General features: G+C 71.4%; 50 protein-coding genes (1 of these 50 running past the window's edge). 20 read left to right on the forward strand and 30 right to left on the reverse strand.

Annotated elements, in window-relative coordinates; all coding sequences use genetic code 11:
- Together AIIKEEIJ_RS11100 and AIIKEEIJ_RS11105 are read right to left on the reverse strand one after the other, a co-directional pair.
- A partial coding sequence (locus AIIKEEIJ_RS11100) for a phosphotriesterase (RefSeq protein ID WP_161995650.1) occupies positions 1–682 on the reverse strand: 682 nt, incomplete at its 3' end.
- Between the two features lie 47 nt (positions 683–729).
- Positions 730–1,737, reverse strand: a complete 1,008-nt coding sequence (locus tag AIIKEEIJ_RS11105; RefSeq protein ID WP_161995651.1) for a phosphotriesterase — start codon at positions 1,735–1,737, stop codon at positions 730–732.
- A gap of 148 nt (positions 1,738–1,885) precedes the next feature.
- On the opposite strand from AIIKEEIJ_RS11105, the gene AIIKEEIJ_RS11110 reads away from it, so the two are divergent.
- The gene (locus AIIKEEIJ_RS11110) at positions 1,886–2,473 is read left to right on the forward strand and encodes a TetR/AcrR family transcriptional regulator (RefSeq protein ID WP_161995652.1); all 588 of its coding nucleotides are present in this window, start codon (positions 1,886–1,888) and stop codon (positions 2,471–2,473) included.
- Positions 2,474–2,510: 37 nt separating this feature from the next.
- On the opposite strand, the gene AIIKEEIJ_RS11115 is transcribed toward AIIKEEIJ_RS11110, so the two are convergent.
- The 13 genes from AIIKEEIJ_RS11115 to AIIKEEIJ_RS11175 form a co-directional block, all read right to left on the reverse strand.
- Entirely contained in the window at positions 2,511–3,470 is a 960-nt protein-coding gene (locus AIIKEEIJ_RS11115; protein WP_044476072.1) for a LysR family transcriptional regulator, read from the reverse strand.
- Between the two features lie 94 nt (positions 3,471–3,564).
- The gene (locus AIIKEEIJ_RS11120; protein ID WP_161995653.1) at positions 3,565–4,713 is read right to left on the reverse strand and encodes an FAD-dependent oxidoreductase; all 1,149 of its coding nucleotides are present in this window, start codon (positions 4,711–4,713) and stop codon (positions 3,565–3,567) included.
- A gap of 28 nt (positions 4,714–4,741) precedes the next feature.
- Complete coding sequence (locus tag AIIKEEIJ_RS11125; RefSeq protein ID WP_050034893.1) at positions 4,742–4,936, reverse strand: ferredoxin; 195 nt, start codon at positions 4,934–4,936, stop codon at positions 4,742–4,744.
- Positions 4,933–6,111, reverse strand: a complete 1,179-nt coding sequence (locus AIIKEEIJ_RS11130) for a cytochrome P450 (protein WP_161995654.1) — start codon at positions 6,109–6,111, stop codon at positions 4,933–4,935. The genes AIIKEEIJ_RS11125 and AIIKEEIJ_RS11130 overlap by 4 nt, the downstream gene beginning before the upstream one ends.
- Before the next feature lie 139 nt (positions 6,112–6,250).
- Positions 6,251–7,072 (reverse strand): alpha/beta fold hydrolase, encoded by an 822-nt coding sequence (locus AIIKEEIJ_RS11135; protein ID WP_161995655.1) that lies wholly within the window; start codon positions 7,070–7,072, stop codon positions 6,251–6,253.
- A gap of 7 nt (positions 7,073–7,079) precedes the next feature.
- Positions 7,080–7,901, reverse strand: coding sequence for an alpha/beta fold hydrolase (locus tag AIIKEEIJ_RS11140; RefSeq protein WP_161995656.1), 822 nt, complete (start codon positions 7,899–7,901; stop codon positions 7,080–7,082).
- A gap of 90 nt (positions 7,902–7,991) precedes the next feature.
- A complete protein-coding gene (locus tag AIIKEEIJ_RS33660; RefSeq protein WP_161995657.1) occupies positions 7,992–9,545 on the reverse strand; it encodes an HD domain-containing phosphohydrolase in 1,554 nt (517 codons plus the stop codon).
- A gap of 158 nt (positions 9,546–9,703) precedes the next feature.
- Positions 9,704–10,543: an alpha/beta fold hydrolase gene (locus AIIKEEIJ_RS11150; RefSeq protein ID WP_161995658.1), complete on the reverse strand. Its 840-nt coding sequence runs from the start codon at positions 10,541–10,543 to the stop codon at positions 9,704–9,706.
- On the reverse strand, positions 10,540–10,971 hold the full coding sequence (locus tag AIIKEEIJ_RS11155) for a helix-turn-helix domain-containing protein (RefSeq protein ID WP_161995659.1): 432 nt from the start codon (positions 10,969–10,971) through the stop codon (positions 10,540–10,542). The genes AIIKEEIJ_RS11150 and AIIKEEIJ_RS11155 overlap by 4 nt, the downstream gene beginning before the upstream one ends.
- A 129-nt stretch (positions 10,972–11,100) precedes the next feature.
- Positions 11,101–11,586, reverse strand: a complete 486-nt coding sequence (locus AIIKEEIJ_RS11160) for an LppA family lipoprotein (RefSeq protein ID WP_202916886.1) — start codon at positions 11,584–11,586, stop codon at positions 11,101–11,103.
- Positions 11,583–13,166, reverse strand: coding sequence for an alpha/beta hydrolase (locus AIIKEEIJ_RS11165; protein ID WP_161995660.1), 1,584 nt, complete (start codon positions 13,164–13,166; stop codon positions 11,583–11,585). The genes AIIKEEIJ_RS11160 and AIIKEEIJ_RS11165 overlap by 4 nt, the downstream gene beginning before the upstream one ends.
- A 228-nt stretch (positions 13,167–13,394) precedes the next feature.
- Entirely contained in the window at positions 13,395–15,917 is a 2,523-nt protein-coding gene (locus AIIKEEIJ_RS11170; protein ID WP_161995661.1) for an FtsX-like permease family protein, read from the reverse strand.
- Between the two features lie 12 nt (positions 15,918–15,929).
- Complete coding sequence (locus tag AIIKEEIJ_RS11175; RefSeq protein ID WP_050036311.1) at positions 15,930–16,688, reverse strand: ABC transporter ATP-binding protein; 759 nt, start codon at positions 16,686–16,688, stop codon at positions 15,930–15,932.
- A gap of 138 nt (positions 16,689–16,826) precedes the next feature.
- Here AIIKEEIJ_RS11175 and AIIKEEIJ_RS11180 point away from each other — a divergent pair, with 138 nt between their 5' ends.
- Both AIIKEEIJ_RS11180 and AIIKEEIJ_RS11185 read left to right on the forward strand, forming a co-directional pair.
- Entirely contained in the window at positions 16,827–17,597 is a 771-nt protein-coding gene (locus AIIKEEIJ_RS11180; protein ID WP_161995662.1) for a deoxyribonuclease IV, read from the forward strand.
- Between the two features lie 47 nt (positions 17,598–17,644).
- Positions 17,645–18,247: an AMIN-like domain-containing (lipo)protein gene (locus AIIKEEIJ_RS11185; RefSeq protein WP_161995663.1), complete on the forward strand. Its 603-nt coding sequence runs from the start codon at positions 17,645–17,647 to the stop codon at positions 18,245–18,247.
- Positions 18,248–18,256: 9 nt separating this feature from the next.
- Here AIIKEEIJ_RS11185 and AIIKEEIJ_RS11190 read toward each other — a convergent pair whose 3' ends face one another.
- A complete protein-coding gene (locus AIIKEEIJ_RS11190; protein WP_006938665.1) occupies positions 18,257–18,718 on the reverse strand; it encodes a PPOX class F420-dependent oxidoreductase in 462 nt (153 codons plus the stop codon).
- A 193-nt stretch (positions 18,719–18,911) separates the two neighbouring features.
- On the opposite strand from AIIKEEIJ_RS11190, the gene AIIKEEIJ_RS11195 reads away from it, so the two are divergent.
- From AIIKEEIJ_RS11195 to AIIKEEIJ_RS11205, 3 genes are all read left to right on the forward strand, one after another.
- On the forward strand, positions 18,912–20,813 hold the full coding sequence (locus AIIKEEIJ_RS11195; RefSeq protein WP_161995664.1) for an ABC transporter transmembrane domain-containing protein: 1,902 nt from the start codon (positions 18,912–18,914) through the stop codon (positions 20,811–20,813).
- On the forward strand, positions 20,810–21,325 hold the full coding sequence (locus AIIKEEIJ_RS11200) for a mycothiol transferase (protein ID WP_006938667.1): 516 nt from the start codon (positions 20,810–20,812) through the stop codon (positions 21,323–21,325). The genes AIIKEEIJ_RS11195 and AIIKEEIJ_RS11200 overlap by 4 nt, the downstream gene beginning before the upstream one ends.
- Positions 21,326–21,433: 108 nt before the next feature.
- The gene (locus AIIKEEIJ_RS11205; protein WP_161995665.1) at positions 21,434–22,237 is read left to right on the forward strand and encodes a DUF1206 domain-containing protein; all 804 of its coding nucleotides are present in this window, start codon (positions 21,434–21,436) and stop codon (positions 22,235–22,237) included.
- A gap of 77 nt (positions 22,238–22,314) precedes the next feature.
- Here AIIKEEIJ_RS11205 and AIIKEEIJ_RS11210 read toward each other — a convergent pair whose 3' ends face one another.
- From AIIKEEIJ_RS11210 to AIIKEEIJ_RS11220, 3 genes are all read right to left on the reverse strand, one after another.
- Positions 22,315–24,249, reverse strand: a complete 1,935-nt coding sequence (locus AIIKEEIJ_RS11210) for a DEAD/DEAH box helicase (RefSeq protein ID WP_081636982.1) — start codon at positions 24,247–24,249, stop codon at positions 22,315–22,317.
- Positions 24,250–24,318: 69 nt separating this feature from the next.
- Complete coding sequence (locus AIIKEEIJ_RS11215; protein WP_161995666.1) at positions 24,319–25,359, reverse strand: SDR family oxidoreductase; 1,041 nt, start codon at positions 25,357–25,359, stop codon at positions 24,319–24,321.
- Positions 25,356–25,928: an LmrA/YxaF family transcription factor gene (locus AIIKEEIJ_RS11220; RefSeq protein ID WP_161995667.1), complete on the reverse strand. Its 573-nt coding sequence runs from the start codon at positions 25,926–25,928 to the stop codon at positions 25,356–25,358. The genes AIIKEEIJ_RS11215 and AIIKEEIJ_RS11220 overlap by 4 nt, the downstream gene beginning before the upstream one ends.
- A gap of 122 nt (positions 25,929–26,050) precedes the next feature.
- On the opposite strand from AIIKEEIJ_RS11220, the gene AIIKEEIJ_RS11225 reads away from it, so the two are divergent.
- The 4 genes from AIIKEEIJ_RS11225 to AIIKEEIJ_RS11240 all read left to right on the forward strand — a co-directional run bounded on the left by AIIKEEIJ_RS11225 (position 26,051) and on the right by AIIKEEIJ_RS11240 (position 30,569).
- Complete coding sequence (locus tag AIIKEEIJ_RS11225; RefSeq protein ID WP_006938673.1) at positions 26,051–27,325, forward strand: TrpB-like pyridoxal phosphate-dependent enzyme; 1,275 nt, start codon at positions 26,051–26,053, stop codon at positions 27,323–27,325.
- Between the two features lie 136 nt (positions 27,326–27,461).
- Entirely contained in the window at positions 27,462–27,893 is a 432-nt protein-coding gene (locus AIIKEEIJ_RS11230; RefSeq protein ID WP_006938685.1) for a hypothetical protein, read from the forward strand.
- A gap of 83 nt (positions 27,894–27,976) precedes the next feature.
- Positions 27,977–28,606 (forward strand): phosphoribosyltransferase, encoded by a 630-nt coding sequence (locus tag AIIKEEIJ_RS11235; protein ID WP_006938688.1) that lies wholly within the window; start codon positions 27,977–27,979, stop codon positions 28,604–28,606.
- A gap of 160 nt (positions 28,607–28,766) precedes the next feature.
- A complete protein-coding gene (locus AIIKEEIJ_RS11240) occupies positions 28,767–30,569 on the forward strand; it encodes an AMP-dependent synthetase/ligase (RefSeq protein WP_029542526.1) in 1,803 nt (600 codons plus the stop codon).
- Positions 30,570–30,633: 64 nt separating this feature from the next.
- On the opposite strand, the gene AIIKEEIJ_RS11245 is transcribed toward AIIKEEIJ_RS11240, so the two are convergent.
- The gene (locus AIIKEEIJ_RS11245; protein WP_161995668.1) at positions 30,634–31,278 is read right to left on the reverse strand and encodes an alpha/beta hydrolase; all 645 of its coding nucleotides are present in this window, start codon (positions 31,276–31,278) and stop codon (positions 30,634–30,636) included.
- A gap of 32 nt (positions 31,279–31,310) precedes the next feature.
- Between AIIKEEIJ_RS11245 and AIIKEEIJ_RS11250 the strand changes: the two genes are divergently transcribed.
- Complete coding sequence (locus AIIKEEIJ_RS11250; protein ID WP_161995669.1) at positions 31,311–32,666, forward strand: DUF2252 domain-containing protein; 1,356 nt, start codon at positions 31,311–31,313, stop codon at positions 32,664–32,666.
- Between the two features lies 1 nt (position 32,667).
- On the opposite strand, the gene AIIKEEIJ_RS11255 is transcribed toward AIIKEEIJ_RS11250, so the two are convergent.
- Both AIIKEEIJ_RS11255 and AIIKEEIJ_RS11260 read right to left on the reverse strand, forming a co-directional pair.
- Positions 32,668–33,843, reverse strand: coding sequence for an amino acid deaminase/aldolase (locus tag AIIKEEIJ_RS11255; RefSeq protein WP_161995670.1), 1,176 nt, complete (start codon positions 33,841–33,843; stop codon positions 32,668–32,670).
- A 72-nt stretch (positions 33,844–33,915) separates the two neighbouring features.
- Positions 33,916–34,560, reverse strand: coding sequence for a TetR/AcrR family transcriptional regulator (locus tag AIIKEEIJ_RS11260; RefSeq protein ID WP_029542519.1), 645 nt, complete (start codon positions 34,558–34,560; stop codon positions 33,916–33,918).
- A gap of 77 nt (positions 34,561–34,637) precedes the next feature.
- Here AIIKEEIJ_RS11260 and AIIKEEIJ_RS11265 point away from each other — a divergent pair, with 77 nt between their 5' ends.
- Positions 34,638–35,963 carry a D-arabinono-1,4-lactone oxidase gene (locus AIIKEEIJ_RS11265; RefSeq protein ID WP_161995671.1) on the forward strand — a complete coding sequence of 442 codons (1,326 nt, stop codon included), beginning with the start codon at positions 34,638–34,640 and terminating at the stop codon, positions 35,961–35,963.
- 8 nt (positions 35,964–35,971) lie between these two features.
- Here the strand turns inward: AIIKEEIJ_RS11265 and AIIKEEIJ_RS11270 are convergent, their stop codons facing one another.
- From AIIKEEIJ_RS11270 to AIIKEEIJ_RS11290, 5 genes are all read right to left on the reverse strand, one after another.
- On the reverse strand, positions 35,972–36,895 hold the full coding sequence (locus AIIKEEIJ_RS11270; protein WP_029542515.1) for an adenosine deaminase: 924 nt from the start codon (positions 36,893–36,895) through the stop codon (positions 35,972–35,974).
- Between the two features lie 55 nt (positions 36,896–36,950).
- Positions 36,951–37,712, reverse strand: a complete 762-nt coding sequence (locus AIIKEEIJ_RS11275; RefSeq protein WP_006938704.1) for a crotonase/enoyl-CoA hydratase family protein — start codon at positions 37,710–37,712, stop codon at positions 36,951–36,953.
- Between the two features lie 108 nt (positions 37,713–37,820).
- On the reverse strand, positions 37,821–38,876 hold the full coding sequence (locus AIIKEEIJ_RS11280) for a class I adenylate-forming enzyme family protein (RefSeq protein WP_029542511.1): 1,056 nt from the start codon (positions 38,874–38,876) through the stop codon (positions 37,821–37,823).
- Between the two features lie 66 nt (positions 38,877–38,942).
- A complete protein-coding gene (locus tag AIIKEEIJ_RS11285; protein WP_006938708.1) occupies positions 38,943–39,740 on the reverse strand; it encodes an enoyl-CoA hydratase/isomerase family protein in 798 nt (265 codons plus the stop codon).
- Positions 39,741–39,750: 10 nt separating this feature from the next.
- Positions 39,751–41,220: a DHA2 family efflux MFS transporter permease subunit gene (locus tag AIIKEEIJ_RS11290; RefSeq protein WP_072634755.1), complete on the reverse strand. Its 1,470-nt coding sequence runs from the start codon at positions 41,218–41,220 to the stop codon at positions 39,751–39,753.
- Positions 41,221–41,258: 38 nt separating this feature from the next.
- On the opposite strand from AIIKEEIJ_RS11290, the gene AIIKEEIJ_RS11295 reads away from it, so the two are divergent.
- Positions 41,259–41,954 (forward strand): GNAT family N-acetyltransferase, encoded by a 696-nt coding sequence (locus AIIKEEIJ_RS11295; protein WP_006938717.1) that lies wholly within the window; start codon positions 41,259–41,261, stop codon positions 41,952–41,954.
- Between the two features lie 28 nt (positions 41,955–41,982).
- On the forward strand, positions 41,983–43,011 hold the full coding sequence (locus AIIKEEIJ_RS11300; protein WP_161995672.1) for a glutathione S-transferase C-terminal domain-containing protein: 1,029 nt from the start codon (positions 41,983–41,985) through the stop codon (positions 43,009–43,011).
- A gap of 1 nt (position 43,012) precedes the next feature.
- Here AIIKEEIJ_RS11300 and AIIKEEIJ_RS11305 read toward each other — a convergent pair whose 3' ends face one another.
- Both AIIKEEIJ_RS11305 and AIIKEEIJ_RS11310 read right to left on the reverse strand, forming a co-directional pair.
- Positions 43,013–43,414, reverse strand: a complete 402-nt coding sequence (locus tag AIIKEEIJ_RS11305; protein ID WP_050034875.1) for a VOC family protein — start codon at positions 43,412–43,414, stop codon at positions 43,013–43,015.
- The gene (locus AIIKEEIJ_RS11310; RefSeq protein WP_161995673.1) at positions 43,411–44,268 is read right to left on the reverse strand and encodes a helix-turn-helix domain-containing protein; all 858 of its coding nucleotides are present in this window, start codon (positions 44,266–44,268) and stop codon (positions 43,411–43,413) included. Before AIIKEEIJ_RS11310 ends, AIIKEEIJ_RS11305 begins: the two co-directional genes overlap by 4 nt.
- Before the next feature lie 116 nt (positions 44,269–44,384).
- On the opposite strand from AIIKEEIJ_RS11310, the gene AIIKEEIJ_RS11315 reads away from it, so the two are divergent.
- From AIIKEEIJ_RS11315 to AIIKEEIJ_RS11340, 6 genes are all read left to right on the forward strand, one after another.
- Positions 44,385–45,134 carry a hypothetical protein gene (locus tag AIIKEEIJ_RS11315; protein WP_029542508.1) on the forward strand — a complete coding sequence of 250 codons (750 nt, stop codon included), beginning with the start codon at positions 44,385–44,387 and terminating at the stop codon, positions 45,132–45,134.
- 1 nt (position 45,135) lies between these two features.
- Complete coding sequence (locus tag AIIKEEIJ_RS11320; RefSeq protein WP_161995674.1) at positions 45,136–45,975, forward strand: alpha/beta fold hydrolase; 840 nt, start codon at positions 45,136–45,138, stop codon at positions 45,973–45,975.
- Positions 45,976–46,018: 43 nt separating this feature from the next.
- Positions 46,019–47,110, forward strand: coding sequence for an ABC transporter ATP-binding protein (locus tag AIIKEEIJ_RS11325; RefSeq protein ID WP_050034873.1), 1,092 nt, complete (start codon positions 46,019–46,021; stop codon positions 47,108–47,110).
- Positions 47,107–47,889, forward strand: coding sequence for an ABC transporter permease (locus AIIKEEIJ_RS11330; protein ID WP_202916889.1), 783 nt, complete (start codon positions 47,107–47,109; stop codon positions 47,887–47,889). The genes AIIKEEIJ_RS11325 and AIIKEEIJ_RS11330 overlap by 4 nt, the downstream gene beginning before the upstream one ends.
- A gap of 125 nt (positions 47,890–48,014) precedes the next feature.
- Positions 48,015–51,815: an ABC transporter ATP-binding protein gene (locus AIIKEEIJ_RS11335; protein ID WP_161995675.1), complete on the forward strand. Its 3,801-nt coding sequence runs from the start codon at positions 48,015–48,017 to the stop codon at positions 51,813–51,815.
- 107 nt (positions 51,816–51,922) lie between these two features.
- A complete protein-coding gene (locus tag AIIKEEIJ_RS11340) occupies positions 51,923–55,696 on the forward strand; it encodes a multifunctional oxoglutarate decarboxylase/oxoglutarate dehydrogenase thiamine pyrophosphate-binding subunit/dihydrolipoyllysine-residue succinyltransferase subunit (protein ID WP_072634747.1) in 3,774 nt (1,257 codons plus the stop codon).
- Positions 55,697–55,814: 118 nt separating this feature from the next.
- On the opposite strand, the gene AIIKEEIJ_RS11345 is transcribed toward AIIKEEIJ_RS11340, so the two are convergent.
- A protein-coding gene (locus tag AIIKEEIJ_RS11345; RefSeq protein WP_161995676.1) for a TetR/AcrR family transcriptional regulator crosses the window boundary here: on the reverse strand, positions 55,815–55,985 show its end. 462 nt of this gene lie beyond the right edge of the window; the window shows 171 of its 633 coding nt (coding positions 463–633); its start codon lies off the right edge, out of view — the gene reads right to left on this strand; its stop codon occupies positions 55,815–55,817.

A 55,985-nucleotide genomic window follows, 5' to 3' on the forward strand; every position in this document is an offset into this window, starting at 1 on the left:
TCTCGTATCCGAAGGTGTCGAAGCCGACGCGGCCACCCTGTTCGGCGATCCAGGTGTCGCGCGTCTTCTCGGCGTTCACGCCGTCGTCGGCGTGCCCGAACAGCACGCGGTCCAGCGGGAGGCCCTCTTCGTTGAAGATGGTGATGGCGTTCTCGGCGTCGATCGCCAGGTGGGTCAGGATCGGCACGCCGGTGCTCAGCGCGGCGCAAGCGGCAGCACGGTAGATGCGCTTGTCCAGCTCCGTCATCCGGCCACCACGGCTCACCCCGACCTTGATGACGCCGGCGCGGCTGCCGGTGTCGCCGATGCCGACGGTGATCTCGTGCACGAACTGCCGGGTCAGGTAGTCCACGCTCGCCCGTTCGAAGAACGGCAGGGCGGTGTCGCCGCCGACGAATCCGGTGCAGGCGATGATGTTCACGCCGGTCTTGGCGGACAGCGACTTGTAGTAGTCGATGTCACGGCCGTTGCAGATGCCGGTGACGTCGACGAAGGTGCCGCCCCCGTATTCGTGGAACCTGCGCAGCTTCGGGACGGTCTCCTCGTAGCGCTCCTCGGGGGTCTTCCACCATCGGGTGTCCAGTTCGGAGCCGGGCATGCCGTATCCGATGTGTTCGTGGATGGCGACGATGCCCAGTTCCTCGGTCGCGATCGGACCCAGAACGGTGTTCACTCTCGACACAACAACTCCCCTTCGGGAAAATCTCTTCGGCGGTTTCGGGTGGGGCGTCAGCGCACGGCCAGCAGGTCGCGCGGGTTGCCGGTGAGGATGCGCTGGATGTCCTCGTCGCCGAGGCCCTGCGCGGCGAGCAGGGGAACGAACGTCGAGAGCACGTAGCTGAACGGCAGGTCGCGGCCGGGCCGGCCCGTGTCTCCGCCGGGTTCGCCCTTCGACACGCCGGTCGCGTTGCACGAGAGCAGGATTCGGTTTCCGTGCCCGGCCTCGATCAGTTCGCGGATCACGGCGGCGCGCTCCTCGTCGGTGACGTGGATGTCGTCGGCCGTGCCCACGTGGTCGAGGGCGACGAAGGCTCCGCGGCGAGCGATCTCGAGCGGTGCGCCGGCGGCGATCGCGTCCTTGCGGTCGAGACCGCCGACGACGACGCGGTCCGCCGGCAGCTTCTCGGCCAGGACGATCCCGAGGTCGTGGACTGCGTCGTTCCCGTAGCGGATCGAGGCCGCGACTCCCGTAGCGAGGGCGGTGCGGGCCGCGCCGCGGAACAGGCTCTCCTCGGTGGCGGTCATACCGTCGGGATCCGCGGCGGTGGTCACCAGGCCTGCGGCGCCGCGGCGCTCGACGCGGGGAACCACCATGCCCTCGGTGATCTCCCTGGTGAACAGGTCGGCGAACTTCTCCGCGGGCCACGGGGTGGGCGGGTTGGTCTGCGGCGTGAGGAAGTAGCCGCCGAGCAGGTTCTCCGGGCCCATGCCGGTGGACGCGACGATGTGCACGCCTGTCGTGCGGGAGAGTGCCTCGTACAGCTTCACGTCGCGACCGTGGAACATGCCGGTGCTGTCGACGATCGTCCGTCCGCCGTGTTCACGGAAATCGGTCAGCTTCGCGGCCAGGGTCTCGAAGATCTCGGCGCGGTCCAGGGTGATGTCGAATGCGTGCTCCGCGCCCGGAACCACCGACAACAGCGCCTCGTGAACCGAGACAACCCCCAACTCGTCGGCGGGAACGGGGCCGAGGACGGTATGGACGGTGTTGCCCTCGGCAGTGTGGGCGCCAGTCATCGGCACTTCCTTTCGTCAGCGTCGCGTCAGCACGACGTGGTGCGTATCACAGTAGGCGTTCGCATTACATCATGTCAAGTAACGATGCATATCGACATGTGACTGTGCTGACAAGTCAGTGGCTGTACTGCGGCTAGAATCCGAGCCCATGTCGCTCCGTGCCGCACAGAAGCAGATGACCTACGAGCTCTTCCTCACGAAGGCACTCGAGCTGTTCGGAACCAAGGGCTACGCCGCGACCACGATCGACGACATCGCCACCGCCGCCGGCTCGACCCGGACCACCTTCTACCTGCACTTCGCGTCCAAGGCCGAGGTGATGAGCGCACTGCTGACGAAGGTCGACGCGATCCTCACGACGGCCGACGACCCCACGCTGACCGCAGTGGTCGCCTCCGGCTCGCGCGACCGGATCCAGGAGTGGCTGGACCGCAAGTTCTCGCAGTGGGACGAGATCAAGCCCTACCTCACCGCGTCCTACCAGGCCGCCCATGAGCCGGACGTCGCGGCCAGGACCGAGCAGTGGTTCGAGGACGCGGTCGGCCAGATGACCGAGGGGCTGAACCTGGCGAACCGATTCCCGCCGGACCGTCGCCGGATCCGCTGCGTGCTCGCGTTCGGCCAGCTCGAGTACCTCTCGCGCCGCTACTTCTCGGTCGGCTGGCGGACCCCGCGCGAGATCTGTCTCGACGAACTCACCGGTTCCTGGTGCCACCTGCTCGCATCGGACGACTGAGGCTCAGCATCGGCACGAGGAAGTCCGTCCCCGACGATCACCCGTCACGGGCCGCCCGGGACGTCGGTGCCGCCGGCTCGAAGGCGGACGCGTCGACCAGGATCCCCCGCAACCAGCCGATGAACTCCTGATCTGCCAGGCGCGGGTTCCACACCATGTCGACACCCAACGGAGAGACCGGCAGCGGGAACTCCTCGATGCGGAGGTTCACCCGTTCCCGCATCGCGACAGCGACCCGGAAGGTGTGTACCGCCACCCCACCGGCCGTTGCCACCAGATGCGGGATGAGCAGGTGGTCCGAGATCAATTGCCCGATCCGGTAATGGACGCCGTGCGCGTCCATCGCGGCGTACGGTGCCACCCGGTGCCGGGAGTCGTAGGTGACGTGGGGCAGCGAGGTGAGCAGGTCCAGCGCAGACGCCTCGGGATCGCTGTCCGGGTGGGCGATGACCACCCAGCGGTTCTCGTAGAGCCGGTGGCGCGGGTACGGCGAGGAGAACGCCTCGGACACGAGTACGACGTCCACCCCGTCGTCGGTGAAGTCGCTCGGATGCGGCTCGACGAAGTTGCGCATCCGGAGGGTCGCATTCGGTGCCCGCTCGGCGATCAGTCGCGCCAGATTCGGCCCGACCACGAAGGCGGTGCTGGTGGTCATCGCCACCGTGATGGTGCGGCTGTCGCGAGCGGGATCGAAGCCCGGGAAGTCCACCACCCGCGCGGTCTGCCGCAGCACGTCACGCAGCGGAGCGATCAGTTCCAGGGCGCGCGGGGTGAGCACCAGGCCGCTCCCCTGCCGCATCACCAGGTCGTCGCCGATCAGCCGGCGCATCCGGCCCAGGGCATGGCTCATCGCGGGCTGGGTCATGCCCACCCGGGCCGCGGCGCGGGTGACGGACCCCTCCTCGAGCAGTGCCAGCAGCGGCACCAGCAGGTTGAGGTTGACCGAGGCGAGCCGTCCCAGGTCCGGATCGCTCGGGTGGTCGAGCGGTTGGTTCATCCACACGAACTCTACGTATCCGTCGGCCGACCCCGCGGCGACAGTCGAAACTGCGGCGTCAGTCGAAACTGCGGCGTCAGTCGATACTGCGGTGTCACGCGTCGACCGAGGCCATGCGGCGCAGCTTCGGGATCGGGATCCGGTGATTGACGGCCACCGCGACGCCGCGTCCGTCGTCGTCGTGCGTCCAGCGCATCACCGACGGTCCGTGCGGGCTGTCACCGATGAGGAACTCGGGTTCCCCGGCCGCCGGCAGGTGGCCGGTCGCCTTGAGGTTCAACCCGAACTGCTCGGTCCAGAAGTACGGATCGAGGTCGAGTTCGGGCGCGGCGTCGCCGGCCAGGAGCGCGACGGCCGCGACCTTGGCCTGCTCGATCGCGCTGCTCCACAGCGGAATCCGGCGCACACCTCCACGCGTCGGGATCGCCGCGACGTCCCCGGCCGCGACGATGCCGGGCGCGACTCGCCCGCGCGAGTCCGCCTCGAGGCGGCCGTCGACCATCAGTCCGCTGGTGGCCAGCCACTCCGTGTTGGGAATGTCGCCGATCGCGGTGACGATCAGGTCGGCCTCGACCCGTGAGCCGTCGCTCAGGACCACGGCACGCGCGCCGTCGATTCCTGCGGCGGTACCGTCGACCAGTTTCAGCCCCTGGGCGACCGCAGCCGCGGTGAACGCTTCGGACAGGCACGGCCCCAGATGCGGGAGCATCGGCCTACCGTCGGCCACCAGCGTGACCTCGCATCCCGCCGACAGCGCCGCGGACGCGATCTCCATGCCCAGTGGGCCGGCGCCGACGACCACGACAGACGGCCGCGCCGCCAGCCGCTCCCGCAACGCGAGGGCATCGTCGAGGGTGCGCAAGGTCAGCTCCGGGCTGTCGGGACCACCGAGGCGCCGGGCCCGGGAACCCGTCGCGATCACCAGTCCGTCGAAGCTCAGCTCCGATCCGTCGGCGAGACTCACGCGGCGGGACTCGACGTCGAGGCCGACCGCTGCGACCCCGAGCACCTCGGTGGCCTCGTGCGTGGGCGGGGCCAGTTCGTGGGAACCACCGTCGACCAGGAGCGCCTTCGAGAGCGCGGGCCGCGAATAGGCCGCCCGCGGTTCGTCCCCGACGATGGTCAGGTCGCCGTCGAAACCCGCGGCGCGCAGGCTGTCACAGGCCGTCTGGCCGGCAATCCCGTTGCCGACGACCACGATTCGTCGGGGAGCTTCGGTGCCGTTCATGTCGGTGCCGTTCATGTGGGTTCCGTTCCTGCGGCTGTCGGTGTCAGGCCAGTTTGAGGGCGGCCACGGGGCAGACCCGGACGGCGGCACCTGCGGCGGCGAGTTCGGTGCTGCCCTCGGGGAGCTCGCCGACGTCGATGATCAGTTCGCCCTCGTCGTCGAGGTGCATCAGTGCGGGAGCGACCTCTTCGCACAGTCCGTGGCCTTCGCAACGGGGCCTGTCGAGCACGATCTTCATGCGGGGACCACCTTCAGGATCTCGAGTTCGTCGATGGAACGGGTGATGTTGCTGGGCACGCGAACCGGCTCGGCGGCCACGAGCCGCTGCGCGTGATTCGCCAGTGCCGCGATGACGGCGTGAGCTTCGAGACGGGCCAGACCCTGACCGGCGCAGCCGTGCGGACCGTAACCGAAGGACAGATGGTCGACCGGGTTCCGTTCGACCAGGAAGGCGTCCGGGTTCTCGTAGTGCCTCGGGTCGCGGTTGCCCGCACCGAAGAGGATCGCCACCTGGGATCCGGCCGGCACCAGGGTGCCGTCGATCTCCACGTCCTCGGTGACCGAGCGGCCCCAGGCATGGATCGGAGCCCAGAATCGAAGTGCCTCGTTGAAGGCCGCCGGCACCAGGGCGGGATTCCGGCGGACCAGGTCGAACTGGTCGGGGAAGGCCGAGAAGAGCGCGACGATGTTGCCGAGCGCGGTGATCGTGGTGTCCACCCCCGCACCGAGGTACTGGTGGATGATGTGGCCGGCGGTGTCGGGGGGAATGACGCCCCGGGCCTCGGCATCGAAGATCCCGCGACCCACCGACCCCGGTGCCAGATCCTCGGCCCGGACCCCGGCGCACCATTCGTAGAGTTCACCCGCGATCGGGAAGTTCTCGGCCGTCCGCTGGTTCATCGGGCCGATGACCTCGATCGCGGCCTGTCCCCAGCGCAGCATGTTGTCGCGCGCCGCGCCGGTGAAGCCGATCAGGTCGGCGACGACCTCGAGCGGAAAGGCGCGGGCCAGCGCATCGATGGCCTCGAACGATCCCTCGGCCACCAGGTCCGCGACCAGCGCATCGGCCTTGGCCTCGATCTGGCCCTTGAGTCCCCGCAGCGCCCGCGGGGTGAGGTTCTCGGTGAGCGCCGCGCGCAGTTCGGTGTGGATCGGCGGGTCGGAGGCCAGGGACGTGCCTCGGAGCGCCTCGTTGACCATCGGGTTGAAGCCGATCGTCCGGGACGAGAAGGTGCCGGGGTCGGCCAGGGCGTCGCGGATGACGTCGTACCGGGTGAGGGCATAGACGTCGTTGGCGGGCAGATGCACCACCGCGCCGAGATCGCGGAGTTCGGCGTACGTCGGATAGGGGTCGGTCAGGACCTCGTCGGCGAAGAGGTCGATGTCGGAACTCGCGGGAGTGCTGCTGGTCATGCACCCATTGAAGTGACTCCACTCACATAAATCCAACTCATATTGTGCATACGATTACATGCACATAGTTCATGTGATGTCCCGCGGTCTTCGGGGGTACCGCCGGTAGGAGATGGCGTTGAGGCGGGGACGGCCGCCTCTACGACCGGATGAACCGGCCGATGACGGTGGCGACCATGGCGGGATCGGTCTTGTGGGCCATGTGGGCATGCCCTTCGAGCATCTGGATCCGGGCGTCGGGAATTGCACCCGCTGCGCGGTGAGTTGCCTCGTTCAGCCGAGAAGGGCTTTCGGTGCCCGCCGGCAGGAGCGTCGGGGCCGCGATCCCGTCGAACCGGCCGGGCCGATACACCCAGCCCTCCTCGGCTCTGCACGCCCTGGACACGGTGGGCGCAGCGGCGAGGAGGGCCGGCCATTGCGGACCCGATCGCATTGTGTCGCATTCCTCTTCGGTCAACTCCAGGATCTCGACGAGGATTGCACGGATCGCTGTTTCCATGTCGCCGGCAGCCACCGCCTCCTCGATCGCATCGATCAAACCCGCGGGATAGACCATCCCCAGGCTCGGCTCGTAGAGCACGAGGTGATCGACGTTGCGCGCGAGGGCAGCTCCGCCCATCGCGCAGTTGGCCCCGTAGGAGTGACCCCATACCGCGACAGTCCCGCCGGTGCGGGCCACGACGGCATCCACGACCGCGGCCACGTCCTCGAAATCACGCTCGATGGCGTAGCCCGGTGTGTCGCCGCTCGCAACGAAGCCTCGGCGGTCCATCGCGAACGTGGTGACGTCGGCGTGCAGCTCGTCCACCAAGGGGCCGAACGTGGTGTGGTCGCGGAGGGACCCGTGCACCATGACGAGCGGCGGCCCGTCGCCGTCGACCCACACGGCCAGCGGTGTCCCATCGGTGGATCGAACGTCGAATCGGGTTGCTCTGCCCTCGGCAGCCCTCAGGTGACTCATGACCGTCTCACCTGCCGCCCTGTGCGGCTGCCGTGCGCCGGTCGAGCTCGGTGGCGAACGACGACGCGGCGTCGGCGAATTCGTCGGGCCGCTCGGCGTAGGTGACGTGGCCGCTGCCCTCCAGCTCGACGAAGCGAGCGTCGGGAAGGGCCGCGGCCAGTTGACGGGCGATCGACCGCAGCGACGGGTGGCTTTCGCTTCCGGCGACGACGAGCGCGAGCACTGTCACGGCGGCCAGGTCCCCGGCCGTGACCTCGAGCGACGGGGACCGCAGGTCGGTGAAGCCGATGTCGGCGTTGGCTCGATAGCGGTTCCTTCGCTCGTCGTCGATCATCGACCACAGCCCCGGGCAGACGACGGAGAAGAACGCGTCGACCCCGGCGGCCGGTCCGCCGGCGGCGGTGGCCTGCTCGACGCGGGGCACCACGTCGCGGAGGACGACCCGGCCGGCAACCGGATCGAGGCTGAACAGCGGCGGCTCGCTGAACACCGCGCCGCGGAGCAGGTGACCGTGGCGCAACGCGACCTCGACGGCGACGGCGGCGCCGCTGCTCGATCCCACCAGCAGGCAAGGGGCAAGTTCCAGGGCTTCGATCAGGGCGGCGGCGTCGTCCGCGTGCAGGGAGTCGCTGATCGTGGCGTCGCCGCGGGAACTTCGGCTGTGGCCCCGGCGGTCGTAGCGCACGCACGTGTAGCGGTCCGACAACCGCCGTGCCTGGTCTGCCCAGACCTCGGCGTCGCCGCACATACCGTGCACGAACAGGATCCCCCGCCCTGACCCCGTGCGCTCGAAATAGATTCTGGCGTCGTTGATGTCGATCGTGGGCACGGCTTCCTCCCTCGTCTTCGGTCCCTGTCGGAGAGTGTGAACCGGTCGCCGCCGGCGCACATCGGGCGTTCGCCCCATTTCCGACGCCGGTCAGGGTGAGAGGAGGCCGTGCTCCATCGCGAACAGCGTCGCGCCCGCTCGCGTGGTGACCCCGGCCTTGGTGTAGATGTGTTCGATGTGGTGTCCCACCGTCTTGGGCGAGATGACGAGGGCGCTCGCCACTTCCTTGTTGGTGCGGCCGCGGGCGATGAGCGCCAGCACGTCGACCTCGCGCTCGGTGAGACCCGCGGGACGGGAGACCCGCGGCGGGCGGCTCACCTGACCGGCAGCATCGAGCACCGCGTCGACCTCGACCCGGGTGAAGCGGCCCGCGTCGACCTCGTCGAGCAGCTGCGACGCCGCCTCGGCCGGGGTGAGCGCCGGCCGGTGCGGCCGGTTCTCGGTCATCGCGTGGTAGGCATCGGCGGCGCCCAGCAGCCGGGCACCAAGGCCGAGCTGGTCTCCCGAGGCCCCGCGGTGGTAACCGGAGCCGTCGGCTCGCTCGTGGTGGCGTGCCGCCAGGTCGGCGAGGGGGGCCAGCAGCGCGCAGCGGTGCAGGACCCGCTCGCCGAGGTAGGGGTGCAGCCGAACCCGTTCCCACTGCTCGGCGCTGAGCGGACCCCGGCGATCCCAGATCCCGTTGGGGATACCGACACGTCCGACGTCGTGGACCAGTCCGGCTCGGCCCAGCGTCGTCGCGTCGGCAGTGGCAAGGCCGGCAGCTTCGGCGGCGGCAACGGCCAGCCGCGAGACCCCGGTGGAGTGGCCTCGAAGGTACGGCGACTTCAGATCGGCGAAATCGGCCACCGCGGTCAGAGCCACGTCGAGGTTGCCCGACTCGATCGTCAGGGCCGGTGCCGGCTCGGCATCGAGGACCGCCGCGCACGGGTCGTCACCGATTCCGGCGAGCCAGTGTTCACCGTCGGCGACCACGGCGTCGACCACGGCCGGGTCGTACGCGCGGCCCCGGCGGTGCAACAGCACGTCGGTGGCTGCCGCCCAGCCCGCCCGGCGCGCCCACAGCTCGGCGTCTCGGGCGACCGTCACGATCCGCACCGCCACCGGCACCTCGTCGGCCGCCAGGCCGGCCGGATAGCCCTTGCCGTCCCAGCGCTCGTACGCATGCGCGAGCGACCGACGGACGGATTCGGCCATCCCGAGGCGGGTTGCCAGGCGGGCGCCCGCCTCGCAATGTTGCGACAGGCTGCGCCGATTCATGTCCGGGTCGCTCAGTGCCCGCACAATCCGCCCCACGCGGCGGTGCGACGGGAGATCGTGCGCCAGATGGCGGACGAAATAGCGCACACCTTCACCGGGCTCGGCCATCAGCATCGGCGCCATCGCCGCGTCGAATGCGATGTCGTCGCCGCCGGCCAGTACCGCGGTCTCCGACGCATCCGACGTGCATCCCAGAAACCGAAGCAGCGCAACGTAGTACACGCAGGACCGCGCCGGCGCAGCCAGCCCGAGTGCCTCCGACGCGGCCAGTGACAGCCAGCACGTACGCAACCCGTGCTCCATCGGTTGCCCCGTGCCCAGATCCGTCGCCAACGACAACGCAATCGTCAACTCCGCCACGCGTCCGGACCGGGCATGGTCGCTCACAACCACCACTATCCCAGCCGGAACTCCCTGGTAGTCGCGATTCGACCGTCGATCCTGCGGCGGTCCGCGGGTCGGCCCGTCTCGTGAGGCAGGTTCGGGGACATGACGCTTCTTCCTGGCGGATTCGCCTCGACCGAAGCGGGTTGCCGCGCGACGGGTCAGTCGCGCAGGAATTCGAGGACGGATTCCGTCCGGCCGAGGATCGCGTGCCCGGCCTCGGGTAGCACCTCGACGGTCGCGTGCGGGAGGCACCGGTGCACGCGGTCGGCGGTGCCCTCGGAGTCGAACAGGACGTCGCGGCCACCGACGATCACGAGCGCGGGCATGGTCAGCCGCCGCAGCGCGTCGTCGGAGAACACGGGCAACCGCTCCGTACGCGGCTTGAAGTGAGCGAACGTCAGCACCACCTCGTCGAGGACCGGACGCGTCTCGGGAGTGTCCAGGCCGGTGACGACGGCCGCCGAACGGAGTGCCCCCCGGCGCCCGAAAAGACGCAGGAACATCGCCTTGACCAGCCAGCCCATCCGCTGCCGGCCCAGGCCACCGGGGCACAGCAGGACCAGCCGCGGCACCCGTTCCGGGCGCCGGGTGGCGTAGTCCACCGCCATCCAGCCGCCGAGGGACACGCCGACGATCGCAGCGCTCGTGACCCCCAGACCTTCGCGCACGTCATCGAGCCACAGCGCGTACGCATCGGAGGCCAGGGGCGGCCGGGACGGCGCGCTCTCCCCCGGTTCACCGACGAGGTCGACGGCGTAGGTTCGGAAATGCCGCGCCCAGGAGCCGATGTCGTCGCGCCACATCGTCGCGTTCGCTCCCGAGCCGTGCAGCAGCAGCACGGGCGGCGCGTCGTCCGGACCGGAGACGAGCACGAAGGTCTCCCCCTGGCGGGTGGGTACCCGCACATGCTCGGCCGGAATCGGCCAGTCCCGCAGGGCATCACGATAGCGCCGCCGGACCTCGCGGGCGCCGGCCTCGGACGTGTAGATCGTGGTCATGACTCGAGCACCCCGTCGATGTAGTCGAACAGCCGGGCGGTGTCGGCCAGCCCGCCGAGGATGACGATCTTCATCCTCGCCCTCCTCTCGTCGTACACCGTCTCGATCCGCAGCGGCTCGTCGCCCGAACGGCGGTTGCCCGCCGCGCTCGTCACGAGAGTGGTCAGGCGGTGGGCCGTCTCGGCGCCGACCGCGTCGATCTCCACGATGCTCGACACGTCGGTGTGCCGCCGGCGTCCGGCCGACTCGCGCGACGACGGCGGCATCGGGCGGCCGGTGAAGGCCTCGAGGTCCTGCTGCGCGATGCGGTACTGCTTGCCGATGCGGACCGCGGGGAGCCGCCCGGAGCGCACGTAGTTGCGGACGGTGCGCACGTGCAGACCCAGGCTTTCGGCCACCTCGTCCACCGAATAGAGACGTTCACTCACATAAATACCCTAAACTTCCCTCCCTATCCGTGCAATAGGGATATTCAAGTGCGTATGAGGAACCTCCCTCGCTCCTCGCCTCCCGGCCCTTTCTGCCCTCGTCGCACACCGGCGGGCACGGGGAGTTCACTACGGCCGGTCCGGGTAGCACCCCACCGTCAGCCCCACCGTCGCGGCGAGATAGCTGCCGAACGAGATGGAGGAGCCGTCCGCGGCGAACATCCGGATCTGGAGCCCGGTCTCGACCGGCAGCGACCGGGCACCGCGGAAACCGGTGCCCGCCAACGATTCCTCGAACACCCGCGCCGCCCGCTCCAGCTGCCCCGGCGGCACCGGCCGATCGGAGAGGTGGATCGGGAGGAACACCGTGGTGCCCGCCGATCCGTCGGGCAGCTCGCAGTAGGCCGTCGTGGCCGGGTCCGATTGCCGGAACTGCATCTCCGGGAAAGCGTCCGACAGAGCGGCCATCGCGTCGCGCTGGACCCGGGTGTAGTACTCGACGGCACCGGCGCGGTCCGCCGCCACCGGCTCGGGCACGGCGACGGGGACCGGTCCGCCCCCGCACCCCGCAAGCGACAGGGCCAGCACCGGCACACCGACGCGCAGAACCTTCATCGCACCACTCGCTCCGGGAGGCCGCCGACGACCGCGGCGACGTTGTACAGGCTCATCGTTCCGTCGCTCAGGTACTCGCTGTGCCCGGTCGAGCCGAGCCGCGGCCGGCCGGACGCGTCCGCCCCGGCGTCGCTCGACAGGTGGGTCACGCCGTCGAGGAAACTCGGATCGCCGTCGAACGTGCCGACGTCACCGACCGGGTCGCGGTCGGCCTCCACGAGGTACGTCGCGCCCGGCGGCACACCGAGTTCGGCGACGTCGTCGGTGCCGATTCCCGGGGCGCCGAGGAACACGGCGGCGTCCACCCCGACACCCTGCTGCAGCGCCAGGCCGGTGGCGAGCGCACCGTAGGAGTGACCGACGGCGGTGACGTGCGGGTCCCGCTCGGCGTACAGACCGTCGAGAAAGCCGGCGAGCCGCGGGGCGGCACGAACCGCCGCGAGGTCCGACACCGGGCTCAGCTCGGTGCGGGCGAGGCCCCAGCCCCATTGCGGCACCTGGTAGTTCAGCCACGTCACGGCGGCGACCGACTCGGCGGCACGGCCGGCCTCCTGCAGGTGGCGCATGGCCTCCTCCCGCAGCGCCGCCATCCGGGTGTCGTACCCGGCGAGGTTGCCCTGCACCGTGGAGCCGGCGCCGGGGGTGAACACGGTGACGTGGTCGGCGGTGTCGACGTCCCCGACCGCCACCGCGGCCATCGCTTCCCGGCCCGACAGATCGAGGCCCAGCAGCCGCCGGTCCTCGCGGGCCAGCGTCGTCTCGATGGCGTCGAGCGCGGCGATCTTGTTGCGGGTCTGGGCGAGTCCGGCGTCGGCGTTGCTCGCCAGTCCGCCGAGCGGATCGGCGTCGAGCTGGGCCTGCAATCGGGCGGCGACCTCCTCGAGCCGGCGCCGTTCCCCCGCCACTTGCGCGCGGTTGGCCAGGTCGCGGACCGCGGCCGGCACGCCGTCGAGGTTGCCGATCAGCTCGGGTGCCAGGGTGACGACCTTCGTGCGCTCGCCGTGGTCGAGTCCGGCCCACCACGCGGCCACCTGGGCCGCCGCCGTCCCGGGCGCCGGCACCGCCGGGGTGGACGCGGGCGCAGCGCGCACGCACCCGAAACCGAGCGGACGCGAAGGGCTTTGGTCCGGCACCCGGCCGAGGTCGGCTGCGGCCCGCCGATCCAGCGTCTCGGCCCGGTCGAGGACCGCACGGATGCGGGCCTGTGCCTCGTGCCGCTCCGGGTCGGTACCCGGTCCGCCCGCGACGGTTCCGTCGTCCCGCACGGTCAACGCCCGGTCCCGCGCCCAGCGGGTCGCGTCGTCGAGTTCCGCGCGCAGTGCCCGCAGCCGCGGCGCGCACCACGCCGCGCAGCGGCTCACCTCCCGATACGCGTCGGACCGTCGCACGATCCCGCCGGTGACGTCATCGAGCCGCTGCTCGGCGGCCGCGTGCGCGAGCCCCGACCACTGTCCGTCGAACCGTCCCGACGCGGTGATCTGCGCGCCGATCCGCTCGAGTTCCCCCGCATGCCGGTCCAGCACCGCGCCGAGACCGTCCAGCGCATCCGGGTCCCACCGCTGCAACTGCCGAAGATCCATTCGATCCACCCCCTCGGCGCGGCAGCGTAATCCGCTGCGCGCCTGCCGCGGCGGGATGCACTGCCGCCGGCGTGAAACTGTGGAAGAACGGGCCGGTTGTGGACAACTCACGTCCGGAGACGAGGGTCCCGGTCACCGCGGCCGGGTCGCGCCTGCGGCAGCACGAGTTCCGCCCCCGGCGCGCGGGGCACCGGGGGCGGAGGGAGACGGGCGAGGGATCCCGTCGCGTCAGATGTCGGAGATCGCCTCGAGCGGCGGCGTGCGTGCGGCACGGACGCCGGGCCACAGGGCGGCGAGCACACCGACCACGCCGGAACCGACGAGCATGGCGATCACCTGCCCCCACGGGACGGCGATCTTGTCGAGGCCCTGGTCGGCCAGCGTCCGGACGAAACCCCAGCCGAACGCCAGGCCCAGCACCAGACCGACGACCGCGCCGAACACCGCGATGAGCATCGACTCGATGTAGATCGTGCGGCGGACCTGGACCCGCTGCATGCCGACCGCGCGGAGCATGCCGATCTCCCGGCGACGCTCCACCACCGACAGGGCGAGGGTGTTGACGATGCCCAGGACCGCGATGACCACCGCCAGCGCCAGGAGCCCGTAGAGCACGGCGAGCAGCGTGTCGATCTGGGCGGCCTGCTGGCCCTTGAACTGCTCCCGATCGAGCACCTGGACCACGACGAACTGCTTGGTGGCGTCCTCGAGCGCCGTGCGGATCGTCTCCGGATCGCTGCCGGCCGCGGTGTTCACGAACACCACGAAGTCCGAGCGCGACGCAGGCGGGGTGAACTGCTGGTAGACCTCCTCGGAGACGACCCACGAGCCGAGCAACTGGTTGTCGGCGAAGATGCCGCTCACCGTCGTGCCGACGTCCTCGCCGTCGCGGCTGGTGAGGGTGACCGCGTCGCCGACCTTCCAGCCCTTCTCGCCCGCCGTGGTCTGCGACACCAGCAGGTCGGTGCCGGCGACGTCCTCCCGGCCCTCGGTGACGTCGACCTCGAGCACGTCGCCGAGGGGGCCGGACAGCGCGACGCCGAACGTGTCCTCGTCGCCGATGCGCGCCGGGACGCCGTGCATCGCGATGGTCTCCTCCACGCCCTCGGCCCGCGCCGCTGCGGCGGCGGCCCCCACGGGCACCCCGATCATCTGCGGTCCGGTGAGCATGAAGTCGGACTTGACGCCGGTGTCGACGAGCGAGTTGACGCTCTCCTTGGCGGACGCGCCGAACACCCCGATCACCGACACCAGCATCAGACCCAGCGTGAGCGCGAAGGCGGTGGCGGCGGTACGGCGGGGGTTGCGCACCGCGTTGGTGCGGGCGAGCCGGCCCACGGCCCCGAACGGGCGGGCGAACACCGCGCCGAGCCCCGCGACGAAGGGCCGCGACAGCGCGGGCGCCGCGAGCAGGACCGCGATGATCAGGGCGAAGGCCCCGACGCCGACGGTGGAGGCCGCGCCACCGCCGGTGCCCTGGGCGCCGACGACGACGGTGACGGCACCGGCCACGGCGGCGACGGCTCCGATGACGGTCCGCAGCCGCAGCGACTCGACGGTCGCGGTGGACTCCTCCCGCATGGCCGCGACCGGCGGGACCTTGCTCGCGCGGCGGGCCGGCGCGTAGGCGCTGACCACGGTGACGACGACGCCGATGAGCAGGGCCACGAGCACGGTCCGCGGCGCGAGCTGCAGCGGGCCCGAGGGCAGGCCGACGTCGAACGCGTTGAGCGCGGAGCGCAGCCCGTAGGCCAGGGCCACGCCGCCGGCGATGCCGAGGGCACTGCCCACGATCCCGACGACCAGTGCCTCGAGGTTCACCGACCGGCCCACCTGGCTGCGGCTCGCCCCGATCGCCCGCAGCAACGCGAGCTCCCGCAGTCGCTGCGCAACGATCATCGAGAAGGTGTTGTAGATGATGAAGGTGCCCACCAGCAGCGCGATCGCGCCGAACGCGAGCAGGAAGTAGTTCAGGAAGCTCAGCGCCTCCTCGATCTCGGTCTTGATCTCCTCGCTGACCTCGGCGCCCGTCTGGACCTTCTGGCCGGGCACGGCGGCGGCGATGCGGTCCCGCAGCTCGTCCGCGGGCACACCGTCGCCGGCGACGTCGATGTACTGCACGTGCGTGCCGTCGGTGAACAGGGTGCGGGCCTGGTTCTCGGTGAACATCGCCCCGACGTAGCCGCCGGTGTCGGTCTCGACGTCGTAGATGCCGCTGACCGTGACCGGGACGATCCCGGCCGAGGCGGCGAGGATCTTCGTCGGGTCCCCGACGGACAGTCCGGCACGCTCGGCGGCGCTCGAGTTGAGCGCGATCTCGCCGTCGACGGCGGGCGGCTGGCCGGCGACGAACGCGGTGGGATCGCCGAGCTGCTGGTCGGGCGGCAGGTAGGCGGTGCCCTCGCTGGGGGCGCCGCCGGTCTGGATGGCCGCGCCCTCGGAGTCGAGGACGATGACCGGCCCGCCGAACGCCGGCACCACGGTCCGCACGCCGGGGACCGCGGAGACGACGGCGACGTCGGAGTCGGGGACGCCGCTCGCGCCCTGCTGTTCGCTGCTGACACGGACGTCGACGCCCTTGGCGGCGTCGGCGAAGATGCTGTCGAATGTGCGCTGCAGGGTGTCGGTGAAGACGAAGGAGCCGGTGACGAACGCGGTGCCGAGCACCACGGACAGGACGGTCAGCAGCAGCCGCACCTTGTGGGCGGCGAGATTGCGCAGGGCAACCCTGCGGATGGGATTCGCGCTCATGATCGGCTCGCCCTACTTCGCCGTGGGAACGGCGACGGCGTCGAACTGCTTCATCCGGTCGAGCACCGAGTCGGCGGTCGGGTCGCGCATCTCGTCGACGATGCGCCCGTCCGCGAGGAACACCACCCGATCCGCGTAGCTGGCCGCACGCGGATCGTGGGTGACAATCACGACCGTCTGCCCGAACTCGTCGACCGCGGCCCGCAGGATCGACATCACCTCGCCCGAGGAACGGGAGTCGAGGTTGCCGGTGGGCTCGTCGCCGAAGATGATCTCGGGCCGGCCGGCGAGCGCGCGGGCGCACGCCACGCGCTGCTGCTGACCGCCGGACAACTCCCCGGGCCGGTGGTCGAGCCGGTCGCCGAGTCCCAGGCGGTTCACGACGGTGTCCAGCCATTCGCGGTCGACCTTGCGGCCGGCGATGTCGACGGGCAGCGTGATGTTCTCGAGGGCGGTGAGCGTGGGCACCAGGTTGAACGCCTGGAAGACGAAGCCGATGCGGTCGCGCCGCAACTGCGTCATCTGTTTGTCCGACAGGTCGGTCAGGTCCGTGTCGCCGAGGACCACCGAACCGGACGTGGCGGTGTCGAGGCCGGCGAGGCAGTGCATCAGCGTCGACTTCCCCGAACCCGAGGGACCCATGATGGCGGTGAACTCCCCCGCCGCGAACTCCGCGTTCACGCCGTCGAGGGCGTGGACGGCGGTCTCACCGGTTCCGTAGGTCTTTCTCAGATCGATTGCGCGCGCGGCAGTGGCGGTGTGGGCTGGCATGCCCACCATCTTCCTGACTTTTCCGACAGGGCACCATCGGGGACGTCCCGGATTCCGCGCCGGACGGTTCTCAGGGTGCGCCCGGTGACGTCCCGGTGAGGTTCTCCTGCGTCGCCGCCGGGCGCTACCGTCGAGACCATGCGGATAGGAGCACACGTCCGGCAAAACGACGATCCGATCGGCTGCGGCGAACGCGTCGGCGCAGACCTGGTGCAACTGTTCCTCGGCGATCCCCAGCAGTGGACGAAGCCGGGCCCGCACCCCCGGGAGGAACAGCTCCGCGATTCCGACGTCGCGGTGGTGGTGCACTCCCCCTACGTGATCAACGTGGCCAGCACGAACAACCGGCTGCGGATGCCGTCGCGCAAGGCCGTGGCCGAGCACGCCGAGGCGGCCGCCCGGATCGGCGCCTTCGGCCTGGTGGTGCACGGCGGCCACGTCCAGTCCGGCGAGGAGGTCGCCGCGGGCGTGGAGAACTGGCGCAAGCTGTTCGAGCGACAGGAGGACAAGGGCGGGTTCGCGGTGCCCGTCCTGATCGAGAACACCGCCGGGGGCGAGTTCGCGATGGCCCGGCACGTGGATGCGATCGCGCGGTTGTGGGATGCCGTCGGCGACTACGACGTGGGCTTCTGCCTCGACACCTGCCACGCGTGGGCGGGCGGCGAGGACCTCGTCGACGTCGTCGAGCGGGTACGGGCCGCGACCGGCCGGATCGATCTGGTGCACCTGAACAATTCCCGCGACGGCTTCGGCTCCGGCCGGGACCGGCACGCCAACATCGCCGCCGGCACGATCGACCCCGGCCTGCTGGTGGCGGTGTGCCGGGCCGCGGACGCGCCGATCGTCCTCGAGACCCCGGCGGAGGGGATCGCCGAGGATGTCGCCTACCTGCGCGAACTGCTCGGGTGAGGCACGCCTCCCGGAGACCGGGCCGTCACAGCCGTAACATCTTGCTCATGAAGCACGCCCGGATCGCCTTCGTCGTCACCGCCGCCGCGCTGGTACTTGCGGGCTGCTCGGACGCCGACAGCCCGGCACCCTCCGCGTCGGCGAGCACCGCCACCTCCACGATCTCGTCGGGGTCGGGGTCCGCCGACTCGTCGCCGACCCCCGAGCCCGCGCCGACCGACGCATCGGACAAGACGTCGCCCGCCTCGGCCGGCGCGAAGCTGACCGTCACCGACATCCGCACCGGCCGGCACGAGAACTTCGACCGGGTCGTGTACGAGATGGGCGGCACCGGCACCCCGGGGTGGCGCGTCGGATACGTCGACCGGGCGGTGCAGGACGGCAGCGGCAACGACGTGGCCGTCGCCGGCGGCGCGATCCTGCAGGTGCTCATCGACGGGTCCGCGTATCCGTTCGACAGCGGGGTCGAACCGTACTCCGGCCCCAACCCGGTGCTCGCGCAGCCGGGCGGCTCGGTCGTCGAGGTCAACGGCTCCGGCGTCTTCGAGGGCGTGACCCAGTCGTTCGTCGGCGTCGCGGAGCCGAACACGCCGTTCGCCGTGTACGCGCTGACGAACCCGACGCGGCTGGTCGTCGACGTCGCTCGCTGATCGGGCGGCTCAGGCCCGGCCGGGCGGGAAACCGCCCGTCGCGACCGGACCCCAGTCCTCGACGGTGATGCGGATCAGCGACTTGCCCTGCGTGCGCATCGCCTCCCGGTACTCGTCCCAGTCGGGGTGCTCCCCGGCGACGGCGCGGAAGTACTCGACGAGGGGCTCGACCGAGTCCGGCAGGTCGATCACCTCGGCGGTGCCGTCGACCTGGACGTAGGGCCCGTTCCAGTCGTCGGAGTGGATCAGGATCGACACGGCCGGGCGGCGGCGGATGTTGACGACCTTGGCGCGTTCCGGGTAGGTCGCGATCACGATGCGGCCGGCGTCGTCCAGCCCGCACGTGACCGGGGACATCTGCAGCCGGCCGTCGGACCGGGTGGTGACCAGGGTGCCGCGGTGGCGCGGGCGGACGAATTCGAGCAGCCGGTCGCGGTCCACGCGGTCCGCCGTTGCGATCTTCGGTGCCATGCTCCGACCCTACGTGCGCGGCCGTGACGATGGGCCCTGTCGGAGGTCACGTGCAGAATCCGGTGGCGGGTTCTACACGAACGGGCAGACTCGGTGCCGCCCTCGCGAGCCCGCAGCAGTCCGCGCACCTACGCTTGACCTCGAGTCCACTCGAGGTTCTACGGTCGGGCGACCGACTTCAGGAGGCTCCCGCATGAGCATGGAAGTGACCGCGTGGAACGCGATGTACAACGCGATGCACGCGCAGAGCGACCGGCGTCCGTTCTCGCGCGCCAGCCTGCGCCGGATCGCCGAGTTCGCCCGCCCCCACCGCCGCAACATCGGCATGTACCTGCTGCTGAGCGTGGTGATCGCCGCACTCGGCGTGGCCACCCCGGTCCTCGCCGGCCGGGTGATCGACGCCATCGTCGACCGCGCCGACCTCTCGGTCATCACGTGGCTGGCGATGCTGATCGCCGCCATCGCCGTCGTCGAGGCCGGGCTCGGCATCCTGAACCGCTGGCTGTCCGCGAGCATCGGCGAGGACCTCATCCTCGACCTGCGCACCACCGTGTTCGACCACGTGCAGCGCATGCCCATCGCGTTCTTCACCCGCACCCGCACCGGCGCCCTCGTCAGCCGGCTCAACAGCGACGTCATCGGCGCCCAACGGGCGTTCAGTGACACCCTGTCCGGCGTGGTCGGCAACCTCGTCACCCTCGCGATCACGCTCGTGGTGATGATCGGGATCTCCTGGCAGATCACGTTGCTCGCACTGTTGCTGCTGCCGATCTTCGTGGTGCCCGCCCGGCACATGGGCGTGCGGCTGGCGCGCCTGAATCGTGAAGCGGCCAACCACAATTCGGTGATGAGCACCCAGATGACGGAGCGATTCTCCGCGCCCGGCGCGACGCTGGTGAAGCTGTTCGGCCGGCCGTCGCAGGAGTCGTCGGAGTTCGCCGTCCGCGCCCGCCGGGTGCGCGACATCGGGGTGAAGACGGCGATGCTGCAGTCGGTGTTCGTCACAGCCCTGACCCTCGTGTCCGCCCTCGCGCTGGCCCTCGTCTACGGCCTCGGCGGTTTCTACGCGCTGCGCGGCCAGCTCGAGCCGGGTGCCGTCGTGGCGATGGCGATGCTGCTGACGCGCCTGTACTCGCCGCTGACAGCACTCGCGAGCGCCCGCGTCGACGTGATGAGCGCGATGGTGAGCTTCGAGCGAGTCTTCGAGGTGCTCGACCTGCGGCCGCTGATCGAGGAGGCCCCCGACGCCCGCCCCGTCCCCGACGGCCCGGTCGCCGTCGAGTTCCGGCACGTGGATTTCGCATACCCCGCCGCCGACAAGGTCTCGCTGGCGTCGCTGGAGGAGGTGGCCACGCTCGACATCCGCGGCGGCGCACCGGTCCTGCACGACGTGAGCTTCCGGGCCGAGCCCGGGCAGATGGTGGCCCTGGTGGGCTCCTCCGGCGCCGGCAAGTCCACGATCGCGCAACTGGTGCCGCGGCTCTACGACACCGACTCCGGATCCGTGCTGCTCGGCGGGGTCGACGTGCGCCGGCTCACCACCGCGTCGATCCGCGGGACCGTCGGCATGGTCACCCAGGACGGGCACCTGTTCCACGAGAGCGTGCGGGCGAATCTGCTCCTGGCCCGCCCGGAGGCAACCGAGGACGAGCTGTGGGAGGTGCTGGGCCGGGCCCGGCTCACCGACCTGATCCGCGCCCTGCCCGACGGCCTGGACACCGTCGTCGGCGAGCGCGGGTACCGGCTCTCCGGCGGTGAGCGCCAGCGGCTGACCATTGCGCGGCTGCTGCTCGCCCACCCGCGGGTGGTCATCCTCGACGAGGCCACCGCGCACCTGGACTCGACGTCGGAGGCTGCCGTGCAGGAGGCGCTCACGGAGGCGCTGGCCGGACGGACCTCCGTGGTGATCGCACACAGGTTGTCCACGGTCCGCGCGGCGGATCTGATTCTCGTGGTCGAGGCCGGACGCATCGTCGAGCGCGGCACCCATTCCGAGCTGCTCGCCGCCGGCGGGCGTTACGGCGAGTTGTACCGCACCCAGTTCGCCGATTCAGGACCGCGGGTGTCCGCAATGGCTCCCACACTGGGCGCATGACGACGAACGAGACCGATCTGCTGCTCCTGCTTCTCGACAATCAGCGCGCCGCGTTCCGCAACGCACTGTCCGGCCTGACCGAGGACCAGGCGCGCAGCGTGCCCAGCGCCTCCGCGATGAGCCTGGCGTCGCTGTTGAACCATGTGATCGACGGCGAGGTCGCCGCCGCCGACCGCATCGCCGGGACGCAGAGCCGCGAGCCGGACCCGGTGGCGGCGTGGACGGCCGGGTGGGCGGTGCGCGACGACGAGACCGTCGCGGATCAGCTCGCCCGGCTCGACACAGTCGCGGCCCGCTTCGCCGACGTGCTGCGGGCGGACCCGGACCTGGGCCGGGTGGTGGACCTGCCGGCGGACATCGCCCGATGGCTGGACCAGGGCGTGCCGCTCTCCGTGCGGTTCCTGGTCCTGCATCAGATCGAGGAATGGGCCCGGCACGCCGGCCACGCCGACATCATCCGCGAATCCGTCGACGGCGCCACCGCCGACGTCCTGGCCGGCAGGGTCCGGTAGCCGGCGCCGGCGAACCCGGACGACGCCCCGCCGGCGCGATAGGCTCGCCGTAGGCACCACTGCCGGGGCGCCCCGGCGCCGTCGCCGCGAGATCCTGGAGGCCGTCGCGTGACCGGACAACAGACCAGCACGGGAGCTGCGGGCGCTGCCCAGCACCCGATGTTCGAGAAGGTGGCGCGGGTCGGACAGGCCGCGAGCGGGGTCGTGCACCTGCTGATCGCCTACATCGTCGTCCAGGTCGCGTTCGGCGATCCGGCCAGTGCCGATCAGTCCGGTGCCCTCGGCGAGCTCGCCGCCCAGCCCGGCGGCCGGATCGTCCTGTGGATCCTTGCCGTGACGCTCACGGCGCTGGCACTGTGGCGTCTGGTCGAGGCCGCAGTGGGCAAACGTTCGGACGTCGAGAAACCGTCCGCCCTGGACCGGGTCAAGACCGTCGGCGTCGCCGTGGCGTACCTGGCGCTGGCACTGACCGCGTTCCAGTTCGCGCGGGGCACCGGCAAGTCGAGCGGTGAACAGAACGCCGGACTCAGTGCCCGCTTGATGCAGTCCGGAGGCGGCAAGGTCCTGCTCGTCGCGGCCGGATTGGTGATCATCGGAATCGGTGCCTACCACGTCTACAAGGGCGCGGCGAAGAAGTTCCTCGACGACCTGCACCGGGCGCGGTTGCCCCGGTACGCCGAGCCGCTCGGCGCCGTCGGGTACGTCGCGAAGGGCCTGGCGATCGCCGGCGCCGGCGTCCTGGTCCTCGTCGCGACGTTCACCGCCGATCCGTCCAAGGCGACGGGACTGGACGGTGCCCTCAAGACGCTGGGCACCGCCCCGTTCGGTCAGATCCTGCTCGTCGCGGCCGGCCTCGGTATCGCCGCGTACGGCGCGTACTGCTTCGTCCTCGCGCGGTACGGGAAGATGTGAGCCCCGCCGCTGTGCTCAGTCGCGCCCGCGGTAGCCGCCGCTGTGCTCAGTCGCGCCCGCGGTAGCCGCCGCTGTGCTCAGTCGCGCCCGCGGTAGCCGCCGCTGTGGCCGCCCGAGCCGTGTCCACCGGACTGCCCGCGCTCGCCGGAGCGTTCACGGAATCCCCGGTTCGGCTTGTCGCCGAACCGGTCGCCGCGCCCCCCGAAGTCCTTGTTGCGGCCGCCGCGATCGCCCCAGTCCTTCTTGCCGCCGTACTCCTTGCGCTCACCCTGACGGCGTTCGCCGCGGTCGTCGCGCTGACGGTAGGTCGACGGCCGACCCGCCGGTGCGCCGCTGTCGGGCTGCAGCTGGATGAGCACCCCGGAGATGCGGGTGCCGCGCAACGCCTCGAGCGTCTCCGGCGACAGGTCCTTCGGCAGCTCGACGAGGCTATGGTCCGGGCGGATGCTGATGTGCCCGAAGTCGCTGCGGCGCAGGCCGCCCTCGTTGGCGATGGCGCCGACGATCGCGCCGGGCACCACCCGGTGCCGCTTACCCACGGCGATGCGGTAGGTCGCCATTTCCTGCCCGTCGCGCCCGACGCGTGACGCACCGTCGTCGTCGAACCGGCGCGGCGGCCGCTCCCGCGGCTCGCGTTCCCGCCGCGGCGGCGCCACGGGCTCGGGTTCGGCCTCCATGAGGAACGACTCCCCGTCGCGGGAGAGCACGGCCAGCGCCGCCGCGATGTCGGCGAGGGGCACGTCGTGCTCGCGCTCGTAGTCCTCGACGAACGTGCGGAACAGCGACAGGTGATCCGACGTGAGCGCCTCGGTGATCGAATCGTTGAACTTCTCGACGCGCTGGGCGTTGACATCCTCCACCGACGGCAGCTGGATCTCGGTGAGCGGCTGCCGGGTGGCCCGCTCGATCGCCTTGAGCAGATGCCGCTCGCGGGGGGCGACGAACAGCAGGGCGTCACCGCTGCGCCCGGCGCGGCCGGTGCGGCCGATGCGGTGCACGTAGGACTCGGTGTCGTGCGGGATGTCGTAGTTCACGACGTGGCTGATGCGGTCGACGTCCAGACCGCGGGCCGCCACGTCCGTCGCGACGAGGATGTCCAGCGCACCGCTCTTGAGCTGGCCGATGGTGCGTTCGCGCTGGGCCTGCACGATGTCACCGTTGATCGCGGCGGCCGAGAAACCGCGGGCTCGCAGCCGCTCCGCGAGGTCCTCGGTGGCCTGCTTCGTACGGACGAAGAGGATCATCGCCTCGAACTGCTCGACCTCGAGGATCCGGGTCAGGGCGTCGAGCTTGCGCTGGTGCGACACGAGCACCCAGCGCTGGGTGATGTTCGCCGACGTCGTCGTCTTCGACTTGACCGTGATCTCGACCGGGTCGTGCAGGTACTGCTTGGACAGCCGGCGGATCGCGCCCGGCATGGTCGCCGAGAACAGCGCGACCTGCTTGGTCTCCGGGGTGTCGGCGAGGATCCGTTCGACGTCCTCCTGGAAGCCCATGGTGAGCATCTCGTCGGCCTCGTCGAGCACGAGGAACTCGAGCTCGGAGATGTCGAGGGTGCCCTTGGCGAGGTGATCGATCACACGTCCGGGGGTGCCCACGATGACGTGCGCGCCACGGCGCAGCCCGGACAGCTGCACGCCGTAGCTCTGGCCACCGTAGATGGGCAGCACGTGCAGACCCGGGATGTGCGCCGAGTACTTACCGAAAGCCTCCGCGACCTGCAGGGCGAGCTCACGGGTGGGAGCCAGGACCAGTGCCTGGGGCCGCTTCACCGCGGTGTCGATCCGCGACAGGATCGGCACCGCGAACGCGGCGGTCTTGCCGGTGCCGGTCTGCGCGAGACCGACGACGTCGCGCCCCTCCAGCAGCGGCGGGATGGTGGCCGCCTGGATCGGCGACGGGGTCTCGTAGCCCACATCCGAAAGCGCTTGCAGCACACGGGCGTCGATGTCCAGATCGGCGAACGTGGGGGTAGCGGTGTCGGCTTCGGGGTCTTGCACAGTATCACTCATTTGACCTGCAGTTTATCGGATGGACGGCCATGACCCTTCCACAGCGCCGGACAAGGGTCCCCGACCACCCTATCCGGACGCCGCATCCGGTGCCGTCGCCGCCACGTGGCGGGCCCACAGCCGCAGCGCCGGCCGCACCGGCGGGTACTCGAGCCCGTGCCGGCGCGCGAGGGCGGTGGCGGGCGCCGTCGGATAGGTGTCGGCGCTGAGAAAACTCAGGGTCTCCTTCTCCGCCCCGGTCAGGCGGGCCGGCAGAGCCCACAGCGCCGCGACGGGTATCCGCAGGCGCGGCGCGGCCACCCCGAGTTCGTCGGCGACCAGCGCGACCAGCTCGGGCAGCGGCGGCGTGGCGTCGTCGAGGACCCAGTAGGCCCGCCCCGCCGTCTCCGGGTCCCGCGGCATCAGCGCCAGGAAGCGCGCGAGGTGGTCGATGGTGACGACGGGCAGCACGGTGCGCCGCGAGCCGGGCACGGCGCGCAGCTGCCCGCGGGCGAGCTGCACGACCAGCTCCGCGAGACCCAGGTACTGATCGGCCTCCCCGGTCCGGGAGTCGCCGATCACCGTTCCGGGGTTGACCACCGTGAGGGGGACCCCGAGCTCCGCGGCGAGTGCACGCACCACCGCGTCGGCCTCGATCTTCGACGCCTCGTACGCGCCGAACCTCCGGTAGATCCGGCGCCGGTACCGGGGCGGCCACGGCGCCGGCACGGCCGGGTACGCCGCGACGCGGTATCCGCTGACGTGCACCAGCCGGCGCGCGCCGGCAGCGGCCGCGAATCGGGTGATCTTCTCGGCCAGAACCACATTCACCTCACGCGCCGCCCGGGCCGTCATCCCGAAGGCGAACGCGGCGGCGAGGTTGTAGACGTCGCGCACGTCCGCCGCCACGGGATCCAGGACGAGCTCGGCGGAGCCCGGATCGAACACGTGGACCGAGAGCCGGTCCAGCGGCACCCCGCCGGACGCGAGCCGGTCGCGCAGCCGCGCCCCCGACTCCGCGGTCCGCACCGCCGCGACGACGAGGTCGTCGCCGTCCGGGTCGGTGAGCAGTTCCCGCAGCAGGCCGCGGCCGATGAACCCCGTCGCGCCGAAGACCACCGCGGCGCTCATCGCGCGGCTCCGAGGAGGTCGAGCGCGACGGCACGGGCGTCCACCAGAGGGGCCACGTCGTGCCGGGCACGGGCGACGGTGGTCGCGCCCTCGACGAGGCTGACGATCACCCCGGCGAGCCGGGCGGCATCGGGCATCCCGTCGCGGGCGAGCACCCGATCGAGGACCACCCGCCACGACTCGTAGACGCGGGCGCAGCTCTGCTGCAGAACGGGGTTGTCGGTGGCGGCGTCGACGGCGACGGAGGCGACGGCGCAGCCGGCCGCGAACCCGGATCGCCCGAGCCGGGCGGCGAGGTCGTCGAACACCGCGGCGACGATCTCGGCGGCGGTCCGCCCCTCGGCCAGCAGCGCCTCGAGCAGGCCGGTGAACTCCGCACCCACCCGGTCCAGCGCCGCCACGACGAGCTCGTCCTTGCCGCCGGGGAAATGGAAGTACACCGAGCCCCGGGGCGCACCGGAGGCGTCGGTGATGCGGGCGAGGCCGGTGCCGTGGTAGCCGCGGGTCTGGATCAGCTCCAGCGTGGTGTCGATCATGCGCGCCTTCGTGCGTGCTCCCTTGGTGGTCACGGCAAAATAATAGACCGGTCTACATATTTCTGTCGACACCGCGAGCCCTCCGCCGGACGGGCCACGTGCGACGGGGGGCACACTGAACCGGTTCCACTCTCGACAGACGAAAGGACCTTCCGGTGCCGGAGCTCGTCAGCATTCCCACCCACTGGTACAACATCGCGGGAGATCTGCCCGACGCCCCGCCGCCGCACCTGCATCCCGGCACCAGGGAACCGGTCACGGCCGCCGACCTCGAACCGCTGTTCGCCGCCGGCCTGATCGAGCAGGAGCTGTCCACCGAGACCGACATCGCGATCCCCGAACCCGTCCGGGAGGCGTACGCGACCTACCGCACCACGCCGCTGCTGCGGGCTCGGTCCTTCGAGCGCGCACTCGGCACCCCCGCCCGCATCTACGTCAAGTACGAGGGCGTGAGCCCGGTGGGCAGCCACAAGACGAATTCGGCTCTGGCGCAGGCGTATTACAACTCCCTCGACGGCGTGAAGAAGCTGACGACCGAGACCGGCGCCGGCCAGTGGGGCAGCGCGCTGTCGTTCGCATGCGCCAAGTTCGGCATCGATCTCGAGGTGTGGCAGGTGCGCGCCTCGTACGAGTCCAAGCCGTACCGCCGGCACCTCATCGAGGTGTACGGCGGCACCGTGCACTCGAGCCCGTCGGAACTCACCGCGTCCGGCCGCAAGGTGCGCGCCGAACAGCCGGACACCCCCGGCTCGCTGGGGATCGCCGTGTCCGAGGCCGTGGAGGTCGCCGCCGGCGACCCCGCCGCCCGGTACGCGCTCGGCAGTGTGCTCAACCACGTCGTGCTGCACCAGACCGTGATCGGTCTCGAAGCCGTCGCCCAGCTGCGCGCCGCCGGCGAGGAGCAGGCCGACGTCGTGTTCGGCTGCGCCGGCGGCGGCTCCAACCTGGCCGGCCTGTCGTTCCCGTTCCTGCGCGAGGTGCTGCACGGTCGCGCCACGACGCGGGTGGTGGCCGCCGAGCCGGCCGCGTGCCCGTCCATCACGCAGGGCGAGTACCGCTACGACCACGGCGACATCGTCGGCCTCACCCCGCTGCTCAAGATGCACACCCTCGGTCAGGACTTCATCCCCGACCCCATCCACGCCGGCGGGCTGCGCTACCACGGCATGGCGCCGCTGCTCAGCCACACCGTCGAACTGGGATACGTGCAGGGCACGGCCGTCGCGCAGACCGACGCCTTCGCGGCGGCCGTCGAGTTCGCCCGCAGCGAGGGCATCGTGCCCGCCCCCGAGTCGGCCCACGCCCTCGCGGCGGCCGCCGAGTACGCGCGGACCGTGACCGGGCCCGAGGTGATCGTGATCGGACTGTCCGGGCACGGGCAGCTCGACCTGCCGGCCTACGCCGCATACCTGCACGGCGAGCTCGGATAGCGCCGGAGCGTGTCTTCCTCCCCTGTGACGGGGAGGAAGACACGCCGAGGAACTCTGTGATGCAACACACGCCCGGTCATCAGCGATACACCTGTGGAACCGCTCCACCGCGCCATGTCACCACCGGGAGGCCCCGATGCCCGACGCAGCCGACAACCTGGCCCTGCGCCTGCTCGACGCAGTGCACCGCACCCGAGGCGTAGATCCCGGGATCGTCACCGATCGCTACCGGGCCTACAGGGCCGCCCAGGGCGCGGACGCCGGCCGCGACGGGATCCGCGCGCTCCTGCGCACCTTCGAGGAGACCGGCGGCAGCGCCCAGTGGGCCGGCAAGGTCGGCCACTACCGTCGCCGCTACAGCCCCGACGAGGCCCCCATCGCCGCCGACACCGTCGAACTGGCCGCCGAGGTCCTGTACCGGCACGGCGTCGACACCATCGACGACCTCGCCGGTACGGACGACACCACCCTCGCCGGCGAGTGGCAGCGGCGCGGCGGCGACGCCTCCACCTGGCAGCCGCTCCTCGACGCCCTGCGGCCCGCCCGAGCCCTGCACACCGTCGCCTGAGCCCTGCACACCGTCGCCTGAGCGGGCCCGGATCCGGACGCAAACCCGCCCGGGCCGCCCGCCGCCGGGCGCATACTCGACCTATGCGTTATTCCGGCCGTCCGGAGGCCGGGCGGCGGCTGGCCCGCTCGGTCGCCCACCTGCGCGACGCGAACCCCGTGGTCCTCGCCCTCCCACGCGGCGGCATCCCCGTCGCCCGCGAGGTGGCTCGCGCCCTCGACGCCCCGCTCGACGTGCTCGTCGTCCGCAAGCTCGGGGTGCCGTGGCAGCCGGAACTTGCGATGGGCGCCATCGCCGAGGGCGGATTCCGCGTGCTCAACGAGGACGTCATCCGGATCGGCAGGGTGGCCGAGGACTCGATCGCACGGATCGAGGCCCGTGAACGCACCGAACTCGACCGTCGCGCCCGGCTGCTGCGCGGCGGCAAGGAGCGCACGTCGCTGTCGGGACGCACGGTGGTCCTCGTCGACGACGGCATGGCCACCGGCGCGACCGCAGCCGTCGCCTGCCTGGCCGCTCGGGAGTCCGGTGCCGAACGGGTGGTGCTGGCGGTGCCCGTGGCGTCCCCGGAGGCGGCGCGTCGCGTGGGCGCGGTGGCCGACGAGGTGGTGTGCCCGTTCACGCCCGCGGACCTGGGCAGCGTCGGCGCCGCATACGACGACTTCCATCAGCTCTCCGACGACGAGGCCGCCCGCCTGCTCGAGCCCGCCTGAGCACGCACCCGCGGACAACAGTTGTCCGTGTCCGTCATTAACAGGTATCTTCACAGGTCAGAGCGAAAAGGCTACAAATCGGGCACCCCCGTTGCTGCGTTTTCCGTCCTCGTGTGATGCAATGCACATCCACCAGTGAAAAATTGATGGAGGGGTCACCGTGAGAGAGTTTGCCGTGCCACAGTCGTTCTCGATTCCCGAGGACGCATCGATGGCGGACGCCGTCTTCCGGCACGAGAAGGAGTCGCCGACCTGGGTGCCGTTCGAGCGCAGGGTCGACGGCCGGTGGGTCAGCGTCACCGCCGCCGAGTTCGCCGCCCAGGTCCGCGGGGTGGCCAAGGGCCTGATGGCCTCCGGGATCGAACTCGGCGACCGGGTCGCGATCCTGTCGAGCACCCGCTACGAATGGGTCCTCATCGACTACGCGATCTGGGCCGCCGGGGGCTGCACCGTCGCGATCTACGAGACCTCCTCGGCCGACCAGGCCCAGTGGATCCTCGAGGACTCGGGGACATCGCTGCTGGTCGTGGAGAACGACAACCACGCGCGGACGGTCGCCGCCGTGGCCGAGGCCGCGCCGGCCCTGCGCGAGGTCCTGCAGATCGAGGGCGCAGCGGGAGCGAAGGGCGCCGTCGACGAACTGATCGCGCGCGGCGCGGCGATCACCGACGAGCAGCTCGAGGAGCGGCGCCACCAGGTGCGTGCCGAGTCCCCCGCCACCCTGATCTACACCTCGGGCACCACCGGCCGCCCCAAGGGTGTGCAGCTGACCCACAGCAACCTGTGGGCCGAGGCGGCGGCCGTCAAGCTCGCCCTGCCGAACTCCATGGTGAGCGGCAAGCGGACCCTGCTGTTCCTGCCGCTCGCGCACGTGTTCGCCCGCGAAATCTCGTTCGGCGCGTTCGAGCACGGCGTCACCGTCGCGCACACCTCCGATCTGACCACGCTGCTCGACCAGCTCGGCGAGTTCAAGCCGAACTTCATCCTGTCGGTGCCGCGCGTGTTCGAGAAGGTCTACAACTCGGCCAAGCAGAAGGCGTACGACGGCGGCAAGGGCCGGATCTTCGAGAAGGCCTCCGATACCGCCATCGCGTACAGCGAGGCGCTGGACAAGGGCCGGCCCGGTCTGGGCCTGAAGATCAAGCACGCGGTGTTCGACAAGCTGGTGTACAGCAAGTTGCGCGCGGCCCTCGGTGGCGAGTGCGAGCAGGCGGTTTCCGGCGGCGCAGCCCTCGGCGCGCGCCTGGGCCACTTCTTCCGCGGCGTCGGCATCCCGATCTTCGAGGGCTACGGCCTGACCGAGACCACCGGTGGCGTCACCATCAACACCCCCGAGCACCAGCGGGTGGGCAGCGTCGGCCGGCCGGTCAACGGGCACGCCGCGCGGATCGCCGAGGACGGCGAGCTGCTGCTCAAGGGCCCCGCGGTGTTCGGCGGCTACTGGAAGAACGAGAAGGCCACCGCCGAAGCGATCGTCGACGGCTGGTTCCACACCGGTGACATCGGCAATATCGACGAGGACGGATTCGTCCACATCACCGGCCGCAAGAAGGAGCTCATCGTCACCGCCGGCGGCAAGAACGTCGCCCCGGCCGTACTCGAGGACGCTCTGCGGGCGCACCCGCTGATCAGCCAGGTCATCGTCGTCGGCGACGCGAAGCCGTTCATCGGCGCGCTGATCACCCTCGACCCCGAGGCCCTGCCCGGCTGGAAGGAGCGCCACGGCATTCCGGCCGACGCCCCGGTGTCCGAGCTGTTGAAGAACCCCGACCTGATCGCGGAGATCGACGCCGCGGTGGCCGAGGGCAACAGGAAGGTCTCCAACCCCGAGCAGATCAAGAAGTACCGGATCCTCGAAGTGGACTTCACCATCGAGACCGGCGAGCTGACCCCGACGCTCAAGCTCAAGCGCAACGTCATCCACGAGGCGCACGGCACGGCGATCGAGGCCATCTACTCGTAGGGCCACGCCCATGGTGAGCGAATGTATCCTTCATCTCCTCTGATCGAGTGAGGGATACATTCGCTCACTGTTGTTGGGGGGCCGGCACTTCGGTCACGGTCCGGACGAACTCGGCGACGTCGCGCGTCACCGTGCGGTGCACCGGTTCGTGCAGCAGGTCGTGGCCCGCGTCGGGGTACTCGCGCAGGTCCAGGGCCGGGATCGTCCGGGCCCAGGCCCGCACGGGGTCGATCGGGGCCAGCCGGTCGTCGGCGCCGTGCACCGCGAGCAGCGGGATGCGAGCCCCCGCGAGGATCTCGGCCGTCGCGGGCACGGCCGCCGAGCGCGGCGTCCCGCAGAGCACGGCGCCACGGAAGCGGCCGGCGTCGGTGCGCAGCAGCGTGAGGGCGGTCGCCGCGCCGAGCGAATGCCCCATCACCACCAGCGGCATCCCCGGCTCGGCACGCTCCGCCACCTCGGCGACGCGCAGCAGGTCCGCAGCCAGGTCGTCGAGGACGCCCGGTTCGCCGGGGCTGCCCTCGGACAGACCGTGCCCGGCGAGATCGATGCCCCACAACGCGATGCCGTGCGTCGCCAGGACCGCCGCGAAGCGGTGGTAGTGGCCGGTGTGCTGACGCATCCCGTGGGCGAAGACGACGGCGGCCGCCGCGCCGTCGACGGGCCAGTGTCGGTAGTGGATACGGCCGGTGCTGCCGTCGAAAAAGGGCATGCGGTCATTGTGCGCCGGTGCACAATCGCGGGATGACACCGACTACCGCCGCCGAGCGCAGTCGAGCCGAGGGGCGTGCCGCCCGCACCCGCGTGCCCCGCGGTGCGCACGGCGAATTCCGTTGCCCCGACCGCGACCCCGTGGCGATCTTCGAGCAGCAGAACCGCACCCGGCTGCCGGAACTGGTGCCGATCCGGTACGAGCGGATGACGGAGTCCCCGTTCGCCTACTACCGCGGCAGCGCCGCCGCGATGGCGGCGGATCTGTCCACCGAGGCCGTGACGGGACCGCACGTGGTGGCCTCGGGCGACGCCCATCTGGCGAATTTCGGCCTGTACGCCTCGCCGGAGCGACGGGTCCTGTTCGATCTCAACGACTTCGACGAGGCGTATCCGGCGCCGTGGGAATGGGACGTCAAGCGGCTGGCCGCCTCGGTATGGCTGGCCGGCCGTCACACCGGCTGCACCGAGCAGCAGTGCCGGGACGCGACCCTCGCGACGGTGCGCTCGTACCGCGAGACCATCCGGTTCCTGTCCGGCCTGACGGCCACCGAGCGGTTCTACTTCCAGGTCGACGCGGAAGAGATCGAGCAGGCGTCGCGGAATCCGGAGGCGATACGAGCCGTCGTGCAGAAGGCTCGCAGCCGCACGTCGGAACAGGTCCTGAGGAAACTGACGGTCACCACGGCCGACGACGTTCCGCGCATCGTCGACCAGCCCCCGATCGTCCGCCACCTCGACATCGGGTCACTCGACGCCATCGAGCGGATCGTCGCGTCCTACCGTGCGACGGTGCGGGCGGATGCCCAGCTGCTGCTTTCCCAGTACCGCGTCGTGGATTTTGCGATGCGGATCGTGGGGGTGGGCAGCGTGGGCACCCGATGCTTCCTCGTCCTGCTGCTCGGCCCGGCCGACGAGCCGCTGTTTCTCCAGGTCAAGGAGGCCGGGCGGTCGGTGTTGGAGACGCACGGCGGGATCCGGGAGACCCCGCACCGGGTCGAGGCCGACCTCATCGCGCACGGCCAGGGCGCCCGCGTCGTGGGGGCACAGCGGATCCTGCAGGCCCACTCGGATCCGCTTCTCGGCTGGATCACCGGCGTCCCCGGCGCCGACGGCGTGCGCCGGGACTTCTATGTGCGTCAGTTCCGGGACATGAAGGGATCGGTGCAGTGGGAACGGCTCAGGCCCGCACAATCGGAGCAGTACGGCCGGCTGTGCGGAGCGCTGCTCGCCCGCGCCCACAGCCAGAGCCCGGACGGCGCGTTCGTCGCCGGGTACCTCGGCCGCGGGACGGTGTTCGACGAGGCGGTGGCGCGGTGGTCCGCCGCCTACGCCGATCGCACGGAGCAGGACTGGAAGGCGTTGTGCAACAGCGCGGCACCGGCGTAGCTCACCAGCAGTGCCCCTCGCCGCGATAGGTGGGGACGGTGGTGCGGGTGCCGCCGGCGTCGACGAGATGCAGGTGCGCGAACCGCTCGCACAGCTCCCCCGCCTTGGCATGCCGCAGCCACACGCGGCCGCCGACGGGCAGGTCTGCGGCGGCGCGGCCGGTGACCGGGGTCTGCACCTCGCCGGCACCCTCGGCGCGCAGCAACCGCAGTCCGGCGGGCCGCACCGGCCGCGGTACCCGGGACGGACCCGTCGGGCCGGAGGCGATGTAACCGCCACCGAAGAGCGTGGCGATGGTGGGACTGGGCCTGCGCACCGTGGGCAGCGCGAAGTACAGCGCGGGCCGCGGTGTGAAGGCCCGGTATCGGTCGAACAACGTGGGCACGTAGAGGCCGGAGCCGGCGGTGACCTCGGTGACGACCGGGTCCGCGGAACTGATCTCGAGCGAACCCGTGCCGCCGCTGTTGACGATCTCGAGGTCGCCGACGACGGCGCGGACGGCCCCGACGACGGCGCTGCGACGGGTGGCCAGCTCGGCGGCCGACCGGCGCTTGATCAGGCGGACCGCGAGCGACGTGTCGGGCAGACCGGCGATCTGCGCCTCGTAGAACATCACTCCGACGACGGCGAAGCCGGCGGTCGTGGCGCAGCGGGCGAGCTGCCCCACCTCGTCGGGCGTGCGCAGCGGCGAGCGCCGCACGCCGAGGTGCACCGGCCCGAGCCGCAGCGACGCATCCACGTCGAGGCACACGCGGGGTCGCACACGGGCGGTGCCGAGGGCGTCGCGGACGATGCCGAGCTGGGCGGCGGAGTCGACCATGAGGGTGACCGCGTCGAGGGCGTGCGGCCGGCCGGCGAGTTCGGCGAGCGCGGCACGGTCGACGGTCGGGTATCCGAGGAGCACGTCGCGGGCGCCGCGCTCGACCAGCCAGAGCGCTTCGCGCAGCGAGTACGCCATGATCCCGCCGAAACCGCCGTCGGCGGTGAGGCCGGTGCCGAGCACCTCCTCGAGGACCGCGCGGCACCGGACGGACTTGCTCGCCACCCGCACGGGCGTGCCCCCGGCGCGACGGACGAGGTCGGCGGCGTTGCGTCGGAGTGTGGGAAGGTCGACGGCCGCGAGCGGCGGGTCCAGGTCGGCCGTCGCGTCGTGGAGCCGGTCGAGGGGGTGGGTCACGGCGGGGGTCCAATCCACGGCAGGTCGGGTCGTCGCGGCCAGTCAAGCACCGACTTGGACCTGTGTCCAGGTTCAGGTCGTTTCCACGGCCCGGCCGGCGACGATCGCGGCGATGTCGTCGAGTTCGGTGACGATGGCGTCGCTGTCACGATCCACCAGCCACCGCAGGACCAGGCCGTCGAGCATGGCCAGCGCCAGGCGCGCGACGGTCGAGACCGGCTCGACCCACTCGGTGCCGGTGCGGGCGGCGCACTCCTCGAGAAATGCCTGGGCCTCGACGTCCATGATGCGGTACTGCTCGGTGGCGATGTTGCCGCCGAGCGGCTCGCCGGCAGCGCGGTGGCGCAGCGAATAGGTGGTGATCTCGTAGGTGAGCAGCTGACGGTCGGCCGTCGCCTCGATCGTCGGCCACATCGCAGTGATCCCGGCGTAGAGCAGCTGCCGCAGCCCGCGCGGGCCCTGCGGGTCCGGCCCGTTCTGCGGGAGGGTGAAGGCGGTGCGCAACGCCTGGCTGAGCTGGAGCACCAGCGTCTCCCCCATCGCGGCGACGAGGGCTTCCTTGCTCTCGAAGCAGTAGTGCACCACCCCGAGCGATACGCCGGCGTGCTCGGCGACGGCACGCACTGTGACGGCCCCGAGACCGCCGCCCTCGGCCAGCGCGAGGGCGGATTCGACGAGTTGGGCTCGACGTTGGTCCGCCGGCAACCGGTTCAGCATGCCTCCGATCGTAGAACCCGGTCCGGATCCGTCGGCCCCTATTGACCTGGACGGTCGTCCAAGTCGATGATTGCCCCATGGCCACCGACCGTCCCGCAGCCACCTGGCGCAACTGGGCGCGCACCGAATCCGCGACGCCGCGCGCGTACGAGACTCCGGAATCCCTGGACGAGATCGCCGCCGTCGTCGCACGCGCATCCGAGCGGGGCCTGCGCGTCAAGGCGGTCGGGGCGGGACACTCGTTCAGCGGCGTCGCCGTCACCGACGGCGTGCTCGTCTCCCTCGACCGGTTCACCGGCATCGAGGACGTCCGGCCCACCTCCGCCGGTGCGCTCGTCACCGTGCGGGCCGGCACCCGGCTGCGGGATCTCAACCGGCTCCTGTGGGATCAGGGTCTGGCCGTGCCCAACCTCGGGGACATCGACGTGCAGTCGCTCGCCGGCGCGATGTCCACCGGCACCCACGGCACCGGCGCGCGATTCGGGGGCCTCGCCACCGTCGCCCGCGCCGCCACCGTGGTGCTCGCCGACGGTTCCGTCGTGCACTGCTCCCCCGACAACCACCCGGAACTCTACGAGGCCGCCCGGCTCGGCCTCGGCGCCGTCGGCATCCTCGCCACGATCACACTCGAGTGCGTGCCCGCCTTCGCGCTGCACGCCGCGGAAGCGCCCGGCACGCTGCACGACACCCTCGCCGTGCTCGAGCGCGACCGGCTCGCCGTCGACCACTTCGAGTTCTACTGGTTCCCGCACACCGACCGGGTGCTCACCAAGCGCAACACCCGGCTGCCCGCCCACGCGCCCGGCGCCCCGGTGGGCAGGGTACGGGGCTTCGTCGACGACGAGGTGCTCGCCAACGGCATGTTCGAGGTCGTCCAGCGCGTCGCGACCCGCGCCCCCGCGACCATCCCGCGGCTCAACGAGTTCGCCGCCCGGACGCTGTCGCCGCGGGAGTTCGTCGACCGCAGCTATCGCGTCTTCGCCTCCCCGCGCCGGGTCCGGTTCCGGGAGATGGAGTACGCCGTACCCGTCGGCTCGGTGACCGACGTGCTCACCGAGATCGATGCGTGGCTCTCCCGCAACGACTTCCGTGTCGCTTTTCCCGTCGAGGTACGCTTCGCCGCCGCCGACGACGTGTGGCTGTCGACGGCACACGGCCGCGACAGCGCGTACCTCGCCGTGCACCAGTACCACCGGCGCGAGCACCGGGCGTACTTCGATGCGGTCGAGGCGATCGCCCGCGCCGTGGACGGACGGCCGCACTGGGGCAAGATGCACGGCCGCAGCGCGGCCGACCTGCGCACGACGTATCCGCGCTTCGACGACTTCCTCGCCGTCCGCGACCGCGTCGACCCGCAGCGCACCTTCGCCAACCCGTACCTGGACCGCGTGCTCGGCCCGTAGGCCGCGGGCTAGCCGAAGGACGCCGCGATCGAATTGCGCGCCAACGTCTCCCGCTGATCGGACGTGAGCCCGAGCCGATCGCGCAGCGCCGCGAACGTGTCGTCGACGTACCCGCCGAAGTACGCCGGATCGTCGGAGTTGACGGTCACCAGCAGACCCGCCTCGAGCATGCGCGGCAGCGGATGCCGCTCGAGCGAATCCACCACGCGCAAACGGACGTTGGACAGTGGACAGACCGTGAGCGGAATCTGCTCGTCCACGAGGCGCGTTACGAGGAGGGGGTCCTCGAGGGATCGGATGCCGTGGTCGATGCGTTCGGCCCCGAGCAGATCCAGTGCCTGCCACACGTATTCGGGCGGGCCCTCCTCTCCCGCATGGGCGACCGTGTGCAGGCCCTCGGCGCGGGCGCGGGCGAACACGTCCTCGAACAGCGACGGCGGATAGCCCACCTCCGCAGAGTCCAGACCCAGCCCGATGATCGGAGCCGACAGGCGCAGCAGCTCCCCGAACACCTCCTCGGCCTCGTGCACGGGCCGGTCCCGCACGACGGAGGCGATCATCGCCGCATCGACGCCGAACTCTCGCCGGCCCGCCGCGACGGCGTCCGCGAGGCCCTCGACCACCTCCGTCAGCGGCACGCCGCGGCTCGTGTGCGCCTGCGGGTCGAAGAAGAACTCGGCCCGCGTCACGCCGGCCTGCGCCGCCCGGCGCAGGTACGCCCGCGCGAGATCGGCGAAGTCCTCGGCCGTCCGCAGCACCTGCATGTTCGCGTAGTACAGGTCGAGGAAGGACTGCAGATCGGTGAACTCGTACCGGCTGCGCAGTTCGGCGAGGTCGGCGTACGGGAGCGCGACCCGGTTGCGCTCGGCCAGAGCGAAGATCAGCTCCGGTTCGAGAGTGCCCTCGATGTGGACGTGCAGTTCGGCGAGCACGATCCTCCTTCGTCGACGCGTCCCTTCCGCGGCCGCGCGGAAGGGACGCGGGTCGTCAGCGGCCCTTCCAGACCGGGGAACGCTTCTCCGCGAACGCCGTCGCGCCCTCGCGGGCGTCCTCGGACACGAACACCGGGCCGACGATCTCGCGTTGCCTGTCGAAGGCCTCGTCCGCCGGCCAGTCGGCGGCCTTGGCGATGACCTCCTTGGTGGCCGCCACGGCGAGCGGGCCGTTGGCCGTGATCCGTTCGGCGAGGGCCAGGGCACCCTCCAGCGCGCCGCCCGGCTCGGTGAGAACGTTGACGAAGCCGTAGCCGTGGGCCTCCTCGGCGGTGAACGCGTCGCCGGTGAGGGCCAGTTCCATCGCCTTCTGATACGGGATCCGGGTAGGCAGGCGCAGCAGGCCGCCGCCCGCGGCGACGAGTCCGCGCTTGACCTCCGGGATGCCGAACCTGGCGTCCGCGGCGGCGACCACGAGATCCGTGGCGAGGACGAGTTCGGTGCCGCCGGCCAGCGCGAAGCCCTCGACGGCGGCGATGATCGGTTTGCGCGGCGGCGCCTCGGTGAAGCCGAGGCCCTTGCCCGGCACCGCGACGTTCTCCCCGGCGACGAACGCCTTGAGATCCATGCCGGCACAGAAGTTGCCACCCGCACCGGTGAGCACGCCCACGGACAGGTCGGGATCGGCGTCGAGTTCGTCGACGGCGGCGGCGAGGGCGTGGCTGACGGCCGCGTTGACGGCATTGCGGGCCTCGGGCCGGTTGATGGTGATCACCAGGATTCGACCGCGACGCTCGAGCAGGACCTCGTCGGACATGCGCGCACACCTTTCACAGGATTCGGTAGCCGACCGCGCGTACCGCGGTCCATTCGCTTATACCGCAACCGAACCCGGCGGCGGCGGCGGACCGGCCGTACCGCCGTGTCACGACACCCGGACGGCGACGGGCGTGACGAAGCCGTCCCCGTCGATGTGCACCTGGTCGCCGGTGTGGAACCAGCCGTCGTCGAAGGTCTCGGCGGTCGATTCCGGGTCGTTCCAGTAGCGGCGCGCGACGCTGGGACCGCGGCACAGCAGTTCGCCGACGCCTTGATCGGCGGCCGGGCCGAGGAGCGCGACCTCCATGCCGCCGAACGGAACTCCGACGCTGCGCGGGTGCGCGGCCCGCTGGTCGGTGGGCAGCAGCAGCCCGATGCCGCCGGTTTCGGCCACCCCCCAGCCGCGTACGCACCTCGCCGCGGGGAACGACGCGCGCAGGTGCCGCCACGGCACCCGCACCCCCCGGGCCCCGGCGGCGACGACGGTGCCGCCGGCCGCCAGGGTGGGCAACAGCTGCACGGCGCTGCCCGCCGCCGTGGACAGCGGTGCGGTGAGCACCGTGCGCGCCCCCTCCGCGGTCAGGTCCATCGCGTGCACCACGGCCTCGATCGTGGAGAGGATGTTCTCGTTGGTCAGCTCCACCCCGTGCAGTCCCCCGCCGCGTTTGCGCACGTAGTACAGCACCGCGAGCTCGTCCGGCGCGGCGCCCTCGTCCAGGAACGCCACCCCGTCGGGCAGCTCGCCGTCGAGGGTCAGGACGGCGCCGCTGTCATCGGCGATCCACTCGAGTTCCGGATCGCTGCACGTCGGATCCGGCAGCACCGGCACCCCACCGGCGAGGACCACCCCGAGAAACGCGTACAGCCAGCGGAACCCGTTCGGATAGTGGACGACCACCCGGTCGGCCGGGCCCACGCCCTGATCGAGCAGTCCACCCGCCACCCGTGCTGCCGACGACCACATCTGCCCGTAGGTGAGGGCGTTGCCGGCCCGGTCGACGGCGGCGACGCGGGCGGAGTGCCGCAGCGCGCTGCGGTCGAGCAGCTCGGCCAGGCACGGCTCGAGGTCCTCGTACCGCAGGACACCGTCCAGTCGGCGACTGACACGCTCGTCACGGAACCACCCCGCTGCGCACGAAACCCGGACCACCGCCACCGACATCGTCACCTCCGCCTCGTCGTGTGCCTGCACTATATGGCGCGGGTCACAACTGGGGGCGGGATCGGCTCACCTTCCGGTGTACGACGCCTTCCCCGGGCCGACGGTGAGGAAGCTGCGCACGGCACCCTTCAGGTCGTCGGTGCCGAACAGCGCGCCGGAGACGTCCGGAGTCTCCGAGTCGGCGTGCGCGACGCCACCGGACCGCCACGCGCCGATGATCTGCTTGGTGGCGTCGTGGGCGCGGGTGGGGCCGTCGGCGAGCCGATCCGCCAGGGCGCGTGCGGCGGAATCCACGTCCTCGTGGACCGCGTTGACCACGCCCCACGACCGCAGCGTCTCGGCGTCGTAGAGGTCGCCGGTCATCACCAGTTCGCGTGCGCGGCCGGAGCCGGCACGCTCGGCCAGCCGCTGCGGCCCGCCCATCGACGGGGTCAGACCGACGACGGTTTCCACCAGCCCGAACTTCGCGCCCGGCGCCGCGAGGACGATGTCGCAGGCGAGGGAGATCTCGAACGCCGCGGTGAGGGTGAGCCCGTGCGCGGCGAACACCACGGGGCACGGCAGGGCCTCGAGCGGGTGGATGATCTGCGCGAACAGGTCCTGCCACAGCTGCGCGCCCTGCCCGGCGTCGAGGCCGTCGAACAGGTGGACGTCCACCCCGCCGGAGACGACCTTGCCTTCCGCGCGGATCAGTACCGCGCGCGGCGGCGCGGCCACGAGCGCGGTGATGTCGGCGATCACGGCGTCGAACAGGGCCCGGTCGAACAGGTTCAGCGTGCCGTGCGCGACGGTGAGCACGGCGACCTCGGCACCGGCCGCGGTGGTGTGGCGCTCGAGGCGGGTGGGATGTGTGGTCTGCGTCATGCGCGCCACACTAGGCGAGCGTGCGGCGCTGCTCGAGGGGTGGTCTCGGCGCCGGCTCGGTGCGCACGGGCCGCGCGAAGAACAGCGCCGCGGCGAAGCCGACGAGCAGGACCGCGGCAGGCAGCAGCGTCGACTCGGCCATGGCGGCGGCGAACGGCGCGCGCACCGGCTCGGGCAGGGCCGTCGTCCCGCCCTCGCCGGCACCGCCGCCGGCCAACCCGTGCACGGCGAGGCGGGACGTGATGAGCGCACCCACGGCGGCGCTGCCCAGGACGGCACCGACCTGCCGGGTGGTGTTGTAGACACCCGACCCGGCCCCCGCCTGATGCGGCGGCAGGCCGTGCGTCGCGGTGGCGGCCAGCGGCGACCAGATGCCGGCCATCGCGGCGCCCATGAGGGCGATCGGCAGCAGCAGCTGCCACACCGGCGAGTCGGGCGTCATCACCGCGGCCAGCCACGCCAGCGACACGGCGAGCAGCGCGAATCCGGTGCCGGCGATGTAGCGCGGATGGGTCCGGTCCACGAGCCGCCCGACCATCGGGGCGAGCACGCCGGTGAGGACCGCCATCGGGGCCATCAGCAACGCCGACTCCGTGGGTGTCCAGCCGCGCACGCCCTGGGCGTAGAACATCAGCGGCAGCACCATCGCGGTGACCGAGAAGCCCATCGTGGCGATGCCGATGTTGGCCAGCGAGAAGTTGCGGTCGCGGAACAGGCCGAGCGGAACGAGCGGCTCCCCGCGCCCCCGGGACTGGTACCACACGAACACCGCCAGCAGCGCCACCCCGGCGGCGATCAGCACCCACACGGGAGTGGACCAGTCGTAGGAGTTGCCCTCCTGGATACCGAACACGAGACAGAACATGCCCGCGCCGCTGAGCAGCACGCCGAGGAGGTCGAACCGGTGCGGATGGGTGGGCAGCGCCGGGACCAGCCGCGCCGCGAGGACGAAACCGACGATCCCGACCGGCACGTTCACGAAGAAGATCCATTCCCAGCCGAGGTTGTCGACGAGGACACCGCCGGCCAGCGGGCCCACGAGGGTCGCGACCCCCGCCACCGCGCCCCACAGGCCCATCGCGGTGCCTCGCCGGTCGGGCGGGAAGGTGCGGGTGATGATCGCCATCGTCTGCGGGGTCATCAGGGCCGCGCCGAGGCCCTGGAAGACCCGGGCGACCACGAGGGCGGCGACGGTGCCGGACAATCCGCACCACAGCGACGCCGCGGTGAACAGCACCAGGCCCGCCAGGTAGACGCGCTTCGGGCCGAATCGGTCGCCGAGGCGGCCGGTGACCAGCAGCGGCACCGCGTATGCCAGCAGGTACGCGCTGGTGACCCACACGACGTTGTTGATGTCGGTGTCCAGCGCCCGCATGATCGCCGGGTTGGCGACCGCCACGATGGTGCTGTCCACCAGGATCATGAAGAACCCGAGGCACAGCGCCCACAGCGCCGGCCACGGATTTGTCTCGGTCTCCACCCGCACGTCCTCCGCTCGTAGGCGTCTACGGTAGCGCCGTGGACGGACATCTCCTGGACATCGTGCGGCTGGCCTGGTGCCGCGAACTCGGGCTCGACGACGGAGCGCTCGCCGCGCCGGGACGGGTGACGCGGGTGGACGACGCGTCCGCGCTGGTCCGGGTGCTGCGCCTCGGTGAGGCCACCGCGGTGGTGGGTCCGGGCTGGGCGGTCGAGGCCGTCGCGGCGGTGCCCGACGCGGAGCTGGACGCGTCGGCGTTGCTCGACCTGACCCGCGGCCGCGCGGTGCGCAGCCACGCGCTGAGTTACTGCGCCGACTGGGTCGACGCGACGCGGGTGCGCGATCCGCTGATCTCCCACGAGGTCGACGATCTCGCGGAGCTGTTGCGGCGCTGCCCACCCGACGACGCGACCGAGGCGGGACTCGAGAATGTGAACGGGGAGGCCTCGTCGTTCGTGCTGCTCGACGACGACCACCGGCCGCTGTCGGGGGCGGTGTACCGGGAGGTGCAGTCGATCCTGGCGGACGTGACGGCACTGACCGTGCCGGAGCACCGCCGGATCGGTCTGGCGGCGACGGTCGCGACGCTCGCGACGCACGACGCGCTCGACGCCGGGCTGATCCCGCAGTGGCGGGCCCGGCGCGACAACACCGCGGGCCGTGGCCTGGCCGCGGTGCTGGGATACACCGAACTGGGTACCCACACCTCGGTGGCCGTACCGGCTAGCGTCTGAACGGGCCGCACCGAGCGAAGGGAGCCCTGTGAACAAGCACTCCGGAGGCGACAGCGACGGGTATGTCACGCCCGGCGCCGAGTACAGCCGCGACACGCACTACATCACCACGCGCATCACCGCCGACGGGCGCGACGGGTATCCGGTGGAGGCGGGCCGGTACCGGCTGATCGCCGCCCGCGCCTGCCCGTGGGCGAATCGCACGCTCATCGTGCGCCGGCTGCTGGGGCTCGAGGACGCGCTGTCGCTGGGGTTGTGCGGGCCCACGCACGACGAGCGCAGCTGGACGTTCGATCTCGACCCGGGCGGGGTGGATCCGGTGCTGCAGATCCCGCGGTTGCAGGACGCGTACTTCGCCCGGGACCCCGAGTACCCACGGGGCATCACGGTCCCGGCCGTCGTGGACGTGCCCACCGGCCGGGTGGTCACCAACGATTACGCGCAGATGACCCTGGACTTCTCCACGGAGTGGACGGCGCTGCACCGCGACGGCGCCCCCGACCTCTACCCGGAGCCGTTGCGCGACGAGATCGACGAGGTGGCCCAGCTCGTCTACCAGGACGTCAACAACGGCGTGTACCGGTGCGGGTTCGCCGGGTCGCAGCGCGCGTACGACCGCGCCTTCGACCGGCTGTTCGCGCGGCTGGACTGGCTCGAGGAACGGCTGAGTTCGCGCCGGTACCTGGTGGGCGAGACGATCACCGAGGCGGATGTCCGGCTGTTCACCACGCTGGCCCGCTTCGACGCCGTCTACCACGGGCACTTCAAGTGCAACCGGGGTCTGCTCTCGTCGATGCCGGCGCTGTGGGGGTACGCCCGGGACCTGTTCCAGACGCCGGGCTTCGGCGACACGATCGACTTCGTGCAGATCAAGGAGCACTACTACATCGTGCACGCCGACATCAATCCGACGCAGATCGTGCCGAAGGGCCCCGACCTGAGGGGGTGGCTGACGCCGCACGGCCGGGAAGAGCTGGGCGGCAATCCGTTCGGTGACGGCACGCCACCGCCCCCGCCGCGGGCGCAGGAGGCGGTGCCGGCCGGTCACGGCGCGTGATTCACGCGCCCGGATAGGTTCCGAAGCTCCAGTACACCCCCTGCGGGTCCCGGCACGTGAAGTCGTGTGAGCCGTAGTCGGTGTCGTGCAGGGCGACGACGATCGTGGCGCCCGCGGCCACGGCGCGTTCGTGCAGCGTGTCGACGGCGGTGGCATCGGGGGCGACGAGGTAGATGCAGCCGGTGCCGGCGGGCGTCTCGATCGGGCCGCCCCGACCGGCCGAGCCGAGCATGACGCCGCCGCCGTGCGGCCATCTCAGCTCGGCGTGGTCGACGCGGTCGCCGTCGCCGTAGACGGCGTTCTCGGTGAAGCCGAACGCGTCGACGAGGAAGCGGATCGCCGCCCGGGCGTCGGTGTAGGAGAGGCAGGGCCATACGGTTGTGGTGAGTGCTGTCGTGGTCATGTCTGCCAGTGTTCGTCGACGGCCGGGTCGCCGTCTTGGACGATTGGGAACTGCTCGTCGCGCAGCCAGCGCGACGGCGGGACCCCGGCGATCTCGCGCCATTCCCGCGCGAGGTGGGCCTGGTCGTAGAACCCGCACCGGGCGGCCACGTCGGCGAGCACGTGCGGCCCGGGGCTGCGCAGCAGCCGACGGGACCGGTCGAATCGGATCACCCGTGCCGCCTCCTTGGGCCCGACCCCGAACTCGGCGGTGAATCGCGACGTCAGATACCTTCGGCTCCAGCCGATCTCGTCGGCCAGATCGGTGATCCGCGGCCCCGGCGAACGCGGGTCCTGCAGCCTGCGCCACGCGTGCCGCAGGCGGGGATCGATCTCGCCGCGCCCGCCGGCGAGCCGCCGGCCGAGCACCTCGTCGAGGACCCGGAACCGGCTCTCCCACGCCCCGGTGGCGGCGATCCGTTCGCCGAGCTCGCGGGCGGCGGCGCCGAGCACCTCCTCGAGGTCGACGACCCAGGCGCCGAGCGCACCGGCGGGAACGCCCAGCAGCACCCGTGCTCCCGCCGGGGTGAGTGCGAGCTGGATGCCGTGCTGGTTGCCGTCGTGGGCGATGGTGACGGCGGTGGTGGCCAGCCCGCTCGCGAGCGCACCGAACCGGCCGGGCCCCTGGCCCGGTGCGGCGGCCCGCGCGAGTTCGAGCGGTGCGCCGATCGTGAGCACGACGGTCAGGTCCGGGGACGGCAGGCCGAGGTGGGTGCCGGGTGCGAATCCCGTCAGCCGGTACCCGTCGTAACCGCGCACGTAGGGACGCAGCGACGGGGCGGGCCGCCGCCGGGCACCGTCCGAGATGCCGGTCACGGTCCCAGGGTAAACAGGGATAGAGGACACGCCCATGGGGTACACGGGGTGAGCAACCGTGGACTCACGGCGGCGCATGCAGGCCCGGGAGGGCCGGGAGGATCGAGGACGGAACGATGACCGACAGGGTGGGACGCGTGGAGAAGTATCTCGTCACGCTCCTGGACAACGGCAGCAGGCTGCAGGCGCCCGCGGTGGCGCGCTACGTCGAACTGACGCGGCGCGCCCATCCCGGCGAGACTCCGGAGCAGATCATTGCGCGGCTGGAGAAGATCTTCCTCAACGGAGTCACCGGCAGCGGCACGGCGGCGGGCGCCGCCGCGACCGTTCCCGGCATCGGCACGCTCGCATCGATCGCCGCGGTCGGCGCCGAAACCGCGTTCTTCCTCGAGGCTGCCGCGCTGCTGACGCTTGCGGTGGCGTCGGTGCACGGGATCGAACCGCACGAACACGAGCAGCGCCGCGCCCTCGTGCTCGCCGTGGCACTGGGTGAGGCAGGCATGGAGATCGTCGAGCGGGCCACGGGCACGACCGCGAAGACGTGGACGTCGGCGATCACCGGCAAGATCCCCGGCGCCCAGCTGAGGTCCGTGAACAAGTCGCTCGCGCGGACGTTCGTCCGCAAGTACCTCGCCAAGCGCAGCGCCCTCGTGTTCGGCAAGCTGGTGCCGGCCGGGATCGGTGCCGCGATCGGCGGCGTGGGCAACCGCGCGCTGGGCAAGCGGGTCATCGCGAACGCGCGCGATGCGTTCGGCCCGCCGCCGGCGCAGTGGCCGGCGAAGCGTCCGCCGCTCGCCGGACCGGCCACCGGGCCGGACGGCGATCCGAACTGGCAGGCGCTGTCCTCTCCCCTGACCGGCTGGTGAGATGTCCGCGGGCACGGTGTTCGTGCGCGAGAGCGGATCCGGCCCGCGCACCGTGGTCCTCCTGCACGGATACTCCGATCACGGGGGCACCTGGTGCAAGGTGGCCCCGGCCCTGGCCGAACGCCACCGGGTCCTGACCGTCGACCTGCCGGGGTTCGGCCGGAGCGCCGGGCACTGGCGGGCGCCGGTACTGGACCACTACGTCGACACCGTCGCCGACGTGATCGCCGACTGCCGGGATCCGGTTGCGCTGATCGGCAATTCGCTGGGAGCGGTGACGTCGCTGGCGTTCGCGTCGACGTATCCGCGCCGGGTGGACGGCGTCGTACTCGCCGACATGCCGGGGATGGCCGGCATACCGCGCAGCTGGCTGGGCGGAGCGCGGCTGCCGTTGGACATGGTGTCGCGCGCGCTGTCCCGGCCCGTGCCGCCGGCGCTCGTGCAGTTCGCCGTCGCCGCCCTGTACACCCGCGCGGCGCTGCACCGCCCGGACCGGCTGGGCGGCGACACGCGCACCGCGTTCGCGGCGAACTACGCGACGCGGCGCAGCATCGAGACCATGCTGGCCGTCGGCCGGGCCGTGATCCCCGAACTGGGCCGGCTGCCGATTCCCGAGATGGTGAACTCCCTGACCGTGCCGGCGCTGCTCGTGTGGGGCGAGCGGGATCTGATCACCCCGGCGCGCGCCGCGGGCCGGGTGAACACCGGGGCCCGGCGACGGGTCGCGATCATTCCGGACGCCGGGCACTGCCCGCAGCTCGACGCCCCGAGCGAATTCCTCGAACTGGTGCTTCCCTTCCTCGACCGGTCCTTCTCCCGGTCCGCCGCGCCGGGCACGTAGGCTCGCGGGGTCCGAGCAGGGGCCCACACCAGGGAGGGTATCGATGACAGCGCCGTTCCCGACGGGGCCGGTCGCCGGCGCCGGGTACGCGAACGCGGCCGCGCCGCCGCCGGGCATCGCCGTGCAGGGGCTGAGCAAGACCTTTCGCAACGTGCCGGCGGTGTCGGACCTGTCGTTCTCCGTCCCGCCGGGATCGATCACGGGATTCCTCGGACCGAACGGCTCCGGGAAGACGACGACCCTGCGGATGCTGCTCGGTCTGGTGCGCCCGACGGCCGGTGCCGCGCTCGTCGACGGGATGCCCTTCACCTCGCTGCCGCAGCCGGCGCGGGTGGTCGGTGCGGTGCTGGACGCGCAGAGCTTCCATCCCAAGCACACCGCCGGAACCCATCTCGACGTGTACGCCGCCGCGATCGGCGTGCCGGCGGCCCGGGTGCGGCACGTTCTCGACCTGGTCGGGCTCGGCGCGGCCGCCCGACGGCGGATCGGCGAGTTCTCCCTCGGCATGCGGCAGCGGCTGGCCCTGGCCACCGCGCTGCTCGGCGAACCGCGCTACCTCGTGCTCGACGAACCGGCGAACGGCCTGGACCCCGAAGGCATGGCCTGGCTGCGCGACTTCCTGCTCGGCTACGCGCGTTCCGGGGGCACCGTGCTGATCTCGAGCCACATCCTGCGGGAGGTCGAGCAGACGGCCGACCGTCTGGTGATCATCAGCCGCGGCATGCTCGTGCACCAGGGCACGACGGCGGACCTGCGGCACGCGCACCGCGCGCGGGTCCTCGTCGCCGCCTCCGACCCGGCCCGCCTGGCGACGGCGCTGGCCGCGGCGGGCCACACCGACGCGCAGGTGCAGCCGGACGGCCGGCTCGCGATCGTCGGGGTGGAGCCCGAGCGCGTCGCGGCGCTCGCCGCCGGACACGGCGTGACGGTGTTCGGGACGAGCGTCGAGCACGCCGACCTCGAACAGGTGTTCCTGGCGATGACGGCCGGGCAGTACGTGGGGGCCGCGCCGGGGTGGGGCATGCAGGGGCCGACGCCCCCGCAGCAGCCGCCCTACCCGGGACAGTTCCCGCCGCCCGGCCCGTTCCCGCCCGGGCAACAGCATTCGCCGACCGGCTGGGAGGGACCCCGATGACCGCGTTGCTGACGGCCGAGTTCCGCAAGGTCCTGGGCCTGCGCTACTGGTGGATCCTCGGCATCACCCCGGTGGTGGGCCTGTTCTCCGGTGCGCTGACCCTGCCGATCCTCGGCACGCTCGAGAGCCTCGTCGGCGAGAGCTTCGCCGAGACCGCCGCCGCCGCGATCGGGGTGAGCGTCGCGCTCGCGCTGGTGTTCCTGTTCGCGGCGCTGTTCGGGGTGGTCAACACGGGCAGCGAGTTCCAGCACCGCACCATCGTCACCAGTTTCCTGACCACGCGCGGCCGCGACGGGGTGATCGCCGCCAAGCTGACGACGGCGGTCGCGTTCGGGCTGCTGTACTGCGTGGTGGTCGAGGCCGTGTCGATGCTGACCATCCTGATGTTCGGCGGTGGTCTCGCCGGTGACGGCTCGGGTGCGGGCAGTGTCGCCGCGGTCCTCGGCGCCGGCCTGTTCGCCGCGATGCTGTGGGCCCTCATGGGCGCCGGGCTCGGCCTGCTCACCGGGTCGACGGCCGGCAGCGTCCTGGCGATCACCGCCTGGATCCCGTTCGGGGAGCTGATCGTCTCGCTGATCCTCGACGGCCTCGGGGCGGGCGCACTCGCCCGGCTGCTGCCCGGGCAGCTCACCTGGTACACGGTCTTCACCGTCATCGACCTGCCCGAGGAGGTCGACCCGGCCGTGACGTGGCCGGCGGCGCCGCTGGGGCTGCTCGGCTGGACCGCGCTGATCTGCGGCCTCGGCTGGTGGCGCACCCGGACCCGCGACATCGTCTGAGTCCGACGGCGGTTCTCGCGGCGAAGGGGAGGTTGCTGCGGCATCGATCGAGTGGTGGGCGCAACAACCACCCCCTCGCCGCAGAATCCTCCCGTGTCCCCGGCCGGCGCTAATGTCGGAAGACGATGGCACACGACGCGCGTTCCCCCGGTTGGATCCGTCGGCTGGGCGCGGAGGCCTGGCAGCATCGCCGCGTCGCGCTCGGCGCGCTGACCGTCACCGTCGTCGCCGCACTGATCGACATCACGTTCCCGTTGCTGACCAAGCTGGCGCTCGACAGCGCCACCCACCCCGACGGCCACGACCTGCAGCTGATCGGGCTGGCGGCGGCGGCGATCGCAGTGGGCGCGCTGGTGCGGTTCGGGTGTCAGTACGGCCGGCGGATGCTCGCCGGCCGGCTCTCGCTGGACGTGCAGCACGACCTGCGGCTCGGGCTGCTCGCCTCGCTTCAGCGGCTCGACGGGCGCGGCCAGGACCAGATCCGCACCGGGCAGGTGGTGTCGCGGTCGATCACCGACCTGCAACTCGTCCAGGGCCTGCTGGCGATGGTCCCCATGTCGGCCGGGGCGCTGTTGCAGTTCGCGCTGGCGCTGGTGATCATGGCGGTGCTCTCGCCGCTGCTGACCCTCGTCGCCCTCGTCACCGTCCCGGTGATCGCCGGGGTGGTCGCCGTCGTCCGGCCCAAACTGTTCGCGGCGACGTGGTCGGCGCAGCAACGCGCGGCCGACCTGGCCCAGCACGTGGAGGAGACCGTCACCGGGGTGCGGGTGGTCAAGGGGTTCGGGCAGGAGGCCCGCGCCGTGGACCAGCTCGAACAGCACGGCCGCGCCCTCTATGCCGAGCGCATGCGCGCCGCCCGGATCAACGCCACGTTCGCCGCCCCGATGGGTGCCATCCCGCAACTCGGGCTCGTCGCCGTGATCGCGCTCGGCGGCTGGCTGGCCCTGCAGGGCACCGTCACCGTCGGCACGTTCCTCGCGTTCGCCGCCTACCTGGCGACGATGACCGCGACGACGCGCACGCTGTTCTCGGTGGTGATCATGGCGCAGCTCTCCCGCGCCGCGGTCGAGCGGGTGTACGAGGTGATCGACACCGAGCCCGATGTCGCCGACCCGCCGCATCCGGTGCCGCTGCCGGACGGGCCGCTGGGGCTGGTCCTCGACGCGGTGACGTTCGGTTTCGAGCCCGGCCGGCCCGTGCTCGACGGTCTCGACCTCGAACTGGCGCCGGGCGAGACCGTCGCCGTGGTCGGCTCCGCCGGCTCCGGCAAGACGGCGATGTCGCTGCTGCTGCCCCGGTTCTACGCCCCCGAATCCGGCGCCGTGTACGTCACCACCGCCGACGGCGACAGGATCGACGTCGCCGCCCTGCGCGCCGAGCACCTGCGCGAGGCGGTGAGCCTGGTGTTCGACGAACCGTTCCTGTTCTCGGACACGATCGCGGCGAACATCGCGCTGGGCCGGCCCGAGGCGAGCGCCGAGGAGATCCGCGCCGCCGCGCGGGCGGCGTGCGCCGACGAGTTCGTCGAGGCGCTCCCCGACGGGTACGACACCGTCGTCGGGGAGCGCGGTCTGACGCTGTCGGGTGGGCAACGGCAGCGCGTCGCGCTCGCCCGGGCGCTGCTGCTCGACCCCCGGGTGCTGATCCTCGACGACGCGACCTCCGCGGTGGACGCGGAGACGGAGGCCGCGATCTTCGCGGCGCTGCGGGCGCGCCCGAAGCGCACCACGCTGATCCTCGCGCACCGGCGGTCCACGCTGTCGCTCGCCGACCGGGTCGCGGTGCTCGACGGCGGTCGCGTCGTCGACTCCGGGACCGTCCACGAACTCGAGGCGCGCAACGCCCTGTTCCGGGCCCTGCTCAGTGGCGCCGAGGACGAGACGCCGGAACCGGACCGCGCCGACGGGTACGGCGTCGAAGCGTTGTGGCCGGAGGCGGCGCCCGACTCCGATCCGGCCGCGGTCCGGGCGGCCGCGCCGCAGGCGGGGCCGGGCGGGGGTGGCCGCGGCGGCGGTCCGATGAGCGGCGCCCTCGGGTCGATCGCCCCCACGCCGGCGCTGCGCCGGGCGGTCGAGGCGTTGCCCCCGGCCACCGAGCAACCGGGGCTGGACACGGCACAGCTGCGGCGCCCCGACCCCGAGTTCCGCCTCTCCCGGACGCTGCGGCCGGTGCGGTGGCTGCTGGCGGCGGTGGTGCTGTGCCTGGCGGTCGAGTCGCTGACGTCGATCGCGTTCCCGTCGATCGTGCGTTACGCCGTCGACCGCGGCGTCACGCCGGGCGAACCCGCGCGGCTGTGGGCGGCCACCGCCGTGGGCGCCGCGCTGGCGCTCCTGGCCTGGCTGGTGGTCGCGGTGCTCACCGTGCTCACCGCCCGCGCCGGCGAAAGGGTGCTGTTCGGGTTGCGGGTGCGCAGCTACGCGCACCTGCAGCGGCTGGGTCTGGACTACTACGAGCGGGAGCTGTCCGGCCGCATCATGACCCGGATGACCACGGACGTCGACGCGCTCTCCTCGTTCATCCAGACCGGGTTGTCCACCGCGGTGGTGAGCGTGCTGACGCTGGTCGGGATCTCGGTCGCCCTGCTCGCCACCGACCTCACCCTGGGGCTGGTGGCGCTGGCGGTGGTGCCGCCGTTGCTCGCGGCGACGCTGTGGTTCCGGCGGGTCTCGTCCACGGCCTACTCGGTCTCCCGCGAACGCATCTCCCTGGTCAACGCGGACTTCCAGGAGAACGTCACCGGGCTGCGGGCGGCCCAGGCCTACCGCCGGGAGGAGTTCGCGGCCCGCCGGTTCGCCGAGCGCGCCGATGCGTACCGGCGCAGCCGGATGCGCTCCCAGCGGGCCATCTCGCTGTACTTCCCGTTCATTGCGCTGCTGTCCGACCTCGCGCTGGCCGCGGTGGTGTTCGTCGGAGCCCGGGAGGTGGCCTCCGGGGCGACGACCGCGGGCGTGCTCGTCGCGTTCGTGCTCTACCTCGGCCTGCTGTTCGGTCCCATCCAGCAGTTGTCGCAGGTGTTCGACGGCTACCAGCAGGCCCGGGTGGGGCTGCGCCGGATCGGCGACCTGCTGCGCACCGAGAGTTCCCTCGAGACGGGCGGCACCGGCACGGTGCCCGTCCCGGGACACCTGCGCGGCGACGTGCGCCTCGACGACGTCGGGTTCCGCTACGCGGGGGCCGACACCGACGCGCTCACCGGCGTGGACCTGCACTTCCCCGCCGGCTCCACGGTGTCGCTCGTCGGCCGCACCGGCGCCGGCAAGTCCACGATCGTCAAGCTGCTGGCCCGGTTCTACGATCCGACGTCCGGCTCGGTGCGGGTCGACGACGTCGACCTGCGCGGGTATCGCCTGCCCGAGTACCGGGCCCGGCTCGGCGTCGTCCCGCAGGAGGCGCACCTGTTCACCGGCACCGTCGCGAGCAACATCGCCTACGGGCGGCCCGATGCGGACCGCGCGGACATCGAGGCCGCCGCACGCGCGGTGGGGGCCCTCGACATGATCGCCGGTCTGCCCGGCGGCATGCTGCATCCCGTCGGCGAGCGCGGGCAGGGCCTGTCCGCCGGGCAGCGTCAGCTCGTGGCGCTGGCCCGGGCCGAACTCGTCGATCCGGACCTGCTGCTGCTCGACGAGGCCACCGCGACGCTCGACCCGGGCACCGAACGGGCGGTGCTCGCGGCGGGCGAGTCGGTGACCCGCAGCCGCACCGCCGTGGTGGTGGCCCACCGGCTGGCCACCGCGGCACGCTCCGACCTGGTCGTCGTGGTCGACGGCGGGCGCATCGTGGAGACCGGATCGCACGACGCACTGCGGCACGCCGGAGGCGTGTACACGACCCTCTGTGATGCGGCCCAAATGCGGGCAGGGAATAATCGGCTGTCGAGAACCGTCGTCGATGGGGATCCCATCGAATCAGAGATTGTGAGGTAGGTCTCGACCGTGGCAGAGCTTTTTTGTTCGTCACAGCCGCGGGCTAGCCTCATATACATAGGCACTCCGATCGGGTACCGAAGAAAGAAACGAGGCGAACAACTGCCGTGAGCAGCAGCTCTACTTCCCAGTTCGGACAGAACCAGTGGTTGGTTGACGAGATGTACCAGCGGTTCCAGGACGATCCGTCGTCCGTGGACGCCAGCTGGCACGAATTCCTGACGGACTACTCCCCGGAGGCGGCGGTCGCGGGTGGCGCGAACGGCGCCACGCAGACCCAGCGTCCGGCGCAGAGTTCCGCCCCGACCTCCACCGAATCCGCCCCCGCCTCGAAGGCCACCCCGGCCCAGGCTCCGCCGAAGGCCGCTACTGCCCCGGCGAAGCCCGCACCGGCACCCAAGGCGGCTCCCGCTCCGGAACCGGCCAAGCCCGCCGCCGCCAAGCCGGCCCCCGCGAAGCCCGCCGCCGCCGCCAAGCCGGCCCCCGCGAAGCCCGCCGCGCCGGCCACCCAGGAAGAGTCCAAGGTTCTCCGTGGCGCTGCCGCTGCCGTCGCGAAGAACATGAACGCCTCGCTCTCGATCCCGACCGCCACCAGTGTGCGCGCCATCCCTGCGAAGCTGATGGTCGACAACCGGATCGTCATCAACAACCACCTCGCCCGTACCCGCGGCGGCAAGGTGTCGTTCACTCACCTGCTCGGCTACGCCATCGTGCAGGCGGTGAAGGCGTTCCCGAACATGAACCGCCACTTCGCCGAGATCGACGGCAAGCCGAACGCGGTCACCCCCGCGCACACCAACCTCGGCCTGGCCATCGACCTGGCCGGCAAGGACGGCAACCGTTCGCTCGTCGTCGCCGCGATCAAGAACTGCGAGTCGATGAACTTCGCGCAGTTCTACTCCGCGTACGAGGACATCGTCCGTCGTGCGCGCGACGGCAAGCTCACCGCCGAGGACTTCTCCGGCGTCACCATCTCGCTGACCAACCCGGGCGGCATCGGCACCGTGCACTCGGTACCGCGGCTCATGCCGGGTCAGGGCACCATCATCGGTGCCGGTGCGATGGAGTACCCCGCCGAGTTCCAGGGCGCCTCGGACGAGCGCATCGCCGAGCTCGGCGTCGGCAAGCTGATGACGCTGACCTCGACGTACGATCACCGCATCATCCAGGGCGCGGAGTCCGGCGACTTCCTGCGGACCGTCCACAACCTGCTGATCAGCGACGATTTCTACGACGAGATCTTCCACACGCTGCACATCCCCTACGAGCCGGTCCGCTGGCGCAAGGACGTGCCGGAAGGCGCGGTCGACAAGAGCACCCGCGTCCTCGAGCTGATCGCCGCCTACCGCAGCCGCGGCCACCTGATGGCCGACACGGACCCGCTGCAGTTCGTCAAGGACAAGTTCCGGTCGCACCCGGACCTCGACGTCACCACGCACGATCTGACCCTGTGGGACCTCGACCGCGAGTTCAACGTCGGCGGCTTCCACGGTCAGCAGCGCATGAAGCTGCGCGACGTGCTGTCGGTGCTGCGCGACGCCTACTGCCGCCACGTCGGCGTGGAGTACACCCACATCCTCGATCCCGAGCAGCAGCAGTGGCTGCAGGAGCGCGTCGAGGCGCACCACGTCAAGCCGACCGTGGCGCAGCAGAAGTACATCCTCAGCCGCCTCAACGCCGCCGAGGCGTTCGAGACCTTCCTGCAGACCAAGTACGTCGGCCAGAAGCGGTTCTCGCTCGAGGGCGCCGAGTCGGTCATCCCGATGATGGACGCGATCATCGACCAGGCCGCCGAGCACGAGCTCGACGAGGTCGCCATCGCGATGCCGCACCGCGGCCGCCTGAACGTGCTGGCCAACATCGTCGGCAAGCCGTACTCGAAGATCTTCACCGAGTTCGAGGGCAACCTGAACCCGGCCGCCGCCCACGGCTCCGGCGACGTCAAGTACCACCTCGGCGCCGAGGGCAACTACATCCAGATGTTCGGCGACAACGACATCAAGGTGTCGCTCACGGCGAACCCGTCGCACCTCGAGGCCGTCAACCCGGTCCTCGAAGGCCTCGTGCGCGCCAAGCAGGACATCCTCGACAAGGGCGAGGGCGGCTTCACCGTCATGCCGCTGCTGCTGCACGGCGACGCCGCGTTCGCCGGCCAGGGCGTCGTGGCCGAGACCCTCAACCTCGCGCTGCTGCGCGGCTACCGCACCGGCGGCACCGTGCACATCGTCGTCAACAACCAGGTCGGCTTCACCACGGCCCCCGAGCACTCGCGGTCGTCGGAGTACTGCACCGACGTCGCGAAGATGATCGGCGCGCCGATCTTCCACGTCAACGGGGACGACCCGGAGGCGTGCGTGTGGGTGGCCCGGCTGGCCGTGGACTTCCGGGAGAAGTTCAACAAGGACGTCGTCATCGACATGATCTGCTACCGCCGTCGCGGCCACAACGAGGGCGACGACCCGTCGATGACGCAGCCGGCGATGTACGACGTGATCGACACCAAGCGCAGCGTCCGCAAGAGCTACACCGAGTCCCTCATCGGTCGTGGCGACATCTCGCTCAAAGAGGCCGAGGACGCGCTGCGCGACTACCAGGGCCAGCTCGAACGGGTCTTCAACGAGGTCCGCGAGCTCGAGAAGTACAAGCCGGAACCGTCGGAGTCGGTCGAGCTCGACCAGACGCCGCCGGCGAAGCTGACCACCGCGGTCGACAAGTCGGTGCTCGAGCGGATCGGCGACGCGTTCGTGAACGTCCCCGAGGGCTTCTCCGTGCATCCGCGCGTCAAGCCGGTCGTCGAGAAGCGCCGGGAGATGTCCCGCGAGGGCCACATCGACTGGGCGTACGCCGAGCTGTTGGCGTTCGGTTCGCTCGTCGAGCAGGGTGCCCTGGTGCGCCTGGCCGGTCAGGACTCGCGCCGCGGCACCTTCACCCAGCGCCACGCGGTGCTCATCGACCGCAAGTCCGGTGCCGAGTACACCCCGCTGCAGCAGGTGGCGGCCGAGGGCGGCAAGGGCGGCAAGTTCATGGTGTACGACTCGGCGCTGACCGAGTTCGCGGGCCTGGGCTTCGAGTACGGCTACTCCGTGGGCAACCCGGAGGCGCTGGTGCTGTGGGAGGCGCAGTTCGGTGACTTCGTCAACGGCGCGCAGTCCATCATCGACGAGTTCATCTCCTCCGGCGAGGCCAAGTGGGGTCAGCTCTCCGACGTGGTGCTGCTGCTGCCGCACGGCCACGAGGGCCAGGGCCCGGACCACACCTCGGGCCGCATCGAGCGGTTCCTGCAGCTGTGCGCCGAGGGGTCGATGACGGTGGCCATGCCGTCGACGCCGGCGAGCTACTTCCACCTGTTGCGCCGCCACCACCTCGACGGCATCCGCCGCCCGCTGGTGGTGTTCACGCCGAAGTCGATGCTGCGCAACAAGGCCGCGGTCAGCGACCTCGAGGACTTCACCACCGGCAAGTTCCGCTCGGTGTTCGAGGAGCCGCTGTACGAGAACGAGGGCGGCGACCGCGACAAGGTCACCCGCGTCCTGCTGACCTCCGGCAAGCTCTACTGGGAGCTGAAGGCGAAGAAGGACAAGGAGAAGCGGGACGACATCGCGATCCTGCGGATCGAGCAGCTGTACCCGGTGCCGCGTCGCCGCATCGCCGAGGCGCTCGACCGGTACCCGAACGCGCACGAGTTCTTCTGGGTGCAGGAGGAGCCGGCCAACCAGGGAGCGTGGCCGTTCCTGGGTCTGGCGCTGCCGGAGATGCTGCCCGAGAAGCTGTCGGGCATCAAGCGGGCGTCGCGGCGCGCGATGTCGGCTCCGTCCTCCGGCTCGAGCAAGGTTCACGCGGTCGAGCAGCAGGAGATCCTGGAGAAGGCGTTCGGCCGGTAGTCACCGGCGGTAGCCCCGCGGTTCTCACGCGAGCCGGGTCGTGCATGCCCTTCGGGGCGGCCGGCCCGGCTCGCGCCGTTTCCGGCCCCCCCGGGACGTGACCGAATGTCACACGCGTTCACTCAGATCGAACCGCTGTGACATTCGGTGCGCCTGCGGCGAGGGCCAGCGCGGGCAGGGCGGCGACGGCGAGGTCGACGAACTCCTCGCGGGTGAGCTGCGGGTCCCGGAGCCAGGCGATCGTCGTGTCCTCGACGAACGCAATCCAGCCGCGCACGGCCAGGGCGAC

The sequence above is a fragment of the Rhodococcus sp. YH1 genome, assembly GCF_009939605.1.
GTDB classification, from domain to species: domain Bacteria; phylum Actinomycetota; class Actinomycetes; order Mycobacteriales; family Mycobacteriaceae; genus Rhodococcus; species Rhodococcus aetherivorans.

Excerpts from the sequence above, each read along its gene's own strand:
- AIIKEEIJ_RS11105 (WP_161995651.1), bottom strand. The coding sequence starts at position 1,737 with ATGACTGGCGCCCACACTGCCGAGGGCAACACCGTCCATACCGTCCTC.
- AIIKEEIJ_RS11110 (WP_161995652.1), top strand. The coding sequence starts at position 1,886 with ATGTCGCTCCGTGCCGCACAGAAGCAGATGACCTACGAGCTCTTCCTC.
- AIIKEEIJ_RS11115 (WP_044476072.1), bottom strand. The coding sequence starts at position 3,470 with ATGAACCAACCGCTCGACCACCCGAGCGATCCGGACCTGGGACGGCTC.
- AIIKEEIJ_RS11120 (WP_161995653.1), bottom strand. The coding sequence starts at position 4,713 with ATGAACGGCACCGACATGAACGGCACCGAAGCTCCCCGACGAATCGTG.
- AIIKEEIJ_RS11125 (WP_050034893.1), bottom strand. The coding sequence starts at position 4,936 with ATGAAGATCGTGCTCGACAGGCCCCGTTGCGAAGGCCACGGACTGTGC.
- AIIKEEIJ_RS11130 (WP_161995654.1), bottom strand. The coding sequence starts at position 6,111 with ATGACCAGCAGCACTCCCGCGAGTTCCGACATCGACCTCTTCGCCGAC.
- AIIKEEIJ_RS11135 (WP_161995655.1), bottom strand. The coding sequence starts at position 7,072 with ATGAGTCACCTGAGGGCTGCCGAGGGCAGAGCAACCCGATTCGACGTT.
- AIIKEEIJ_RS11150 (WP_161995658.1), bottom strand. The coding sequence starts at position 10,543 with ATGACCACGATCTACACGTCCGAGGCCGGCGCCCGCGAGGTCCGGCGG.
- AIIKEEIJ_RS11160 (WP_202916886.1), bottom strand. The coding sequence starts at position 11,586 with ATGAAGGTTCTGCGCGTCGGTGTGCCGGTGCTGGCCCTGTCGCTTGCG.
- AIIKEEIJ_RS11165 (WP_161995660.1), bottom strand. The coding sequence starts at position 13,166 with ATGGATCTTCGGCAGTTGCAGCGGTGGGACCCGGATGCGCTGGACGGT.
- AIIKEEIJ_RS11170 (WP_161995661.1), bottom strand. The coding sequence starts at position 15,917 with ATGAGCGCGAATCCCATCCGCAGGGTTGCCCTGCGCAATCTCGCCGCC.
- AIIKEEIJ_RS11175 (WP_050036311.1), bottom strand. The coding sequence starts at position 16,688 with ATGCCAGCCCACACCGCCACTGCCGCGCGCGCAATCGATCTGAGAAAG.
- AIIKEEIJ_RS11180 (WP_161995662.1), top strand. The coding sequence starts at position 16,827 with ATGCGGATAGGAGCACACGTCCGGCAAAACGACGATCCGATCGGCTGC.
- AIIKEEIJ_RS11185 (WP_161995663.1), top strand. The coding sequence starts at position 17,645 with ATGAAGCACGCCCGGATCGCCTTCGTCGTCACCGCCGCCGCGCTGGTA.
- AIIKEEIJ_RS11190 (WP_006938665.1), bottom strand. The coding sequence starts at position 18,718 with ATGGCACCGAAGATCGCAACGGCGGACCGCGTGGACCGCGACCGGCTG.
- AIIKEEIJ_RS11195 (WP_161995664.1), top strand. The coding sequence starts at position 18,912 with ATGAGCATGGAAGTGACCGCGTGGAACGCGATGTACAACGCGATGCAC.
- AIIKEEIJ_RS11200 (WP_006938667.1), top strand. The coding sequence starts at position 20,810 with ATGACGACGAACGAGACCGATCTGCTGCTCCTGCTTCTCGACAATCAG.
- AIIKEEIJ_RS11210 (WP_081636982.1), bottom strand. The coding sequence starts at position 24,249 with ATGAGTGATACTGTGCAAGACCCCGAAGCCGACACCGCTACCCCCACG.
- AIIKEEIJ_RS11215 (WP_161995666.1), bottom strand. The coding sequence starts at position 25,359 with ATGAGCGCCGCGGTGGTCTTCGGCGCGACGGGGTTCATCGGCCGCGGC.
- AIIKEEIJ_RS11230 (WP_006938685.1), top strand. The coding sequence starts at position 27,462 with ATGCCCGACGCAGCCGACAACCTGGCCCTGCGCCTGCTCGACGCAGTG.
- AIIKEEIJ_RS11235 (WP_006938688.1), top strand. The coding sequence starts at position 27,977 with ATGCGTTATTCCGGCCGTCCGGAGGCCGGGCGGCGGCTGGCCCGCTCG.
- AIIKEEIJ_RS11245 (WP_161995668.1), bottom strand. The coding sequence starts at position 31,278 with ATGCCCTTTTTCGACGGCAGCACCGGCCGTATCCACTACCGACACTGG.
- AIIKEEIJ_RS11250 (WP_161995669.1), top strand. The coding sequence starts at position 31,311 with ATGACACCGACTACCGCCGCCGAGCGCAGTCGAGCCGAGGGGCGTGCC.
- AIIKEEIJ_RS11260 (WP_029542519.1), bottom strand. The coding sequence starts at position 34,560 with ATGCTGAACCGGTTGCCGGCGGACCAACGTCGAGCCCAACTCGTCGAA.
- AIIKEEIJ_RS11265 (WP_161995671.1), top strand. The coding sequence starts at position 34,638 with ATGGCCACCGACCGTCCCGCAGCCACCTGGCGCAACTGGGCGCGCACC.
- AIIKEEIJ_RS11275 (WP_006938704.1), bottom strand. The coding sequence starts at position 37,712 with ATGTCCGACGAGGTCCTGCTCGAGCGTCGCGGTCGAATCCTGGTGATC.
- AIIKEEIJ_RS11280 (WP_029542511.1), bottom strand. The coding sequence starts at position 38,876 with ATGTCGGTGGCGGTGGTCCGGGTTTCGTGCGCAGCGGGGTGGTTCCGT.
- AIIKEEIJ_RS11285 (WP_006938708.1), bottom strand. The coding sequence starts at position 39,740 with ATGACGCAGACCACACATCCCACCCGCCTCGAGCGCCACACCACCGCG.
- AIIKEEIJ_RS11305 (WP_050034875.1), bottom strand. The coding sequence starts at position 43,414 with ATGACCACGACAGCACTCACCACAACCGTATGGCCCTGCCTCTCCTAC.
- AIIKEEIJ_RS11315 (WP_029542508.1), top strand. The coding sequence starts at position 44,385 with ATGACCGACAGGGTGGGACGCGTGGAGAAGTATCTCGTCACGCTCCTG.
- AIIKEEIJ_RS11320 (WP_161995674.1), top strand. The coding sequence starts at position 45,136 with ATGTCCGCGGGCACGGTGTTCGTGCGCGAGAGCGGATCCGGCCCGCGC.
- AIIKEEIJ_RS11325 (WP_050034873.1), top strand. The coding sequence starts at position 46,019 with ATGACAGCGCCGTTCCCGACGGGGCCGGTCGCCGGCGCCGGGTACGCG.
- AIIKEEIJ_RS11330 (WP_202916889.1), top strand. The coding sequence starts at position 47,107 with ATGACCGCGTTGCTGACGGCCGAGTTCCGCAAGGTCCTGGGCCTGCGC.
- AIIKEEIJ_RS11335 (WP_161995675.1), top strand. The coding sequence starts at position 48,015 with ATGGCACACGACGCGCGTTCCCCCGGTTGGATCCGTCGGCTGGGCGCG.